The following is a 56670-nucleotide window of genomic DNA, read 5'->3' on the forward strand; positions in this document are numbered from 1 at the left end:
ACCCCGAAAATCTCCTTACGGGGCCAGCCGTCTTCGGCGTACACTGGCTCGATCCCGGCGGCGGTGTAAATCTGCACGTGGAAGCCGGTCAGTTCGTACCGTTCCAGATGGCTGCGCATATCGGCATAAGGCGGGTCGGCGAAGTGTTGGAGCAGCGCTTCCTCGCTGTCCCACTCCTCGTATACATGCATCTGCCCCGGTTCCAGCGGGTCCACGGCCCAGTTGTAGGCAGTGCAGCCCGCTTCCTCGCGGGCGGCGGCGATGTGATCGGCGCCGCCGACGATGATCTCGGCGCAGGTCTTTTCGTCGCCGGCGAAACGTAGCCAGCCGGCCACGATGATACGCATGGGGATAGTCCTCTCTCGATTATGTGAGGCAGAGGCTAGGACTGCCCCGGCACCGGCGCCTCTGGCACTTTGCACAGGTGCATGGCGGCTGCCCACGCCGTTCAAGGGCGACAACACCAGAACAGACCACGGAGAGCGAGCGATGACGGGACGGATCGAAGGCAATGTGGCGCTGGTCACTGGCGGGGCGTCCGGGCTGGGCGAGGCAATCGCGCGCCGTTTCGTGGCCGAGGGCGGCAAAGTGCTGATTACCGACATCGATGTGGCGGCAGGCGAGGCGCTCGCTGTCGAACTGGGCGAAGCGGCTGCCTTCGCGCGGCTAGACGTGACGCAGGAAGATCAGTGGATCGGTGCCTTCGCGCACATCGAGCAGGACCACGGCCGGATCGACACACTGGTCAACTGCGCCGGGATCACCACCGTGGGTTCAGTGGAAGACCTGACGTTCGACGCTTTGCAGCATGAGCTAGATGTCGACGTCGGCGGCGTGCTCCTGGGTTGCAAGCATGTCATCCCGCTGATGAAGCGCACCGGCGGCTCGGTCATCAACATCGCTTCGATGGCGAGCATCCGTGCGCGCGATTACCTTGCTGCTTATAACGCGGCCAAGGCCGGCGTAACTCACATGACCAAGTCGATCGCGCTGCACTATGCCCACAAGGGTTACGCCATGCGCTGCAATTCGGTGCATCCCGGCGTGATCCTGACGCCCATGTTGGAAAAGGTGATGAACCAGTCCGAGACTCCCGATGCGCTTTATGCGGAATGGGTGGCCGGGCATCCCATCGGGCGGCTCGGCCGGCCCGAGGAAGTCGCGGCGCTGTGTCTCTACCTTGCCAGCGACGAAAGTTCATTCGCGACCGGCGCGGAGTTCGTGCTGGATGGTGGGTCTTCGCTTTAGGCGGCGGTCAAGCTCACGGCTCGACTTGCAGTTCCGGTTCGGGCGCGGGTTCAAGCTCTCCGAGAACGCCTTTCCAGAAATGCACGATATTCTCGGCGTTGACGCCCCAGCTGAAGCGGCTGACGTGTTCCGCCACGTCAGCCTGGCTGGGTGGGTCGGCGAGGATATCGGCTACAGCCGAGGCAATGGCCTCGGGCGTGCGTTCGGCGATCCGGCCGGCGCTTTCGTCGCTGACGATCTCGCGCGCGCCGCCGATGTCGGGGATGACGATGGGGGTACCGCAGGCAAGACCCTCGATCCACACGTTTGCCAGGCCCTCGCTGGCGGAGGGCAAGACAAGCACGTCAGCCGCGCAAAGGACATGCGGCAGCAGTTCATGGTCTATCAGTCCCAGGAAGTGGACACGTTCCTCCACTCCCAGCCGCCGGGCGAGGGCTTTCAGACGCGCCTCGTCCTCGCCCGCACCGGCCAGCGCCAGACGCGCTTCGGGCAGGCGGGTGAGGGCCTCGATGACGATGCTCTGGCCCTTGCGCGGGATCAGCGAGCCGGGCGTTACCAGCAGCGGCCCTTTGGACCAGATCTGCAGGTTGGGCATGGCCGAAACCAGCGCGCGGGCGGCGCCGCGCTCGATCGGGTGGAACTTCTCGCGGTCCAGCCCGGTGTAGTGGATGGCGATGCGCTCGGCTGGCATACCCAGCGCGATCATGTCTTCCCGCAGCGCCTGGCTGACGGCGAGCAGGCCCGCCGCCTGCGCCGCTGCCTCGCGCATCTGCTTCAGGGCATGGGGGCGCTGGCCCCAGAAATGGATGTCTGCGCCGCGTGATTTGATGGTCAGCGGCAGGCCCAGTTCGCGCGCGATGATCGCGGCGGCGGGGCCATCTGGGAAGAAGAACTGCGCATCGACGATATCGAAGGGCCGCTCGGCATGAAGGCGGCGGACCAGCGGCAGCACGGCATGCGCGATACGCGCCGGATTGGTATCTCCGCCGATCTTCGGAAAGGTCGTGAACTTGGGATAGTAGACCGGGAAACCGGCGGTATTGCCGACATCGGGAATGGCCTTCAGCCGCGCATAAGGTTCGCGCATCGACAGCGGCCAAGGCGGCACGCCGATCGGGCTGACCACGGTCAGCTGGATATCGCCCTGCGCCACGACAGCGCGCATCTGGTTGCCCACGAAGACCCCGAACGAGGGCTTTACCGGGTTTGGGAAAAGCGTTGCGATCGAGAGGATATGCATCGAGGGGCGTGTGCCTTCAGAGTTTCCGGACAAGCATTTCGGCAACAGCCAGCCACGCAGGATGTTCCACAGCCACGCGGTCCTGTCCGCTGGTCGGAGGCAGAAGCAGGATGGTAGCCTCGGTGCTCTCGATCAGGCGGCCGAAGGAAAAGTGGCCGCCCGGGCGCGGAGCCAGCACGTCGCGGTTCATCAGCCGGGCGGCTTCCGCGAAAGGATACTGGCGCAGCCACACCTGGTCGCCGGCGCGGTATTCGCCGCAGGATGCCTCTACCGCCAGCACCAGCCAGGGCGTGTCTGCGGCGAGAGAGTTGGGCAGCACAGCCTCGATCGGGGTGCGCAGGGCTTCGGGGCCTTTGCCGCCCAGCGTGGCGACGATGCGGGCAGGTTCGGCGCCCTCGCTGCGCAGTAGGGTTTCCGGCTCCACGCCCAGCGCGGCAGCGATCCGGTTCATCCACACCAGCGAGAGGTTGCGCATCCCGGTTTCGAGCCGGCCGATTGTCTGCGCCGTCGTCTGCGGGTCGCAGGCGAGCGCCACGTCGGCGAGCGTCATGCCCTTTTGCACGCGAATGTCGCGGATGCGGTTGATCATGTTTCTGCCCCTAACCGATCTGGTTTTTCGCTTTCCTACAGGTTGAGGGATTTGGCAAGCCTGGAGGCACAGCGGGAATCACCGGAACCGCCCGGCCTCAGCCTTCCGCCTGTTCCGCCAGTTCGAGCCAGCGTTCCTCGGCAGCTTCCTTGTCGCCTTGCGCCTTTTCGATCGCGGCGGTGAGGGCGGCGAATTTCTTCGGATCGCGGGTGTAGAGCGCGGGGTCGGCCATTGCCTGTTCGTCGCGGGCGATGGCGGCTTCCAGTTCCTCGATACGCTTGGGGAGCAGTTCGTAGTCGCGCTGATCCTTGTACGAGAGCTTGGCCTTCTTCGCAGGCATCGGCGGCGGCGCGGCGGTTTCGGCCTTGGCCTTCTTGCCCGAGGAAGTGGAGCGTTCGCGGCGCTTGGCTTCCCAGTCGGCATAGCCGCCGACGATCACGTCGATGAACCCCGACCCGTCGAGGCCCAGCGTGAGATTGACGGTGCGGTCGAGGAAGTCACGGTCGTGGCTGACGATGAGCACGGTGCCTTCGTAATCGGAAATGACTTCCTGCAGGAGGTCCAGCGTTTCCAGATCCAGGTCGTTGGTCGGCTCGTCGAGCACCAGCAGGTTCGAAGTGGTCGCAAATTCGCGCGCGAACAGCAGGCGCGAGCGTTCACCGCCCGACAGGGTGCCGACTTTGGCCTCGACCATGTTCGGGTCGAACAGGAAGTCCTTGAGGTAGCCCTGGATGTGCTTGCGCACCCCGCGCACGTCGATCCAGTCGCCGCCCTCGGCCACGACTTCGCGGATGGTCATCTCCGGAGCCATCCGGCTGCGCTGCTGGTCGATAACCGTGGGGTTGAGCGTATTGGCCAGCGTGATCTTGCCCGAATCGGGTTCCAGCTCGCCCATCAGCAGCTTGAGCAGGGTGGTCTTGCCCGAACCGTTGCCCCCGACCACGCCAATGCGGTCGCCGCGTTGGATGCGCAGGCTGAAGTCCTTGATGACCGTGCGGTCTCCGAAGGACTTGGTCACCTTGTCCGCGACTATGACCGACTTGGTCTTGCTGTCGTCGGCGACTACGGCCAGCTTGGCGGCACCTTGCGGGCCCATCATCGCGGCGCGGGTGGCCCGCATTTCCCACAGCTTGGCGAGGCGGCCCTGGTTGCGCTTGCGCCGAGCGGTGACGCCGCGTTCCAGCCAGTGGGCCTCGATCTTGAGCTTGGCGTCCAGCTTCTGGGCGGCGCGTTCCTCCTCGGCGTAGACTTCGTCTTCCCAGGCATCATAGCCGCCGAAGCCGATGTCCTTGCGGCGCAGGCCGCCGCGGTCGAGCCACAGCGTCGCATTGGTCAGGCGGGTCAGGAAGGTGCGGTCGTGGCTGATGACCACGAAAGCGCCGTTGTAGCGTTGCAGCCACGATTCCAGCCAGTCGATCGCGTGAAGGTCGAGGTGGTTGGTCGGCTCGTCCAGCAGCAGCAGGTCCGGTTCGGATGCCAGCGCGCGGCACAGCGCGGCGCGGCGGCGTTCACCGCCCGATGCGCTGGCGGCTTCGCGCGAAAGGTCGATGCCAAGCTGGTCGGCGATCGCTTCCACTTCGTGGCGCGGCGGTGCGTCATCGCCGTGGATGGCGAAATCGAGCAGGGTGTCGAAGCCCGTGAAAAACGGGTCCTGTTCCAGCGTGACCACGCGCGTGCCCGGCTGGACCGAGCGGGTGCCCTTGTCGCCTTCCACGATGCCCGCGATCAGTTTGAGCAGCGTGGTCTTCCCCGCGCCGTTGCGGCCGATCAGGGCCAGCCGGTCACGCGGACCGACGTTGATGTCGAGGTTCTGAAAGAGCCAGCCATTGCCCTGAACAAGGCCAAGGCCTTCCCAGCTTAGGATTGGTGCGGTTGCCATATGACGCGCCCCTACAGGCGGGGCAGGGGGGAGGGCAAGCGCGGGGTTTGTCGGCGCTGCATATCCGGTTTGCGGCGAGCCGAACCTTTCGGCCACCTTCGTGCCACATTCAGGACTTGTTCAACGCGCTGGAATTAGGCACCGAAGCCGTGATGAAAAGGTTTTCCTCCCCGCTGGCCGCCTTGGCCATGCTTTCCCTTCTTGCTGGCACTCCTGCGGTCCATGCCGATTCCGGCGGCGATCAGGGCGAGGCTCGCAGGGAGCGCAAGGCAGGCAATATAATGTCGATCCGCCAGATCGAGCAGATGGTTCTGCCGCGAATGGCGGGAAAGCAGTATCTCGGCCCGGACTACGATCCCGCGGCGATGGCTTACCGGCTGAAGTTTATTCAGGACGGTAAAGTCTATTTCGTCGACGTCGATGCCCGCACCGGGCGCATCATCGGCCAGAGCCGCTGATCCTCTCCCTGAACACGGTACGGGAACCTAGCGGGGCCGCACGGCTTGACCCTTGCAGGCTTTCGCCCCATCTCAGGCCCGTTCATATAGGGAGGACGATACATTGCGCATCCTGATCGTCGAGGATGAGCCCACCCTGGGCAACCAGCTCAAGACCACGCTGGAGCAGAACGGTTATGCCGTCGATCTGTCCACCGATGGCGAAGACGGGCATTTCCTCGGCTCGACCGAAGATTACGACGCGGTGATCCTCGACCTTGGCCTGCCTGAGATCGACGGACTGACCGTGCTCGGCATGTGGCGCCGCGAAGGGCGGACTTTCCCGGTCCTCGTCCTTACCGCGCGTGACAGCTGGTCGGACAAGGTTGCTGGGCTCGATGCCGGCGCCGACGACTATCTCGCCAAGCCCTTCCAGACCGAGGAACTGATCGCCCGCCTGCGCGCGCTGATCCGCCGTGCCTCGGGCAATACTTCCAGCGAGCTGACTGCGGGCGACGTGCGCCTCGACACCCGCTCGGGCAGGGTTACCCTGGCCGGCGAGCCAATCAAGCTGACCGCTCAGGAATACAAGCTGCTGTCCTACCTCATGCACCACAAGGGCAAGGTGGTCAGCCGTACAGAACTGATCGAGCATATCTACGATCAGGATTTCGACCGCGATTCTAACACGATCGAGGTCTTCGTCACGCGCATCCGCAAGAAGCTGGGTGCCGACGTCATCACGACGATCCGCGGCCTTGGCTACAGTCTCGACGATCCCGCCCACCCTGGCCGCGGCTGATCCGGCCGCCATGGGCGCGGCCGATCCCGTCGCGCCCGGCCCGGATGCCGTTCAGGTTTCTGGGTCGGTGCCCGGGACCGGTGTGGGCGCGCAGGCCGATACCGTGAAACCGCGCGCTAGCCGGCCCGGCAATACGGGTTCGCTTGCTAGACGTATGATGCTGATCGCGGCGGGGTGGATATCCTTTCTACTTCTCGCGGGCGGGCTGGCCCTCAACAATACCGTGACCGGCATCGTTACGCGCAATTTCGACGAGGGCCTCAGCTACGTCCTTACCGGCATGATCGGTTCCGCTGAGATCGGCGCGGATGGGGAAGTGTTCTTCATCCGCCCGCTCGGCGACCAGCGGTTCATGGAACCCAATTCAGGCCTCTACTGGCAGATTCGGGCGAAAGGGCACGAGGATTTCCCGTCGCGCTCGCTGTGGGATCGCAGTCTTGATGTGCCCGCCGGCCACTTCGACGCCGAGCCGCACGTCTATGACAGCGACCAGTTCGCAGGCGAGCCGCTGCGCGTACTGGAACGCTCTATCATCCTGCCCGGCAGCAATACCCAGTGGATGTTCACGGTCGCCGCCAGCCGCAAGGACCTGAACGACCAGATCAAGATGATCCGCTCGATCCTGGTCTACAGCTTCGTCGCGCTGGGCTTCGGTCTCATGCTGATGTCGGGGATGCAGACCTGGTACGGCTTGTTCCCCTTGCGGCACGTCCGCCGTGCGATCCAGAAGCTACGCACCACGGGGGCAAGCCGGGTCAACGATCCGCTGCCTCGCGAAGTGGAGCCGCTGGTCAATGAGCTGAACGCTCTGCTTGCCCATACCGAGCGTCAGGCGGAGGAAGCGCGTACCCATGCCGGCAACCTGGCCCATGCGCTGAAGACGCCGCTGACGGTGGTGATGAACGCGGCGACAGCAAAGGCGCCCGATCTTGCCGATACCGTGATTCGCGAGGCGGCGGTGATGCGCCGCCAGGTGGACCACCATCTGGCGCGGGCGAGGGCGGTCGGCCGCCGCGCCGTGGGCATGTCGCGGGCGGAAGTGTGGCCCAGCCTCGAAGCGGTGCTGCGCGCAGTCGAGCGGCTTTATACGCAGGCACGGTTGGACCTCGATGGACCGCGCGACATCGTTGTCGCCATCGAGAAGCAGGACCTTGAGGAAATCCTCGGCAACCTGATCGAGAATGCGGCGAAGTACGGCGGGGGCAGTGTCTTCGTGACGGTGGACACCACCAAGGAAGCGCAGTTCTGTGAAATCTGGATCGAGGACGACGGCATGGGCATTCCCGAGGCCGAGCGTATTCGCATATTCGATCGCGGTGCCCGGCTGGATACCGGCAAGCCCGGGACCGGCCTTGGCCTTGCCATCGTGCGCGATGTGGTGGAAATCTACGGCGGCACCGTCCATCTCGACGAGAGCGAGGATCTTGGCGGCTTGTTGGTCAAGCTCAGGCTTCCACGCATCCCGAGTTGACCGGCAGGTTCAAATTATCCGGGGGAACCGCTTGAACGGCGGTTGTGGTTCCCGCCGTTCGTGCTCATTTGCCGCGCATTGCACACCCAGGAGTCTTCATGTCCAAGCCTATCAATGTCCCGCTTACCTCCGACGAGATCGAAATGCTGGTCGACGCGCTTGAGGTCGATCTCGAGGGTTACCTCGAATCCGCCAAGGAAGCGCGCGGCAATGGCAATCGGGAGGATGTGAAGACCTTCACCGAAGCCGCGACCCGCATTCAGACGCTGATGGCGCGCCTGCAGGAATTCGTGGCAGAGTGACCTTCGGTTCCTCCCCGGCTCGCTCGGGGAGGAATCAGAGCGTTTTCTAATCAGGTGGGATCACCTGATGACTCGGAAAACGCGGCAAACCAGTAGCTTAGAGCAGCCCAGCCGACTCAGTCAGATCGGGAACCGCTCTAACGCGTCAGATCCCGTTTTTCGCCTGTTGGTGATGGCGGATCACTTCGTCGATGATGAAGCGGATGAACTTCTCGCCGAAGTCGGGATCGAGATGCGCGTCTTCCGCAAGCGCGCGCAGGCGCGTGATCTGGCGTTCCTCCCGGCCGGGGTCGGAAGCGGGCAGGTCGGTATGAGCCTTGTATTCACCTACGGCCTTGGTGATCCGAAAACGCTCGGCGAGCATGTGGATCAGCGCGGCATCGATATTGTCGATGCTGGCGCGGAAGCCCGCGAGTACGGGATCGGCGGTGGAGGGTTCCTGGCTCATGGGCCCGCCCGCTAGCACGGCTTTGCCTGCTCTTCCAGTCGCCTCGATCCACCGTTTGATGGCGTTTGCACTTGCGTTGACGGCTCCTTGCGCGCAATGCGCCGGACAATGAGTGCAGATGTCGTCGCCCTGCGTTCCCGCAGGCCCCAGCCTTCCCTTGCTCCCATGCTGGCGGTTACCGCTTCCGGCATGAACAGCGTCAACGCCGTCATTCTTGACCGCATGCAGAGCGAAATACCGCTTATCCCGGCGCTCGCCGGGCACCTGATCTCGGGTGGAGGCAAGCGCATGCGGCCGATGCTGATGGTCGCCGCGGCAGAGCTGTGCGGTTACCAGGGAAACCGCCACCACAAGCTGGCTGCTGCCGTGGAGTTCCTCCACACCGCCACGCTGCTCCACGACGATGTGGTCGACGGATCGGACATGCGGCGCGGCAAGGCCGCCGCCAACATCGTCTTCGGTAATCCCGCGACCGTGCTGGTGGGCGATTTCCTGTTCACCCGCGCTTTCGAACTGATGGTGGAGGACGGCAGCCTCAAGGTCCTCAAGATCTTCTCCAAGGCCAGTTCGATCATCGCCGAGGGTGAGGTCGACCAGTTGACCGCCCAGCGCCGGATCGAGACGAGCGAGGAACATTACCTCCAGATCATCGGCTCCAAGACCGCCGCGCTGTTCGCCGCCGCCACCCGCATCCCGGCGATCGTCGCGGAAAAAAGCGAGGCTGAGGAAATGGCGCTCGATGCGTTCGGGCGCAATCTGGGCATCGCGTTCCAGCTTGTCGACGACGCGATCGACTACGATTCGGAAAGCAGCGAATCGGGCAAGGACAAGGGCGACGACTTCCGTGAGGGCAAGATGACCCTGCCGGTGATCCTCGCTTATGCGCGCGGCAATGCCGAGGAACGCAAGTTCTGGGAGGACGCCATCGCCGGTTTCCGCACCGAGGACGAAGACCTTGCCCATGCGGTCGAGCTGATCAACCGTCATGGCTGCGTGGAAGCCACGCGCGAACGCGCGCGGCTTTACGCCCAGCGCGCGATCGATGCGATCGCCGGTTTCCCGGCAGGCGAAGCGCGTGCGGCAATGGGCGAAGCAGTCGAGTTTGCGGTCGCCCGCCGGTACTAGCCCGGTCTGCCGGCCGGGCGCAGGCCCGGTTCCTGCGACAGACTGAAACAATGCTGTAATTGCGACGCGAGCCTTGCTCGCTTAAGGAGGCGCTCCATGCGCTCCGATGCCGATCGGGCAGTCACCGGCTACCAGCCCGGCTCGCCCCGCCAACGCCTGATCTCCATGCTGCTTTCGGCGGCGATCATCGTTATTGCCCTGTTGATTGCGCTTTACCAGACGACCGTGGCGCCGGCGCTGAGGAAGGCGAACAACCCGGTCACCTTCAACGTCGAGGGCGAAGACGCCGACAGCGGCGCCAAGTCGCCGGACAAGGCCAAAACCCCGAAGGCCGAAAAGACCGAGAAGGACCAGCCCAAGCAGACCGAAGTGCGGGTGGAGGCCCCGGTTCCTCCGGTGGAGAAGCCGAAGGAACCGACCGAAAAGCCGGCATTCTCGTTCCTCAAGGTGTCCCGCGCGGACATGGCGGCGGCCGATATCGGCGCGATGAAGCGTTCCGGCAACGGTGCTGCGGCGCCTGGCGGCGGCAGCAACGGATCGACCTACGGCCCCGGCGAAGGACCGGGCGGCGCGGTGCTTTACAATGCTGAATGGTACAAGGAACCCAGCGATGCACAGCTGGGCGGCTATCTCAATGCCAGCGGGCCGCGTCAGGGTTGGGGCATGATCGCCTGCCAGACGCAGGACCACTACCGCGTCGAGAACTGCCAGATCCTGGGCGAATCGCCGCGTGGTTCCGGCTTCGGCCGTGCGGTGCTCAATGCCGCCTGGCAGTTCCAGGTCCTGCCCCCGCGCATAAACGGCAAGGCGCAGATCGGCACCTGGGTTCGCATCCGCATCGACTATGGCGCGCGCCAGGCGGGCTGATCCAGTCAGCCTTGAACGCAGCCAAGGTGCCCCCCTGATCTAGCCTGCTGCGGCCCACATCGAGGCGCCGGGCTGGGCCAGCCGCTCCAGCATATCTTCCAGCGGCATCGGCCGGGCAATGAAATAGCCCTGCGCCAGCGAGAAGCCTGCAAGGCGTGCGCTGACCAGCTGGTTCTCGGTCTCGATTCCCTCGATCACGCATTCCAGCGAAAGCGAGCGGGCAAGGTGGCGAATCGCGGTGATCAGCCGCCGCCCGGCCGCTTCATCCAGCCGGACTGCGAAGCTGCGGTCGATCTTCACCATGTCGAGCGGCAGCTGGTGAAGCGACGACAGGCTGGAATAGCCAGTGCCGAAATCGTCCAGCGCAATACGCATGCCGGTTTCGCGCAGGCGTTCCAGCGCGGCGCCGGCCGTGTCCATTTCCTCGATCAGCGATGATTCGGTGATTTCGATCAACATGCGCCGCGGATCGCAGCCCGACGCCTCAAGGCGCGCCAGCAGGGCATCGATCGTGCCGGTGTTGCTGATGTCGTTGCCGGAAAGATTGAACGACAAGCGCAGCGGCGTCGGCAGCCGTACCAATGCGTCCATCGCCTTGTCGAACAGTGCCAGTGTGACTTCACGGGCGCGGCCGAGCCGTTCACCGGCCGCGATCAGCATTTCCGGCGCGATATCGCCGAGGCGGGGCGAATGCCAGCGCGCGAGGGACTCCACGCCGATCGGATCGAGGTCCTCGGTCGCGACGATGGGCTGGTAGACCAGCGTCAGTTCGCGTGCGAGGTCGGCGCCCTGCAGCGCGGCGTCGATCGCCTGTTCGGTGCGGATCAGCCGCTCCAGCTTGTCCGAGAACAATACGCATTGCCCGCGCTTGTGGTTCTTGGCGTGATAGAGCGCAAAGTCGGCGCGGTCGTATAGCAGGTCGGCGGTCACGGCGGTGTCGGGATATACCGACAGGCCTGCCGAACACCCGACTGAAACCAGCACGTCGCCGATGCGTGCCGGCTCCCGGATCGCCTTGCACAGTTCGTTGGCGATACGTTCGGCGTGCTGCGGGCCGCCCATCACGATCAGCCCGAATTCGTCGCCGCCAAGTCGTGCGACGATGGCATCGGCCGGACACTGGCTCATCATCCGTCCGCCGATCACCTGCAGCAGGCGGTCGCCGTTGGCATGGCCATGGGTATCGTTCACCGGTTTGAAGCGGTCGAGGTCAATCAGCCCGACGCTGAATACGTCGCCCTGGCCCGACCGGGCGAGCAGGCTTTCCAGCGTCGTGAAGAAGTAGCGCCGATTGGGCATCCCAGTCAGAGCGTCGGTCTGCGCGAGGCGGGCATTTTCTTCGCCCAGCGCCTGCGCCTGTTTGCGTTCGCAGTTCAGGTCGCGCTGCGACGTCTCCAGTTCGACGAAGGAACTGTAAGAAGCGCGCAGGATCTTGAGGATCACGATGGCCACCAACGCGATGTTCCCGGCGATGGCGATCAGCACTTCGGTGCCGTTCCATAGCGAATAGGCCAGGAACGTGCCGAGCACCGAAACGCACACCACCACGGCGGCGTTCGGCAGGAAGCCAAGACAGAACACGCAGCCCAGCACCGTTACCGAGATAAAAACGGCGACATGGCCATGTTCGTAAGGGCCGCCGTACTGGTCGAGCCAAAGCGCCCAGCTGACGAAAGCCATCGCCATCACCGCCGCCACTCCAAGCGTCTTGCGCATCCGTCTTTCGACAACTGCGGTTTCAAGTTCGTTGGGCTTGACGGGCCGTATCCATATCGCCGTTCGCACCACGCAGGCGGCGAATAAAATCGCAGGGACGGAGTAGACCAGCAGCGCCGGGGCGAGCGCCCGGTGCGTGAACGCCAGAACGGCGGCGTTTATCAGAAGCAGGCCATACATAGGTGGTATGTGCTCGCGCAGGCGCAAATATTGCGCGACGCTGAGGGGATACTGACCGGCGCGATGCATATTATGCAGGTACTGCGTGTAGTTGAACGGAAGGCGGCGGAAGGTCTGCGATTACGTAACAAGTCTTTAGGAATAGTGGACGTTCCGGAAAAATGGGTCCAATTTGGCCCCAAGCCGCCCCCAAGCCGCCCCCAACCCGTCGCTGTCAAGTTTCGTCTGGACGCTTTCCCAAGGCGGGCGAGCGCACTAAGGCTGGGCGGGTGACTACTCTGCCCATCCACGCCGTCCTGCCCGATCTGCTTTGCGCCTTGCGGGACAGGACCGGCGCCGTGCTGATCGCGCCGCCGGGCGCGGGCAAGACCACCGCGCTCGCCCCGGCCCTGCTGGCAGAGGACTGGTGCAGCGGCACCGTGATCCTGCTTTCCCCCCGCCGCGTCGCCGCCCGCGCCGCTGCCGAGCGCATGGCCGAGCAGCTTGGCGAACAGGCTGGCGGCACCATCGGTTACGTCACTCGCCTCGATGTGAAGCGCACCGCGCGCACGCGGGTAGTGGTGATGACCGAGGCGATCTTCGTCTCCACCATTCTTGCCGACCCGGAGCTTGCCGGCGTCTCCGCCGTGCTGTTCGACGAGGCGCATGAACGCCATCTCGACAGCGACCTCGGCCTTGCGCTTGCCATCGAGAGCCGCGCGGTGCTGCGTGAGGACCTGCGGATCGTCGTCATGTCCGCCACCATCGATGGCACCCGCTTCGCCCGCCTGCTGGGTGAAGGCACGCCGGTGATAGAGAGCGCGGGCAAAGCCTGGCCACTGGATTTCCGCTGGCTTGGCCATGCGGCGGAGCGGCGGATCGAGGATGCCATGGCCTCCGCCGTCCTTACCGCATGGCGCGAGCAGGATGGCGATGTGCTCGCCTTTCTCCCCGGCGTGCGCGAGATCGAGCGAGTGGCCGAAAGCCTTGCGCAGAAGCTGCCCTCGGCGCTGGTCCTGCCGCTCCACGGTCAGTGCGAGCCGGGCGCCCAACGCGCCGCCATCCGGCGCGACCCTGATGGTCGCCGCCGGATCGTGCTGGCGACCGCCATCGCCGAAACCTCGCTGACGCTGGACGGCGTGTCGGTGGTGGTCGACGCGGGCCTTTCGCGCCGGGCCGAGTTCGACAAGGCGGCAGGCGTCACCCGGCTTGTCACCCACCGCGCCAGCCGCGCTTCGGCGGCGCAGCGCGCAGGCCGTGCGGCGCGCCAGGGGCCGGGCATTGCCTATCGCTTATGGGAAGAGGCGGCCCATACCGGGCGGCCCGAGTTTGATCCGCCCGAAATGCTCACCAGCGACCTGACGCCGTTGACGCTGACATTGGCGCAGTGGGGCGCGGGCGATCCGGCCGCGATGGGCTGGCTCGATACGCCGCCGGTCCCCGCGCTCGATGCCGCGCGCAAGGGGCTGGCGGCGCTCGGCGCGCTGGATGGGGAAGGGCGCATAACCGCGTTCGGCCGCAAGGTCGCCAGCCTGCCGATGGACCCGGCGCAGGCCGCGATGATCCTGCGCGCGGCCGAGCACGGCGAGGCCGACGTCGCCGCGCGGCTGGCGCTGCTCCTCCAGGAACGCGGCCTAGGCGGGCGCAGCGACGACCTTACGCAGCGCCTCTCGCGCTGGGACGCCGACCGTTCGCCCCGCGCGCAGGCTTCGCGCAAGCTGGCGGCAGGCTGGGCGCGCCGGGCGCAGGCGCTGGTCAGTGGGCCTGCGCAGCCGGATGACGTGCCGCCCGGCGTGCTTCTTGCGCTTGGCCGCCCGGACATGCTTGCCCGCCGCCGCGATGCCTCGGGCGAGACGTGGCTCAGCGCCGGGGGCAGGGGCTATGTGCTCGACCCGGCCTCGCCGCTGGCCTCGCGTGAGTGGATGGTGATCGGCGATGCGCAGGGGCAGGCCAAGGGCGCCCGCATCCTCTCCGGCGCCTCGCTGGAAACCTCCGAAGTCGAGGCGTGGCTGGGGGATGCCATCGAGCGCCGCACGGTGCTGCGCTGGAACGACAGCGACGCCCGCGTCGAGGCGCGGCTCGAACGGCGTCTGGGCGCGATCACGCTCGCCACCGGCCCCGATCCGGCGCCGGACCCGGAAGCGATCCGCGCTTTCCTGATCGAGCGTATCCGCCTCAAGGGCCTGGCTATGGTGCCGCTGGGCAAAGGCGCGCAATCGTTCCTGCGCCGTGCGCGCTATGCCGGTATCGAATCGCTTTCGGAAGAGGCTTTGCTGGTGGACCTTGAGGAATGGCTCGGCCCGCTGCTGGGCCGCCGCCTCGATGCGCTGGACGGTGCGGGGGTGTCGCAGGCCCTGCGCAACCGGATGACCTGGGACGACCAACAGGCGCTGGATCGCCTTGCTCCGCCGGAATTCCGCAGTCCCGCCGGTACATCCCACCCCATCGATTATGAGGACGAGGGCGGTCCCTCGGTCGAGGTTCGGGTGCAGGCGCTGTTCGGGCTGGACCGACACCCGACATTCGGCCAGCCGCCGCTGCCTCTGCTGCTCAAGCTGACCTCGCCCCCGGGCCGTCCCATCCAGACCACGCGCGACCTGCCGGGCTTCTGGCGCGGATCGTGGCGCGACGTGCAGCGGGACATGAAAGGCCGCTACCCCCGCCACCGCTGGCCGGACGAGCCGTGGAACGAAGACCCCAGTCTCAAGACCCGCAATGCGTTCGAGCGGGGGCGAAATGCGTGATTCGCGCTTGATTTTCGCTGCGATTCGGGGGCAAGGCTCTGGCCTATGAGCGCACGCATCTATCAACGCCCGAAGAACGCCATGCAGTCCGGCAAGGCGCTGCTTGACGAGTGGACCCTCGAATTCGCCCCGGCGGAAGCGAAGAAGCCCGATCCCCTGATGGGATGGGCCGGTTCGGGCGACATGCAGCAGCAGGTCATCCTGCGCTTCCCCACCAGTGACGAAGCGAAGGCCTACGCCGACCGCTACGGCATCGAAGCGGCCATCCACACCACCCCGCCGCGCCGCCTCAAGATCCAGGCCTACGCCGACAACTTCCGCTGAGATAACAGCCGGTCAGGTTTGTTCGCTTCGGGGACTGGACAAACCCGACCGTCCCCGGCATATGCCCGCACGGGAGTCGGGTGGACGTTTTCGTCCGCCAACTTGGTCAGGTCCGGAAGGAAGCAGCCACAACGGATTGCGGCGGGTCGCCCGGCTCCTATTTCACCACATCGATGGCAGCATCAGCTGAATTTTGCGCCCCGCAGCCTTTGCTACGCGCATTCTTTGTCCACACGGCGCGAAGGCTGTGGAGGACGGCGCTTTTCCCCTGACATTCGCTGGCCTAGCCCCTAGTTTGCGCGGCGATGGACGATTCACGCGACATGTTCGGCGATACGCCCCCCTGGGACGACGAAAACGAGAACCAGGACGAACCCGGCGCCGCCGAACTGGAGGCGGCCGGCCAGCATTCGATGTTCGGTGAGCCGGAGCCGGTCGAACCGGCCCCCGAAGCAGAAGCGCCCCCCACCGCCGCCGAACTGGAAGCGGCCGGCCAGTCTGCCATGTTTGGCGAAGCTGCAGCGCCAGTGCCTGCAGCCGCCAAGCCAGCGCCTGTCGCTGCGGGCAAGGCACCCGCGCCTGCTCAGCCCGCCGCCGCGCAGCCCTACCGGGTGCTGGCGCGCAAATACCGTCCGCAGACTTTTGCCGAACTGATCGGGCAGGAGGCGATGGTCCAGACCCTCGCCAATGCCATCAAGCGCGACCGGCTCGCCCATGCCTTCCTGATGACCGGCGTGCGCGGGGTCGGCAAGACGTCGACCGCGCGCCTGATCGCCAAGGCCCTCAACTGCATCGGCGTCGACGGGCAGGGAGGCCCGACGATCGACCCTTGCGGCAAGTGCGAGCCTTGCGTGGCCATCGCCGAGGGCCGGCACATCGACGTGATCGAGATGGACGCCGCCAGTCACACCGGCGTCGACGATGTGCGCGAGATTATCGAGGCGGTGCGCTATTCCGCCGTATCGGCGCGCTACAAGATCTACATCATCGACGAAGTTCACATGCTGTCGCGCAATGCTTTCAATGCCTTGCTGAAGACTCTTGAGGAACCGCCGGCGCATGTGAAGTTCCTCTTCGCGACCACCGAGGTCGACAAGCTGCCGGTTACGGTGCTTTCGCGCTGCCAGCGCTTCGACCTGCGTCGTATTCCCGCGCCGATGCTGGCGGGGCACTTCGCCTACGTCTGCCGGCAGGAAGGCGTCGAGGCCGAGGATGAGGCGCTCGCCATGGTCGCCGCCGCTGCCGAAGGTTCGGTGCGCGATGGCTTATCGATCCTCGACCAGGCGATCGCTCATGCCGACCTTGACGGCGCCGATCTCGATGGGGTTGTCCAGGTCAGCGCCGAGAAGGTGCGCGACATGCTCGGCCTCTCGGACAAGAGCGTGCAGCGCGGGCTGGTCGCCGCGATCCTTGAAGGCAAGGGGCCTGACCTGCTCGACATCGTCGCGCGTCAGTTCTCGCTGGGTGTCGAGCCGATCGCGATCATGCGCGGGCTGATGGACCTGATCCACCGCATTGCCGTGGCGCAGGTCGCTGGCAATGCCGCCGATGCCCATTCCACAGAGGAGCGGGAGGCGATCGAGGGATGGGCACAGCGCCTGCGCGCGGGTCAACTCCATCGCTTGTGGCAACTGCTGCTCAAGGGCCATGACGAAGTGAAATCCGCGCCCGATCCGCTGGTCGCGGCGCAGATGGCCCTGCTGCGGATCATGCACGCCGCCGACATGCCCGATCCCGGCGCTCTGGTGCGCAAGCTGGAGGAGATCGCCGCGCGCGCTCCCGCAGCTGCACCGGCGCTGGAGGGCGGCGCGCCTGTGCCCGGCGCACCCGCCGCGTCCGCTCCGACGGCGATCATGCCGCGCTGGGAAGCGCTGGTCGATGACGTCGAGCATATCGGCGAGCTGTCGACCGCCAATACCATGCGTATGCAGGTGCGCGTGGTCGAACTGGCGCCGGGCCTGCTGCGCTATACCCAGCCGCCCGCGTTCAGAGAGGATATCGCCTCCATCCTGCGCGGCGGCCTGCAGGCTGCTACCGGCGAGCGCTGGCAGGTCGAGCGGGTGGATGCCGAAGGCGCCCCGACCTTGGTCGAGATCGCCGAGGTGAAGAAGGGCGCGGATGCCGAGGCCCTGCGCGCGGCGCCGCTGGTCGAGGCGACTATGGCGGCCTTTCCGGGCGCCGAATTGATTGAAGACGACCGTCCGGCCGCTATCGGCGGCGGGCGCAATTGGAGACGCTGAAATGAAGTCGATGGAAGAGATGATCCAGGCCGCGCAAGCTGCCGCCGAGACCATCCAGAAGCAGATGAACGAGGCTCAGGGCAAGCTCGACCAGATGGAAGTCGAAGGACTTTCCGGCGGTGGTCTGGTCAAGATCCGCTGCTCGGCCAAGGGTCGCGTGATCGGCGTGGGCATTGACGACAGCCTGATGCAGCCCAGTGAAAAGGGTATGCTCGAAGACCTGATCGCGGCCGCCTACAACGACGCGCGCGTGAAGGCTGACTCGGTCGCCAACGAGGAACTCGCCAAGGCGCAGTCGGGCATGGGCCTGCCGCCGGGCTTCAAGATGCCGTTCTGAGGCTTACATTGCGATAGGGTGGAGCGAGGGCGGTTTGATCCGCCCCGCCTGCCTCAGGTGTTGCCGAAGGGCCGGTACTGGTTCGAAACCGCGCCAACTCTCCCCGGCACTCTCCGTAACGGATGAGCCTTTAGATACCCCGGGGGTGATCCCGCTTGTATCAAGAAGGGGCAGAGCGGGGCTTTGCACAGTCTTTAACCCGCAAAAGATTGCATGGCGGCGTAAACACCCCATATTCTGAGCAAGAGCCGGGGCGCGCCGACAGGTCAAGCCCCGCGCGTGATGAATGGATACTGCCTTGAACCTGCTTCCTCTTCTGCCTCTGCGTGATATCGTCGTCTTCCCGGGTATGGTCGTGCCTCTCTTCGTCGGCCGTGAGAAATCCGTGGCCGCGCTTGAGGCGGCGATGGCCGGCAACAAGGATATTTTCCTTCTTGCGCAGCTGGATCCCGGCTGTGACGACCCCGACAGGGATGACCTTTACGACACCGGTGTGGTCGCCAGCGTCCTGCAGCTTCTGAAGCTGCCGGACGGTACCGTGCGTGTGCTGGTCGAAGGTCAGGACCGCGCCCGCCTCGAATCGCTGCGCACCGAGCAGACCGAAGAAGGCGAGATGTTGGTCGCCGGGGTCGAGATGATCGACCCGGTCGCGGCTGACGGCACCGAAACCGAAGCGATGATGCGCACCGTCGTCGACCAGTTCGGCGAATATGCCAAGCTCAACAAGAAGCTGAGCCAGGACGCCGGTGAACAGCTGGGCGACATCGAGGATGCGGCCAAGCTGGCCGACACCGTCGCCGCTCAGCTTTCCGCCAAGGTGTCCGACAAACAGGCCGTGCTGTCCGAGCCCGATCCGCTCAAGCGTCTCGAGATGGTCTATTCCTTCATGGAAGGCGAACTCGGTGTCCTGCAGGTAGAGCGCAAGATTCGCGGCCGCGTGAAGCGCCAGATGGAAAAGACCCAGCGCGAGTATTACCTCAACGAACAGCTCAAGGCGATCCAGTCCGAACTGGGCGGCGGCGAAGGCGATGAGGGCAATGAACTTCAGGAACTGGCGGAGCGTATCGAAAAGACGCGTCTTTCCAGGGAAGCCAAGGAAAAGGCCGTCGGCGAGCTGAAGAAGCTGCGTTCGATGCAGCCGATGAGCGCCGAGGCGACCGTCATACGCAACTACCTCGATGTCCTGCTCGGCCTGCCTTGGGGCAAGAAGAGCAAGCTCAAGCGCGATATTTCCACCGCGCAGGACATTCTCGACGCCGATCACTATGCGCTCGACAAGGTCAAGGACCGCATCATCGAGTATCTTGCCGTGCAGGCGCGTACCAACAAGCTGAAGGGCCCCATCCTGTGCCTCGTCGGACCGCCGGGCGTGGGCAAGACCTCGCTGGGCAAGTCGATAGCCAAGGCGACGGGGCGTGAATTCATCCGTCAGTCGCTGGGCGGCGTGCGCGACGAGGCCGAGATTCGTGGACACCGCCGCACGTACATCGGCTCGCTCCCGGGCAAGATCGTGACCAACTTGCGCAAGGCCGGCAAATCCAACCCGCTGTTCCTGCTCGACGAGATCGACAAGCTGGGCCAGGATTTCCGCGGCGATCCGGCATCGGCGCTGCTCGAAGTGCTCGACCCCGAACAGAACGCCAAGTTCCAGGATCATTATCTGGAACTCGATATCGACCTTTCGGACGTGATGTTCGTGTGCACCGCGAACAGCCTTAACCTGCCGCAGCCGCTGCTTGACCGTATGGAGATCATCCGCCTCGAAGGGTACACCGAGGACGAGAAGGTCGAAATCGCCGAACGTCACCTGATCGAAAAGCAGGTGGAAGCCCATGGCCTGAAGAAGGGTGAGTTCACGCTGACACAGGACGGCCTGCGCGATCTGATCCGCTATTACACCCGCGAGGCCGGCGTGCGTACGCTGGAGCGCGAGATTGCCCGGCTGGCGCGCAAGTCGCTACGCCAGATTCTCGAAGGCAAAGCCACCGCAGTCATCATCACCGCCGAGAACCTTTCCGATTTTGCCGGCGTGCGGAAATACCGCCATGGCATGGGTGAGGAAGAGCATCAGGTCGGTGCGGTTACTGGCCTTGCCTGGACGGAAGTCGGCGGTGAGCTGCTCACGATCGAGAGCGTGACTGTGCCCGGCAAGGGCCAGATCAAGGCGACCGGCAAATTGGGCGACGTGATGAGCGAATCTATTCAGGCCGCTTACAGCTTCGTGAAGGCGCGCTCTCCCGCCTACGGCATCAAGCCGTCGGTAATCCAGAAGAAGGACATTCACATTCACCTTCCCGAAGGTGCGGTCCCCAAGGACGGTCCTTCGGCGGGCGTCGGCATGGTCACGTCGATCGTTTCGACGCTGACTGGAACGCCAGTGCGCAAGGACGTCGCAATGACCGGCGAAGTTACCCTGCGCGGACGGGTGTTGCCGATTGGCGGCCTCAAGGAAAAGCTGCTCGCGGCGCTTCGCGGGGGTATCACCACGGTGCTGATCCCCGAGGAAAACCGCAAGGACCTCGCCGAAATTCCCGATAACGTGAAGGAGGGGCTGGAGATCATCCCCGTGTCTCACGTCGATGAGGTGCTGGCCAAGGCGCTGACCGAACCGCTCACCGCGATCGAATGGACAGAGGCAGATGAACTGGCCGCCGCACCCGCCCCGCACGCTGCGTCGACGAGTGCCACTGCGCACTGACGCGCTACCGGAACAGCCGGGAATTGAGGAAGGGCGCCGGGCAATCCGGCGCCCTTTGTCTTTGCAAGAAGACTATATTGATAGTATAAATAAAATTCCGAAATCATTTCGTAATTTATTTTATTCTTAACACAATTTGCCATTGCCTGGGCGGGTTACCCAAATTGACGGCTTTCGCGGTGTGAAGTAATCTTCGTATGACAACTTGCGGGGGTGGCAGATGGCGAGCGAAGCGGTGGAACTCGGCCCGGTTCGAGGACGGGCGCGGATCGATGTTCTCGATGTGATGCGCGGGATCGCGATCTTGGGCATCCTTTACATGAACATCCCTTACATGGGCACGAACGTGGTTTCGTGGATGGGCGACATTCGCCGCCTGTCGTGGTCGGGGGCAGATCAGACGACCTGGGCAACTATCGCGATCTTCTGGGACGGCACCCAGCGCGGCCTGTTCGAATTCCTGTTCGGTACTGGGGTTATGGTGTTCACCGCCAAGGCCATGCACCCCGATGACCGGGTCGCGGTGGCGGATCTTTATTATCGCCGCAACCTCCTGCTTGTCGCTTTCGGCCTGATCGACATCTTCGTAATCGCCTGGATCGGCGACATTCTGTTGGCCTACGGGCTTTCCGCGCTGTTTCTGTTTCCTTTCCGCAAGGCGCCGGCCAAGGCGCTGCTGGCGATGGGCATGGGCTTCGCCGCATTCGTCGCCGTCAGCGGCGCGATCGAGTACGACGAGCGGATCGAGACGATCCATAAGGTCGAGGCACTTGAGGCAAAGCAGGCGCAAGGCGCAAAGCTGAACGAGGCAGACACGAAGACCCTTTCCGACTGGCAGGAAAAGCGCGATGCCCATGATCTTTCAAAGCCGCCGAGCAAGAAGGCGCAGGCCATGATCGATGCCGAACGCAGGGCCCATGTCGCGGGCCCCTGGGTTTTCCTCAAGAACAATTGGGGCGTGTGGAACAAGGTCTTCGGCGACGGCAACGGCACATTTTTCACGGTGCTGGAGGCGGTGTGCGCAATGTTTATCGGCATGGCGCTGTGGAAGTGGGGCGTGATCCAGGGGGAGCGATCGATAGGCTTCTATGCGGTGACCGCGATCGCGGCCTATGCGTTGGGCTGTGGACTGCGCGCATGGGGCGTGGCGGAGATATTCCGTTTCGATCTGGCGCCCAAGCCGAACTGGATTACCGATGAGTTCGCGCGCCTTGCCGTCACGCTTGGCCATGTCGCACTGTTCAATTTGGTAATGAAGACGGTTGCGGGCCGCTCGCTGCTGAGGCCGTTCAAGGCGGTGGGGCGGATGGCCTTCTCGATCTATGTGCTGACCAGCGTGGTGACGCTCTGGCTCATTTTCGCGCCTTGGGGCCTGGATCTGTGGGACAGGTTCGGCTGGGCCCAGCTTGCCCTTGCGGCGAGCGTGATCAACGCATTCATGCTGGTGTTCGCCAATGTCTGGATGCGCTTCTACGTCAGCGGGCCTCTGGAATGGGTTTGGCGTTCGCTGGCCTATGGCAGGCGTCAGCCTTTCGTGCGCGGCCCGGTCAAACCGTCCATAGGCACGCTCGCCCCGGCCTGAAGGAAAGGGCGATGCCGGGGCGGCGCTTGCCCTGCGCGTAGTCTGGCTGTAACCCGCCGCCTTCATACAGGCGCCGTTCGTGCGCTGCTGGAAGGATATTGCCATGGGTTACCGGGTTGTCGTCGTAGGCGCGACGGGGAATGTCGGGCGCGAAATCGTCAACATCCTGGCCGAGCGCGAATTTCCCGCAGACGAGATCGCCGTACTGGCATCGTCGCGTTCCATCGGGACAGAGATGGAATACGGCGACACCGGCCGCATGCTCAAGGTCAAGAACCTCGATCACTTCGACTTCACCGGCTGGGACATAGCGCTGTTTGCTGCCGGATCGGAAGCGACCAGGATCCATGCCCCGCGCGCTGCATCGCAGGGCTGCGTGGTGATCGACAACTCGTCGCTCTACCGCATGGACCCTGACGTGCCGCTGGTGGTGCCCGAGGTGAACCCCGATGCGATCGCCGGCTACAAGGCCCGCAACATCATAGCCAACCCCAACTGCTCGACCGCGCAGATGGTGGTCGCGCTCAAGCCGCTGCATGACAAGGCGAAGATCAAGCGCGTCGTCGTCTCCACCTACCAGTCGGTTTCCGGCGCAGGCAAGGACGGCATGGACGAGCTGTTCGAGCAGAGCCGCGCGATCTTCGTGGGCGACTCGGTCGAGCCGCGCAAGTTCACCAAGCAGATCGCTTTCAACGTGATCCCGCACATCGACGTTTTCCTGGATGACGGCTCCACCAAGGAAGAGTGGAAGATGGTGGTCGAGACCAAGAAGATCCTTGACCCCAAGATCAAGGTGCAGGCGACCTGCGTGCGCGTGCCGGTGTTCGTCGGCCACTCCGAATCGCTGAACATCGAGTTCGAAAACGAGATTTCCGCCACCGAGGCACAGGACATCCTGCGTGAGGCGCCGGGCGTGATGCTCGTCGACAAGCGTGAGGACGGTGGATACGTCACACCGGTAGAGGCCGTGGGCGACGGCGCCACTTACATCAGCCGCGTGCGCGAAGACCCGACGGTCGAGAACGGGCTGGCGCTGTGGTGCGTCTCGGACAACCTGCGCAAGGGTGCGGCGCTCAACGCGGTACAGATCGCGGAACTGCTGGGCCGCCGCCACCTCAAGAAGGGCTGAGTTTTCGCGCACCGGGCCGGTTGAAAAGCCGGCCCGGTGCGCGCACCTAAGCCTCTCAGGATTCATGGGAGGTTTGCGTGGACGCAGTTGAAACGAAGAAGGCGCTGGAATTGCTCGCTAGCCGGCTCACGACCCTGTCCGGTATTCTGGACAAGTCCGAAGCGGCGGACGGAGCGAACCTCGACGATCTGGCCGCCGCGCGTCTGGCCGAGGACATGCACCCGCTGTCATGGCAGGTTTCTGCGGTCTGCACGCAGGCGCAGCAGTTCCTGGACTGGTGCCATGGCGAGGAGCAGCCCAATGTGGTCGGTTCTATCACCGGATGGAGCGCGGCGCGCGGCGTGCTTGCCGATACGCTTGCCAAGGTCAACGCCGCCGCCGCTGAGGAGATCGCGGCGCCGGCGGAAAAGCGCATCACGATCGCGCAGATGGGCGTTTACGTCGATCTGACGGCGCAGCGCTATCTTGACGACTGGATCCTGCCGAACCTCTACTTCCACCTCAGCATCGCCTATGCGGTCCTGCGGATGAAGGGCTCGCCGCTGGGCAAGGGCGAATTCATGCAGCACATTCTGGGAGACCTCCGACCGATCCCGGCGGAAGCGCAGGCATGATCCAGAGCATGACGGGCGGCTGCCAGTGCGGCCGCATCCGTTATACAGCGCAAGTGGAACCGGAAAAGGCGTACTTGTGTCACTGCAAAATGTGCCGCAAGGCGACCGGCGGCGTGTCCATCGCCTTTGCCAATGCGCCGCATGACAAAGTGACATGGCACACCGAGCCGGACTGGTACCAGTCCTCGCCGATCGCGCATCGCCCGTTCTGCTCTCATTGCGGTACGCCCCTGGGGTTCGCGTTCCTGGAGGGCGGCAATCTGGATCTGACCGTGGGCAGCTTCGACGATCCTTCGCCTTTTCGCCCCAGCCAGAACTACGCGATCGAAAGCATGTTGACCGCCTGGGCGGACGTGCGGCACTTGCCGGGCACCGCCAGCGCGGAAAATCCCAACGTGGTGAAACGATGGCAGGCGGCAGGGCTGAAGCTGCCCGATTGACCACCCTGATTTTGAGCGAGTTTGCCAGTGACTGATGTGAAGACCGAGTTCGTCGAAGGTTTCGGCGGCGCGAAGTTGGCGGTTCATTCGCTGGGAGACGCCGGCGGGCGGCCGCTGCTGCTGCTCCACGGACTGTTTTCCAGCGCCGAGGTGAACTGGATCAAGTTCGGCAGTGCTCGCATCCTTTCCGATGCCGGGTTCGAAGTCTTCATGCCGGACCTGCGAGCGCATGCACAGAGCGACGGGCCGCACGATCCGGCTGCTTATCCAGCCGACGTGCTGGTGCAGGACCTGCAAGCCGTGGTCACCGCGCTGTCCTTGCGCGATTATGATCTCGGCGGCTTCTCGTTGGGTTCGCGCACGGCGGTACGGGGCGTTCTGGCGGGCCTTGCGCCGCGCAAGCTGGTGCTGGGCGGCATGGGCCTTACCGGCCTCTCCGGCTGGGCGCGGCGCAGCGCGCATTTCGTGGACGCCATCGACCGTTTCGGCACCATCGAGCGGGGTGACAAGGCGTTCGTCGCGCAGGCTTTCATGAAGACGATGAAGATCGACCGGGTTGCCGCGCGGCTGCTGCTGGGCTCCGTGGACGATACTTCGGCCGATGCCATCACGCAGGTGACGATGCCGACGCTATGCGTGTGCGGCGCCGAGGACCACGACAACGGTTCAGCGCAGGAACTGGCCGCGGCGCTGCCGCACGGGAGCTATGCCGAGACGCCCGGCAACCACATGTCGTCGGTGACTTTCAAGGACATGGGGCGCGCAATCGCGGAGTTCCTGGCCTGAGTTCGCCTGGCCCACGATTAGGGTAACGCTAGAACAGCGGACAGCATGTGAACCGGCGCTGCCTTGCGGCTTCGGTCACGGCCGGGGAAATCCGCTCGCCCATGTTGATCTGCGGCCATTGCAGGCTAGTCTCCGGCCCATTCAAAAGGTCAGAGAGGTTCCCCCATGAAGTTCGCTTCCACCGCGCTGGCAGCGCTTGCCGCCAGCCTGTCGTTCGCCGCCGTGCCGGCGCTTGCTCAAGGGGCGGCGCAGGCAGCGCCCGCCTATCCGCTGACCGCCGAGGGCGCCGCCAGGTTCGTAGCCGATGCGGAGAAGGACCTGTCCGACTTCTCTCTCGACAACAATCGCACCAACTGGGTCAACTATACCAACATCACCGAAGACACCGACGCGCTGGCCGCAAAGTCGAATGGTGACCTGACCGAAAAGCAGGTGAAGTACGCGGTCGAGGCGGCGAAGTTCGCGAAGGTTTCCGGGCTGGATGCCGACGTGTCGCGCAAGCTGGGCATCCTGCGCCAGGGCATCGTCCTGCCCGCGCCGACCACCCAGGGCGCGGCGGCCCAGCTCAGCGAGATCACCACGCGCATGACCTCCACCTATGGCAAAGGCAAGGGAACGCTGGACGGCAAGCCGATCAACGGCTCCGACATCGAGGAGCAGATGGGCAACGCGGAGCGCACGCCCGCGCAGCTGGCAGAAATGTGGACCAGCTGGCACGACAACGTCGGCAAGCCGATGAAGGGCGACTACGTCAAGATGGTCGGCATCGCCAACGAAGGCGCGCGCGAGCTTGGCTATGCCGACGTTGGCGCGATGTGGCGTTCGGGCTACGACATGACGCCCGAGCAGTTCGCCGCCGAAACGCAGCGCTTGTGGAAGGAGACCAAGCCGCTCTACCTCGCGCTGCACACTTACGTGCGCCGCAAGCTGAACGAGAAGTACGGCGACGCCGTGCAGCCGCGCACTGGCCCGATCCGCGCCGACCTGCTGGGCAATATGTGGGCGCAGGAGTGGGGCAGCATTTACCCGCAGGTTGCACCGGCCGGGGCCGGTGACCTTGGCTACGACGTGGGCGACCTGCTGAAAGCGCAGAAGAAGACGCCGGTGGACATGGTGAAGGCGGGCGAGGGCTTTTACTCGTCGCTCGGCTTCGATCCGCTGCCCGATACGTTCTGGACCCGTTCGATGATCGTGAAGCCCGCCGACCGCGAGGTGATCTGCCACGCCTCGGCCTGGGACGTCGACAACAAGGACGACATCCGCATCAAGATGTGCACCAAGGTGAACGCGGAAGACTTCACCACGATCCACCACGAACTGGGCCACAACTACTACCAGCGCGCCTACAACAAGCAGCCGTTCCTCTACCTCAACGGCGCCAACGACGGCTTCCATGAGGCGATCGGCGATTTCGTGGCGCTGTCGATCACCCCGCAGTACCTCGTGCAAATCGGGCTGCTCGATAAGACTAAAGTGCCCAGCGCCGACAAGGACACCGGCCTGCTGCTGCGCCAGGCGATGGACAAGGTGGCATTTCTGCCATTCGGCCTGCTGCTCGACCGTTACCGCTGGGGTATTTTCGACGGAACCATCAAGCCCGCCGATTACAACAAGGCGTGGACGAAGATGCGCCTCGAATATCAGGGTATCACCCCGCCCTCGGCGCGGCCCGACGATGCCTTCGATGCGGGCGCCAAGTACCACATCCCCGGCAACACGCCTTACACGCGCTATTTCCTGGCGCGCATCCTGCAGTTCCAGTTCTACCAAGCGGCGTGCAAACAGGCTGGCTGGAAGGGCCCGCTGCACCGCTGCAGCTTCTACGGCAACAAGCAGGTCGGCGCGAAGCTGAACACGATGCTGGCAATGGGTCAGTCCAAGCCCTGGCCCGAGGCGCTGAAGGTGTTCACCGGTTCGCCGCAGATGAGCGCCAAGCCGATGCTGGAATACTTCGCACCGCTCAAGAAGTGGCTCGACGAGCAGAACAAGGGCGAGAAATCCGGCTGGTAGTCAAACAGGCATTGCGCCACAACGCGAAGTCCGCAGCGTAGAAGTCCTTCACGAAGGCGTACTGGCTCGGACTGAGCGTTGGCGGCGCAGTGCCGGTGCGGCCGTTGAGGCGGGGCAGGTCGTCCAGCGCCGGCAGTCCCACGATTTGGCCAAGCCGGTCCAGCGCTTCGTAGGGAACCAGCCGGTCGATACGGCAGGCGCCCTCGGAGTCGGTGAGATACCAGCTTTGCGGGCGGAAGATGTGGTCGATGTTGAACGGGCTGCGTGCGCAGGCGAGATGGTCGATGGCGTCGTCTATGCCCTCGAACGCCTGATACCGCGCGTTGAACGGCCGGGCGACGCGCCGGTCGCGGGTGCCGCCATTGCTGGCATAGGCAAAGGCTGAAAGAAACCGCGCGACCGGATCGCGCACGATGGCGAAGCTGGGCAGGTCGAGCACATCAGGCGCGACCATGGCGTAATACCGCACCGTCTCGTGCTTGATCTGTTGGCCATAAAGCTGTTCCGACACCGAGGTACCGGCGTTCTTGGGCACATGGATAAACAGCATCCCGCTGCCCCTGATGGTAGCGATGCGGTTCCGCCGCCGGGCATTGGGACGGTAGGGAATACGCGACCGGGCCATGCGCTCGGGAACGTCGCTGACGAGACGAACCCGGAAAGCGGATGCGATCAGGCGATTGATGTGCGTTTTGGACGAGGTGGACTGGTGCATGACCGCGAGACTATCGAGCCCGTTTCGGCTGACGATTTCACAATGTTGCAGGAGGGGAAGAGGAAGACCTGGGACCATTGCCCCAGACCTCCTTCAATGTTGAGGGTACGCATGCAGCCTCGTTTTGCGCCCGCTTATCTCCGGGAGTCATATAGGCTGCGGCGGCAAGGCGTGCGCAAGGTTGCTGCACGCACTACGACGACAGTACAGGGGTCTGGGGCAACGGCCCCAGGTTTTCCCCTTAGTAGCCTGAACCCCTTACCGGAACGGCGGCTCGTTGAACGCCCGCAGCTTGCGCGAGTGCAGACGGTCGCCCTGTTCGCGCAGCAGATCGCAGGTGATCAGCCCGATTTTGAGGTGGCTGGCGATGGCTTCTTCGTAGAAGCGATTCGCCTGGCCCGGCAGTTTCAGTTCGCCGTGGAGCGGCTTGTCGGAAACGCAGAGCAGCGTGCCGTAGGGGACGCGGAAGCGGTAGCCCTGGGCGCTGATCGTGGCGCTTTCCATGTCGATGCCGATGGCGCGGCTCAGCGAGAAGCGCTTGGCGGAATCGGTGTAACGCAGTTCCCAGTTACGATCGTCGGTGGTGACGATGGTGCCGGTGCGCATCCGCTTCTTCAGGTTCACGCCGCCGCCGCTGACCATTTCGGCTGCTTGCGCCAGTGCCATCTGCACTTCGGCGATGGCAGGCAGCGGGATTTCCGGCGGCAGAACCGGGTCGAGGACATGGTCGTCGCGAAGATAGGCATGGGCGAGCACATAGTCGCCAATGCGCTGGCTTTCGCGCAGGCCGCCGCAATGGCCGATCATCAGCCATGCCTCGGGACGCAGGACCGCGAGGTGGTCAGTGATGGTCTTGGCGTTGGACGGGCCGACGCCGATGTTGACCAGGGTGACGCCCGAGCGGTCCTCTCGGATGAGATGGTAGGCGGGCATCTGGTGGCGGCGCCATGCGGTGTCGGACAGGCGCGCGCGGGCGTTGTCGACCGGCGCGTCGATGTAGAGACCGCCGGCGCCGGAGAGCGCGACATAGCCGTTCGAGCCCACCTGCTTGCCTGCCCAGTCCACGAACTCATCGACGTAGCGGTGGTAGTTGGTGAACAGTATGAAGCGTTGGCAATGGTCCGGGCTGGTACCGGTGTAGTGCGCCAGCCGGGCAAGGCTGAAGTCCGTGCGCAGGCCATCGAACAGGGCGAGGGGCTGGGGTTCGTCCTCTCCGAAGATGTGGATGCCATCGGCGATCTCGTCGCCGATCATGGCAAGGTCGGTGCTGGGGAAGTGTGCCGCCAGCTCCTGCGGCGTCACTGCGCCGACGGGGACGCCTTCAAGGACGTAGGGGAAGGGGATTTCCTGCCCCGATGCGCTGACCGTGAATTCCACCTCGTACTCGGCCTCGATCCGGCCAAGTTGGTCGGAGAGATAGTCTGCGAAGAGGTGTGGCCGGGTGACCGTAGTGGCGTAAGTGCCGGGCACTTCGAGGCGACCAAAGGCGCGCGAGGCGCTGGCGGCGCGTTCGGTGCCGCGATAGGTGATGCGCAGCTCCGGATAAGTCCAGAGGCGCTTCTCGCGGCGGTCGGCTGGGGGGAGAGTGCCGTGCTCGACAAAGGCGGTAATATCGGCCTTGAGAGTGGATACAGCGGCTTCGTATACGCGGACCAATTCCGCGATGGTTTCTTTCATCATCTGCATGGCCATCTATTACGCAATCTTCGTTTCGGCGCAATAGGGGGCCTTCGGGGCAGGGGTGTGACGGGTTGGGGGCTTTGCGCCGGGGGCTTCGACAGGCTCAGCCTGAGAGGAGTTCAAACCACATTTCTTATGAACCCCGCTCAGGCTGAGCCTGTCGAAGCCCCCGGCGGCACGGCTAAAGCGCCAGCGCCAGATACGTCACGGTCTTGCCGTTGCCGAGCAGCGCTTCTCCCACAGGCGCGAAGCCCAGGCTGCGGTGGAAGGCTTCGGAAGCCGGGTTGGGCGGGTCGGAATTGACCTCGCAGACGATGCGTTCGTATCCGGCCGCGCGGGCGGCCGCGAAGAGGTGGGCGTAAAGCTGGCGGGCAAGGCCGCGGCCGCGCGCCTGCGGTGCAGTCACGACGCGGTCGATATAGACGAAGCTGGCGTAGCGGGCCTCGAACCAACGATAGTTATCGCTGTCATAAGCGGCGCCCTGCGCGAAGGCGATAAGCATCGCGTCGATCATGCCGATCCGCGCGGCCAGGAACGCTTCGTCCACCAACATGCCGATTCGGGCTTCGTCGGCGAAGGAAAGCTCTATGGCATGGGCGTTGTTGAGCGCCATCATGGCAGCGCGCAAGGTAGCGTCGGCGCGGTAGTGGGCGGAGTTGATGGCGTCGAACATGAAGCTCCCCGATAGATAGGAAAAAGCCCTCGCTCCATAAGGGAGCGAGGGCTTTTTGTTCCTTAGGCAAAAGCCGCGGGGAAAGCTCAGGCCTGAGCTTCGCCCTCTTCGGCTTCTTCCTCGATCGCGATTTCGCCGGGTTCGGCGTTCGGATCGTAGGCTTCCGTAAAGCCCGAGACGTCCTGTTCGAACATCGCGGCCATCACGTCCACACCCTGCGTCTGCAATTCGGCTTCGTCGGCCGAGCGGGCGACGTTGACCTTGATGTTGACGGCAACTTCGGGGTGCAGGCTGACCTTGACGTCGAAGACGCCGAGGGTCTTGATCGGGCGTTCCAGCACGATCATGTGCTTGGCGACGTTCGCGCCTTCGGCCTTCAGGCCGTCGACGATGTCACGCACCGAAACCGAACCGTAAAGCTGGCCCGAGTTCGACGAAGCGCGGATCAGGATGATCTGCTTGCCGTCGACGTTGCCCGAATCGGCCTGGGCAGCCGTGCGGCGCTCGGCGTTGTCGGACTCGATCTTGGCGCGGTTGGCCTCGAAGACCTTCTTGTTGCGCTCGTTGGCGCGAAGAGCCTTCTTGTTCGGCAGCAGGTAGTTACGAGCGTAACCGTCCTTGACCGAAACGACGTCACCGATGGCGCCGAGCTTCTCGACGCGCTCGAGGAGGATGATATCCATGGGTCAGACCCTCCTTACTTGACGATGAAGGGCAGGAGGCCGATGTGCCGGGCGCGCTTGATCGCCTGGCTCAGCTCACGCTGCTTCTTGGCGGAAACCGCCGTGATGCGGCTGGGGACGATCTTGCCACGCTCGGACATGAAGCCCTGCAGCAGACGTACGTCCTTGTAGTCGATCTTCGGCGCGTTCTTGCCCGAGAACGGGCAGGACTTGCGGCGACGGAAAAATGCACGTGCCATGGTGTCAGTTCCCTTCGCGTTCGCGGCGGCGCGTACGCTCGCGGTCGGTCTTGCGCATCATGACCGAAGGGCCTTCCTCGTGCTCTTCCACGCGGATGGTCACATAGCGGATCACGTCTTCGTTGATCGAAGTCTGACGCTCGAGCTCGGCGACGGTGGCGCCGTTGGCTTCGATGTTCAGCATCACGAAGTGCGCTTTGCGGTTGCGCTTGATCTTGTACGCGAGATTCTTCAGGCCCCAGGTCTCGGACTTGATGACCTTGCCCTGGTTGGTCTCGACGATCTCGGTGGCGGCGGCGGCAAGTGCATCGACCTGCGCCTGGCTGAGATCCTGGCGTGCCAGGAAAACGTGCTCATATAGAGCCACGGCAACTTCCTTATCTCTGTCTAACCGATCGCTGGCTACCCGCGGGATTGCGGGGCCCCTCCGGCTTTCGTTGGGTTTCCCGGCGGTCTTGTGACTGGGGGGAAGGCGGGCCCTTACCGGATTCTCACGGGAATGCAAGTCCAGCGAGGCGGCAACGGCGTCTGCGTGGGAACAAAGTCTTGCGTGCAAAGTTGCGCACAAGGGTAAATTTGTTGCGTGCGGGAGATCGGACGTTAGCTAGTCCATCCCCCAGGAAAACGAGTCGCCCATGAAAATCAATGTTCGCTGCGCCGTGTTGGCGCTTCTTGCAGGTGCCGCCATGCCGCTACCAGCTCTTGCCCAGTCGTCCACCTCAAAGGGTGCCACCGCCGAGACGGTGACCACGCAGCTTCCGCGCAGCGTTCGCCCCAGCCATTACGACGTTACCGTAACCCCTGATGCGCAGGCTCTGACCTTCGCCGGCAACGCCGCGATCACGGTCGACGTGCTGGAGGAAACCCGCACGATCACGCTGCAGGCCGCAGATCTCGCCATCGCCAAAGCAGCGCTGGCGACCGCAGCGGGCAAGCGCATGGGCCCGCCCACCGTCACCATAGACAAGGAAGCGCAGACCGCGACTTTCACGTTCGCCAAGCCCGTGGCGCCGGGCAACTACGTCCTGTCGATCGACTACACGGGCAAGATCAACACGCAGGCTTTCGGTCTCTTCGCGCTGGACTACAAGGCGGCGGACGGCAGCGCCAAGCGCGCGCTGTTCACCCAGTTCGAGAACTCGGACGCGCGCCGCTTTATGCCTTCTTGGGACGAGCCGTTCTACAAGGCGACCTTCAGCCTCAAGGCCGTAGTGCCCGAGGGCGAGATGGCCGTTGCCAACCTGCCGGTGGAAAGCCGCAAGAGCGCAGGCAAAGGCCGAACGCTGGTCACATTCGGCACCAGCCCCAAGATGTCGACCTACCTCCTGTTCCTCGGCCTCGGCGATTTTGAGCGCAAGACCGTGCAGGCTGCCGGCACCGAAGTGGGTGTGCTGACCAAGCGCGGCGACCTTGCCCAGGCAGACTACGCGCTGGAGCAGTCTGCGGCGCTGCTGCCATGGATGAACGAGTACTTCGGCGAGAAGTATCCGCTGCCCAAGCTCGACCACATCGCGGCGCCGGGCCGCAGCCAGTTCTTCAGCGCGATGGAGAACTGGGGCGGCATCTTTTACTTCGAGAACGCGATGCTGCTCGATCCCAAGATCGCGTCGAATTCCCTGCGCGAGCGAATTTTCACCGTCGTCGCGCATGAGATGGCGCACCAGTGGTTCGGCGATCTCGTGACGATGTCCTGGTGGGACGACCTGTGGCTGAACGAAGGCTTCGCCTCTTGGATGGAAAGCCGGGCAACCGCGCAGTTCCATCCCGAATGGAAGCCCGAGCTGACCGGCGTGGGATCGCGCGAACTGGCTATGGCGCAGGACGGCTATGTCACCACGCACCCGATCATTACACCGATCAAGACGGTGGAAGAAGCCAGCCAGGCTTTCGATTCGATCACCTACTCCAAGGGCGAGGCGGTGATTCGGATGCTGGAGGCTTATGCGGGTTCCGACCAGTGGCGCACGGGCGTCCAAGCCTACATGAAGCGCTACAAGAATTCGAACACGGTCACCGACGACCTGTGGGCGGAGATGGAAAAGGCATCAGGCAAGCCCATCGCGCAGATCGCCCACGACTTTACACTGCAGCCGGGCATACCGCTGGTTAAGGTGACCGCATCATGCGCCGCCGGACAGACCAGCCTGACTCTTGAGCAGGGCGAGTTTACCCGTGACCGGCCGGGCAAACAGCCGCTGAACTGGCGCGTGCCGGTGCGCGCTGCCGGTCTGGACGGCGCGTCTGCCGAGACTTTGCTGCAGGGCAAGGGCGCGCTTACGGTGGCGGGCTGCGGCCCGGTGGTCGTGAATGCCGGACAGTCGGGCTATTACCGCGTGCTCTATGACGCCAAGACCTTCGCGGGACTGGCGAAGTCGATCGCCAAGGTGCAGCCGGTCGACCAGCTGGGCATCCTCAACGATGCGGCGGCGCTGGGCTATGCCGGCAACCAGCCGATGGCGAACATGCTCGACGTGGTGAAGGGCTTGCCCGCAGACGCCTCGCCGCAGGTGATGGAGCGAGCGGCCAATGTGATCGCGGGCCTCGCCGACTATGCGCGCGGCAACGAGAAGCGCGAGGCCGCGCTGTCGCGCTTCGCCTCCGCGCGGCTGTTGCCGGTAATGCAGCGCCTGGGCTGGACCCCGCGCGCCAACGAGCCGGTGACCGAGGGCGACCTGCGCGCCGCCCTGATCGAGACGCTGGGCGACCTTGGCGAGCCCAGCGTGCTGGCCGAAGCGCGCCGCCGCTTCGCAGCATCGAAGACCGACGAAAGCGCGATCGATCCCTCGCTGCGCGTGGCGATCCTGTCCGTGGTGGCCAAGAATGCCGATGCACAGACTTGGGACGCCCTGCACGAACTGGCGAAGGCGGAGACTTCGGCGCAGGTCAAGACCACGCTCTACTCGCAGCTCGGCATGGCGCGCGATCCGGCGCTGGCCGACAAGGCGCTGGCGCTTTCGCTGACCGATGAGCCGAGTGTGACCACCAGCCCGGTGATCATCACCTCCGTCGCGGCCGGCAACCCCGACAAGGCGTTCGACTTCGTTGCGGCCAATTACGATGCGGTCATGGCCCGCGTCGATAGTTCGGGCGCGACCCGCTACGTCGCCAAGCTGGCGCAGGGCAGCGCCGACCCGGCGATGGTCGAAAAGCTGAAAGCCTACGCACAGGCCCGCCTGCCGGCGGGAGCACGCCGTCCGGTCGATGAAGCGGTGGCCAAGATCCAGGACCGGATCAAGGTGCAGGAAACCCGCATGAGTGAAGTGGATGCCTGGCTGGCCAAAGCCGGCTATTGATCCGGGGGGCGCAGGAGCGGCATCGGTTGCTCCTGCGCCCACAGAGAAATGCACAAAGTTGCCAGAACCCCGCTTGCCTGATGGCGGATCCCCCGCTAACGGGCATCGGACCGGCTTCCTCGATGGGCCGGTAACGGCACGGCGGGCCTGTAGCTCAGCGGTTAGAGCTGGCCGCTCATAACGGCTAGGTCGCGGGTTCGAATCCTGCCGGGCCCACCAATGCCAGTCACCTGCGCCTTGGCGGGTGAATTTCATCGATACCCCCGGTCGGGGAGTGGCGCAGCCCGGTAGCGCGCTTGCTTTGGGAGCAAGATGTCGCAGGTTCGAATCCTGTCTCCCCGACCAATTTTCGCCAGCTTCCGCGGATTGCGGCGATAAGTCGAACGGCAGCAAATGGCGCCGGGAACCTTTCCTGGAGCATAATTCCCGGAATAGAATCGCCTCTCCGCAGACGGGGAGGAATCGAGCAGGCAGCCGGCCTCATCTGCCTAACCCACAGATCAATCAGAACTCCACGTCGAGTTCCTCCATTTCCTCCGGCTCGGCTTTTGCCGCCTCCACCCATTCGCGCATTGGGGCCCATTCGGCGATCGTGCGGCAATAGGCCGAGCATTCCGGGGGCAGGGCGACTGCATACGTCACGAATCGAGTAGTTACAGGGGCGTACATGGCGTCGGCGACGGTCGGCTGCGCGCCGAACAGGAACGGACCGCCGAAGGTCTGCAGACAATCGATCCAAATTGCCTCGATTCGCTCGATATCGGGGCGTGCGCCGGAGAAGACCGGGAATTTCTCGTGCCGCACCTTGAGGTTCATTGGCAGGGCTGAACGCAAGTTGGTGAAGCCGGAATGAATCTCGCCCGAGATCGATCGGCAGTGTGCCCGCGCGATTGGATCGGCGGGGAGCATTCCGGCGTAGGGAAACTGTTCGTTGAGGAATTCGGCGATGGCCAGAGTGTCCCACACGCTGGCGCCCTTGCAAGTGAGTCGGGGAACCAGGACAGAAGGCGAAAGCAGTAGCAGTTCGGCGCGGTTGGCCGCATCGTTGACGACGGTTTTCTCCACTACGTCCAGCCCGGCAAGACGGCACAGCAGCCACCCGCGAAGCGACCATGCGGAGTAGGTCTTGCTGGAGATCGTCAGCGTCGCGCGAATTTCGCTGGCTTGGGTCATGGGCCTCACTCCTGGTTTAATGCGGGGCACTTTCGCTTGCATCAGCCTATGATGCAGCGCAGCATGAATCCAGAGCCGATTGCAGCCGTCTGTTCGAATCGCGGCGGTTGCAGCGGGATCGCGGAGAATGCTGCATATGCTCTATCAGGCCTACCAGGCATATTGCGACACGCTGGCACCGGCCCGCTTCGCCGCACGCACGGCAACCGGCATTCGCGACAAGTTCCTGGGCAGGGCCGAAAAAATGCCCTTCGCGCGGCGCCTCTTCGCGCTGGCCGAGACGTTCGAGAAAGCGGCCGTCACCCATGCCCGCCCACCTTACGCGATCGGCCAGGTCCTTTCGGGCAACACCATGACCCAGGTTGTTGAAGAAGTGGCGCTTTCGCTGCCGTTTGGCGACATGCTGCATTTCGCCAAGCCCGAAGTCAGCGTACCTCAGCCCAAGGTTCTCGTCGTCGCCCCGCTGTCAGGCCATTTCGCCACGTTGCTGCGGGGTACGGTGGAAACGCTGCTGCGCGACCATGACGTCTATATAACCGACTGGAAGAACGCGCGTGACGTGCCGCTTTCCGCCGGGGAATTCGGTCTGGACGACTATATCGACTACGTGATTCGCTTCCTTCAGGAACTGGGCGACCCGGCCGAGAAGCGCGGCGCGCATGTGCTGGCGGTGTGCCAGCCCTGTGTTCCGGTGTTGGCTGCCGTTGCTTTGATGGCGCAGGACGACGACCCGTGTCAGCCGCGCACGATGTCGCTGCTGGGCGGCCCGGTCGACGTGCGCGAATCGCCCACGGTAGTGAACGATCTTGCCAATGCGCAGACGTTCGAATGGTTCGAGAAAAACCTCATCCACACCGTGCCGTGGCGCTACAAAGGCGGGGGCCGCAAGGTTTACCCCGGTTTCATTCAACTTTCCGCCTTCATGTCGATGAATTCGGGACGCCACTACGCCCAGTTCCGCAAGCTCTACCAGCACATCGCCGATCGTGAGCAGGCCGAGGTCGACAAGATCGAGCACTTCTACGACGAGTACCTGGCCGTGCTCGACCTCACGTCCGAATTCTATCTCGAAACGATCGACAAGGTGTTCCAGCAGGCACTCCTTGCCAAAGGAGAACTGACGCACAGGGACCGCAAGGTGGATTGTTCGGCAATCCGCAAGACCGCGCTGCTCACCGTCGAAGGTGAGCGCGACGATATCTGCGCCGTGGGGCAGACGGCGGCGGCGCATCTCCTGTGCACCAGCCTGCGCCCGCATCTGAAGCGGCACCACCTGCAACCGGGCGTGGGCCACTACGGCGTGTTCTCGGGCTCCAAGTGGGAGCGCGAGGTCTATCCGCAGGTCCGCAACATGATCCTGGCAATGGCCTGATCGAACTTACCGTTGCGGATCAGGTCCCAGGCGGTTTCCGGCCTCAGCCCGATTTCACCGATGCCATGATATCGGCCACGCTGGTCGGTTTCACACCGCGCTTTTCAAGGTGCGTGAACAGAGCGCGCCACCAGTCGTAAAGCGCGTCGAGGTCCGCCTCGTTGCGCACGTAAGGGGTATGGCCCGGTGCCAGCGAGGGGCTGTGGAATGAAAACACCAGCACAGGCAGGCCTTCGTCGATGGCGATATCGACGCCGCGCAGGGCTTCTTCTGTCGTAATCCCCTCGGGCGTCAGCGGGATGCGTTCGAGCAGGCCCACTCGGGCAAGCACGCCGCGCACCTGCGGCGCACGCCAGAGGTGAGGGTAGATCACATTGCCGACCTGGCGCAGCGGTCCCCAGTAGACCGTCGTCAGCGGCAGTTCGAGCAGGCTTTGCTCGGCATCGGTCCAGTAGGGGCGGAGCGGATGTTGGCGGTAGTTGGGGCCGCCGGCAGAACTGTAGTCCCAGCGCGCGCGCACCGAGGTGTCGATGGCGATTCCGCATTCGCGCAGGATTTCGGCCGTGCGTGGGCCCAGGCCATACCGGCCGGCGCGGTAGATCTGCGGGGGAACACCGAAAGCGCTCTCGATCCGGTCGCGCAGTGTATGGAGTTTTTCGCGTTCCAGTTCGAAGGGCAGGTTGCCCGCGAAGCTGTTGAATTCGTTCACCTCCTCGACGAAGGGCGGGCTAACCCACGGGTGCAACTGCACTCCGACTTCCGCGGTCCCGCGCGTCACTGCATCACCGATCGCCTCGGGTGCGAAGGAGGAGCAGGCGACCGGCCAGTCGATCAGGTACGAGGGCACGACCCCAAAGCCTTCACAGAACTGCTGGAACTTGCGCAGAGCCGGCACGGTGACGACGCTGTGTTTTTCACGGTCAAGCGGAGCCGACCAGTCGAACTCCTCTTCGGTGTCGACGGTTACGATGAAGCGCTGCCCGAAGTCCTTGCCGAACGAGGCAAAGGCATTCTGGCCTGGCGGCTCCAGGAGATTGGGTCCCGGCAAAAAACTTTCCCCTCTGCGGGTCGCATCCGTCAGGCTGACAGGGTCTGGTAGTGCTTTAGGGCGAAAAGGTTGCCGAAGTGCTATTGTCCGCATTTACAGTGGTCAAGGCAGGCAAGGACAGGTGCAACGCATTGTCGATGCGCTGTAGCATACCCCCGGCCGCAGCAGCTTCTGCCACGGCGAGACGCAAGGTGAAGCCGATCCCGAACATGCCGGTGGCAAGCGATTGCCCGCGCTCCCCGGCGACCGCCTCGAACAGCGTATCGGGATCGCGCGCGGCCAATACGGACGGCAAAGCGACCGTTATGCACGCCATGCCCGCGCCGGAAGACCAGCCCAGTTCGAGTGCTTCGCCCGGCGCGGTGGAACTGGCCAGCGCGGCGAACAGACGCCAGATCAGCCGTTCCACTTCGGCGCGGGCGACCCGCACGGGCAGGCTGGCGGCGGACGGGTCGGAGGCGAGCGCGAAGCTGCTGCCGCGCGGTTCGGTCCAGGTGCGCAGCCGCACCACTGTCTGGGCAAGGACGCGGGCAAGGTCGCACTCACCCTCGTCTAGCGGCAGTGCGCCGGTTTCCAGCTTCACCAGCCGGTCCAACTCCTCGAAACCGGCGAGAATATGGGCGCAGTCTCCTGCGATGGCGGCGGCCAGCGCGCGGTATTCGTGCGGGGCGGGGCCGTAGAGCTGCTGCTGGATGATCTCGGCGGCAACCTGAATGGCATTCGCAGGCGTACGCAGTTCGTGCAGCACTTCGCGCATGCGGTCGGCTTCGGCGGTGTCCGCGGCGGGCGCCGAGGGCGGAGCCATAGGCGGGGAAGGGCGGCGCAGGCGGCCGCAATAGCCAATGAAACCACCGCCCTCGAACCGGGCGATGGCATCGACCTGCCAAGTGCCGCTGACCGCCGGGGCACCTGCTACTGCAATGCGCACCGCGCGCAGCGGCAGGCGCTGGCGCATGGCGACGGCAAGATCCTGCGTATTTGCACCCCCGTCCTGCGCGGCGGGCAAGCTGAGGCCGATTACCGAGGACGCATAGGGGCCGTCCGCCCAGGCGATCCGCCCGTGCACGTCCGTGGTAAAATCGATCGCCAGCGCCAGCCGCACGGTGATGGGCGCGGTATCGCCCAGCGGCAGGCGCGGTGCGTTAGCGTCGGCATTGGCGCTTGCACCCACGGCGCCCTGCATCGCGCGGGCCTTGCGGAATTCCTCGATGCGCCGGACGATGGCGCCGATCCCGGCCTCACCGGAATTTGCCCCGCCGGACCGGCCATCGCCTGAATGGTCCGCATTGGCGGCTTTTAGCTGCAGGTCCTTGTGCTGCTGGGCCGCGCGGGCCTTGGCCCAGTCGCTGAGCGAGGTGGGCGCGGGCGGCGCGGTGTCCATGCCCAGCAGCTCCAGCACGTCGTCCGACATGTCCTGATCGACGGCGATATTGCCGGTCGGGGCATTGAAGGATGCGCGAGGTTCTTCAGGAAGCGGCGCTTCGGGGTCAGGCTCGAACTCGAGGTCGGGGGCTGAAACGAAGTCCGGTACGGCGGCTGTAGCTACAGCGTCATCTTCGTAAGTGGCGGGCGGCAGAGCACGGTCGCCCACGCCCAGCCGTTCCAGCAGCGCCTCGACGCGAGGCGGCAGGTCTCGGCGGTGACGCAAGATACCGCGCGCGCGCACGGGCAGGGCGGGGATCAGTGCCAGCCAGTCCTCATCATCCAGCCGAGCGGCGCGAATCGCAGCGCAGGCGACGTCGGGTTCAGCCTGAGCCAACCATGCCAGCAGGCGCGGGTTGGTCATCGCCTGAAGCGGTGCGCGCAGCAGGCGGGCACGGTCTGCGGTCGGGATCTGGCGGCCCAGCTCCTGTAGCCGCGTGAAGCCCGCATCCACGGTTTCGCTGGGTTCACGGGCGTTCGGGGCCCGGCCGAGAATATCGACGAGCTGCCTGAACTGGATACGCGCCAAGCCATCCCCAGAGGGCGGCAGGCGCAGAACCGTGGCAAGGCGATCGTCGAAATGCATTCAGTCTCCGGCGGTGCTGCCGTCATGGCAGACCAGTCCTTATGGGCCTCTATGTTTACTATAAGGAAAACAACAGGGGGAGACCCTCCTAGCAAACCCGTGGGGGAGAGGAAGAGGCCAGTTCGGCACAGCATAGCAGGCGTTGCAAAGCGGGACGATTACGCTATGGCATAATAATATTACGGCGCACTGGCCTTTTCGATGTGTAAGTTGCAACGCGGTGATGCCAAAGCACTCCGCCGGGGAAAATTCGAATGATCAATCTCGATGAAATCGATCGCCGCCTGCTTGCCGAGCTGCAGGCCGAAGGTCGGATCACGAATGTCGAGCTGGCCCAGCGCGTGGGGCTGACAGCGCCGCCGTGCCTGCGCCGCGTGCGTAGCCTTGAGGAAGCGGGCGTGATTCAAGGCTATCACGCCGATCTTGATGCGTCGAAGCTGGGCTTCACGATCACCGTCTTCGCACTTGTCAGCCTCAAGAGCCAGGCCGAGGAATCGCTGCGCGCCTTCGAGGACCATATGAAGGGTCTGCCCGAAGTGCGCGAGTGCCACATGCTGAACGGCGAGATCGACTTTATACTGAAGATCGTCAGCCGCGACCTGCAGAGCTTCCAGGAATTCCTCACCAGCAAGCTCACGCCAGCGCCCAACGTGGATAGCGTGAAAACCTCGCTGACGATCCGTACCGCGAAGAATATTCCGGGCGTGCCGCTAGGCTGAACAAGTGGCGGCCATGACGAAATCCTCGCGGCGGTCGGTGCTGGTTGCGGTTGTCGCCGCATTGCTGGCGGCGAATGCCTGGTGGTTCTTCCTGCGCGCGCCGGAACCGCAGACTCCTGTGTTCGAGCTGGGCAGTACCGGCGGCCTGACGGTGAACGTCGATGCCGCCGCCGCAGCGTCCGCGCCTTTGTTCGACCCGGTTCGCGATGGCTGGACGGTCGGCGCTGCCGCCGTCCAGGATTTGTCTTCGAGAGTACGCAGTTCGGCACCCGTCGATACCGCTCCCGTCGTTAGTTTCCTGACGGCGCGCTTGGCTGACGATGCCAATTCGGAGCAGGTGCGCCGTGCTTTGCTGAGCCTCGTGCGCCAGCGGATATGTTTCGTGGCGCTGGTGGATCAGGCGGCCCTGCCGAAAGGCGGCGGATACGCCGCCACTCCGGTTCACCGTATCGTCTCCGTGCGTGGAAACGATGGTGAAGTGGTCGGCTGCGCGCCGCCTCAGAACCCTGCCGCGGCTTCCAAGGCCACTATATAGCTCTGCGCACCAAAACCGGCGACGGTGCCCTTTGCACCCATGCCGACCCAGGACTTGTGGCGAAATTCCTCGCGCGTGTGCGGGTTCGAGAGGTGGACCTCAATGACCGGCACCTTGATCGAACGGATCGCATCCAGCAGCGCGATTGAGGTATGGGTATAGGCGCCGGCGTTGAGTAGCACCGCGTGGGCGCCGCCGTCCTGCGCTTCATGGAGCCAGTCGACCAGCGCGCCTTCGTGGTTGGACTGGCGCATGTCGATGGTCATGCCGAGCGCCTCACCCCGCGCGGCCAGCATCGCGCCGATATCGTCCAGCGTCTGCGAACCGTAGATTTCGGGTTCGCGTTTGCCCAGCCGATTGAGGTTGGGGCCGTTGAGCACATAGACCAGCTTATTCGCCATCGCTTGGAAATTCCCGTGATCGTCAGGCGCCGAGCTTTAGCGGGGCGACCGGCGGGCGCAAGTCGCCTCAGGCCGGGCCGCCGCTGTCATTGCGGGTTGGGCAGGGGCGGGCCCGGCGGCATGTCTGCCGCGGGGGCAGGCGCCGCCTCGGGCGCTTCGGGGGCGGGACCGCCCAGGTCCTCGTCCGGTGCGCTGTCCTCGGAGCCGCCATCGCCCGCGTAGAAGGCGGCGAGCGACTGGTCGTTGTCCTTCAGGCGCGCGGCGGACGCCTCTTGCTTGGCCTTAAGGGCGGCGGATTCTTCCGCTGCCGTGGCCTGGGCCTGAGCGAGCTGCTTTTCCAGTTCGTCCTCGCGTGAGGAACCGCAGGCTGCGAGGGCAACGGGGAGGCAAAGAGCGGCAAGCCGCGCGGTCATGCGAAACACTCGAACGCTCCTGGGTGGTGCGGGTGGGATTGGTCCTTGCCTTTAACACGCGATGGTTAGCGTTTGCTTAGCGGTCGGACCCGCGGGTCTTGCCCCACTGCCGCATCGCCGAATACCCGAGGTAGCCGGTTCCGAACAAGGCATAGAGCGGCTCTGGAATGCCGTTAAGGTAGGCGCTCATGCTTTCGCCAATAGCGCGGGCGGTGCCGGGGCTGAGTGCACCGATCATACCCATCGGCAATGCCCAGAGAATCATGACATAGATGACGTAGAGAAAACTCGGCCGTGCGCGGCTGGTCCAGGGATCAGCGGAGTTGGCCTCGGCGACGATGGCCGAGAGGCTGGCCTGCAACATTTCCAGTTCCTGCGAACTCTCCAGCTTGAGCAGTTCCAGCTTGGCGCGGTCGCGCGCTTCAGGGTCGGGGACGACCTTGTCGATAATGCGGGTGATGGGGCCGAGCAGCGAATCGAGCAAAGCCATGAGCGAGTCCTTTTTGGATAACTCGCCACAAAATAACCATATCGGTTCGTGTAGGAAAACGGTTTCTGGCCGCTGATGCTGCCGTGCGTATCAGAGGCTATTCAGGAGCAATCAGACATCAGCCGGTATGGGGCGCCCCAGGTAACTGGTATCTCCGCGCTTGCGCGCTTCCCAGGCGTTCGTGCGTTCGCGGGCGTACGTCTTTTGGACACGAACCCTGCTGATGCCATACCGCTCAGCAAGCTCGCCGAAGGTGGCGCCATCGATAACGGCAATGTATATTGCGGCATTGCGCTCGTTCGTGGAACCTGGATTTTCTGGGGCCATCGGCTTGCTCACCCGTTCAAACGGCGCAGGACGCCGCGCATAGTTTGCCGCGTCGCCAGTTGCTGATACGAAAACGCCGTCTCCCGCACGAAGCAGGAAACGGCGGTTTTTCTTGGTCGGGACGAGAGGATTCGAACCTCCGACCCCCACACCCCCAGTGTGATGCGCTACCAGGCTGCGCTACGTCCCGACCGGAGCGCGGCCTATAGGCAGGTCCTTTCGGATACGCAAGCGCCTCTTGCCAGGAATTTGCCGGCGCCGCTTTTTCCTGGTGCTTCGGAGCCTCCTGTTATCAGACCGGAGTTTTTCACCGCGCCTGCGGGGCGCTTGAACGTACCGCGCCACGGCCTATCTGCATGCCTGTCAGCGGGGGAAGCGCGGTGCGCGCGCGTTGCCAGCGGTGCGCTTTATTGCTACCCGCGCGCATCCGGTTGCGTCCGGTCCGGGATTTTTTCCGACGGGATGCACGGCCGGCTGGCGTGCGATTCGCTCACAGGCGCGCCGCGAAGCCGGCACGAAACAAAGAAGGCCCATCATTTCCATGCAGACCTCGATCCTCGCTCAGCTTGCCGCCGCCGCACCCGCCGGTGCGCCGCCGGCCTGGATTACGTACATGCCGTTCGTAGCCATGGCGCTGATCTTCTGGTTCCTCATCCTGCGCCCGCAGATGAAGCAGCAGAAGGAGCACAAGAATAAGCTTTCCTCGCTCAAGAAGGGCGATGAAGTGCTGACCGGCGGCGGTTTCGTCGGCAAGATCGTCAAGGTCGACGATAACTACGCCGAGATTGAACTGGCGCAGGGTGTGAAGGTCAAGGCGCTCAAGTCGACGATCGTCGACTTGATCCCGCCGGCCGGCTCCAAGCCCGCGAACGACTGATCCGGCCGCAATTCCAGGACGCGGCAACGCCCGCGTCCCTTTGGAGAGAAGCGATAGGCAATGCTTGAATTTTCCACCTGGAAGAAGGTCTGGTACTGGGGGCTGACGCTGGTCCTGTGCGCGCTGGCGCTGCCGACCTTACTGTCCGTCACCAACATCCGCTGGCCCGAAGCCATCCCGCATCCCAAGATCAACATGGGCCTCGACCTTGCGGGCGGCTCGCGCCTCCTGCTCGAGGCGAACCGCGACCAGGTGGTCCAGCAGCGACTGGAGGGCATGGAGGATTCGGTGCGCACCAAGCTGCGTACCGCCGAGCCGCGCATCGCCATCGGCGACGTGTCGAGCCGGGGAGGACGCCTGTCCTTCACGGTGCGCGACAGCGCGCAGGTCGACGCGGCGCGTGAAGCCATCCTTCCCCTGACCACCGGCGCGGGCCTTTCCGGCCAGCGCGACTGGGACATTCAGGTCGTCAACGGCAACCAGTTCGTCCTCGCCCCCACCACCGAAGGCATCGACCTTGCGGTAAGCAATGCGATGGAGACCGCCGTCGACGTCGTACGCAAGCGTATCGACGCTCTGGGCACCAAGGAGCCCGATATCCGGCGCCTTGGCGGCACCCGCATCGACGTTCAGGTCCCCGGTCTGCAGGACCCTGCTGCGCTGAAGGCGCTGCTTGGTCAAACTGCAAAGCTCGAATTCAAGCTGGTCGACGAGACCGCCGTGCCCAGCGATCTGGCGCAGGGCATCGTTCCTCCGGGCGACGAGATCGTGCCTTATGCCGACGCCGGCGCAGCGGGCGGACAGGCTCCGCTCATCGCGGTGAAGCGCCTTGGCGGCATCAAGGGTGACGAACTTACCGATGCCAAGCAGTCCTTCGAATCCAAGACCAACCAAGCCGTTGTGTCGATCACCTTCAACCAGCAGGGCGGTGAGAAGTTCGCCCGGCTGACGACCGAGAACGTCAACAAGCGCTTCGCCATCATCCTCGACGGAAAGGTGCTTTCCGCGCCCAGCATCAACGAACCGATCCTGGGCGGCAGCGCGCAGATTTCGGGCAGCTTCAACGTCCAGTCGGCCACGCAGCTCGCCATCGCGCTGCGATCTGGCGCACTGCCGGTCGACCTGACCGTGGTCGAGGAACGCACAGTCGGTCCCGACCTCGGCGCGGATTCGATCAACAAGGGCGTCGTCGCCATGGCCGTCGGCACCGGCCTTCTGATGATCTTCATTCTCGTCACCTACGGCCGCTTTGGCATCTATGCCAATGTCGCGCTGGTCGTGAACCTGCTGATGATCCTTGGTGTCATGGCCGTGTTCGGCACCACGCTGACGCTGCCTGGCATCGCCGGCTTCGTGCTGACGATCGGCGCCGCGGTGGACGCCAACGTGCTGATCAACGAGCGTATCCGCGAGGAACGTCACCGAGGCCGGCGCGTCGTGCAGGCAGTGGAGATGGGCTACAAGGAAGCCAGCCGCGCGATCTTCGATGCCAACATCACCAACGTCATCGCCGCCGTCCTGATGGCCTATTTCGGTACGGGTCCGGTGCGCGGGTTCGCCATCGTCCTGCTGATCGGCATCGCGACTTCGGTCTTTACCGCCGTCACGCTGACCCGCATGTGGGTCGCCGGCTGGTTGCGCAAGGCGCGGCCCGCAGACCTGAACCTGTAAGGGGAGAGGACATATGAAGCTCCTCAAGCTCATTCCCGACAACACCAACATTCACTTCCTGAAGTGGCGGGTGCCTTTCTACGTCGTCAGCCTGCTGCTGATCGTGGCGTCCATCGGGCTTGTCGCCACCAAGGGCCTGAACCTGGGCGTCGATTTCGTCGGCGGTCAGGTGATCCGCGTCACGTTCGAAGGCAGTGCCGATGCGCCGGTGGCGCAGCTGCGCGAGGAAGTCGACAAGCTGGGTTACGGTGAGCCGATCATCCAGCGCTTCGGCCAGGCGAACGAGATCTCGATCCGCATGAAGCTGCCGGCGGGCGCGGACAAGAACCCCAAACTCGCCAATGCGATGGCGAGCACCATCAAGACCGACATCGTTAAGAACCACCCCGGGGCCAAGATCGGCAGTGTCGATTCCGTATCCGGCAAGGTTTCTGGCGAACTCGGGCGCAGCGCCATGCTCGCGCTTGGCTTGGCTGCGATCGCGGTGGCGATCTACATCTGGGTGCGCTTTGAATGGCAGTTCGGCGTTGGCGCCCTGTTCAGCCTCGTCCATGACGTGACGCTAACGCTGGGATTATTCGCGCTGACGCAGATGGAGTTCGACCTCAACATCGTCGCCGCTCTGCTGACGTTGATCGGTTACTCACTCAACGACACGATCGTCGTCTACGACCGCATCCGCGAAAACCTGAAGAAGTATCGCAAGATGCCGATGCCCGAGCTGCTCGACCTTTCGGTCAACGAGACTTTGGCACGTACCATCGTGACGTCGCTGTCGATGCTGATTACCCTGCTGGCGTTGCTGCTGCTGGGCCCTGACGTGATCTTCGGCTTCACCGCCGCGATCGTGCTGGGCATCTTCGTCGGCACCTACAGCTCAATCTACATGGCCGCGCCGATCCTGATCTGGCTGGGCGTGAAGCCTGACAGCTTCGTGACCACCGAGAGCGCGATTGACCGTCAGGACCGTCTCGCCCGCGAAGCGGGTACGCCGCGAAAGAGCTGACCCGCAAATTCGGTTTGCGAAAACGAAAAGGGCGGCGCGTGATGCGCCGCCCTTTTTCGTTTGCGGTAGTCCTGCGATGCCGGATGTGCTTCGGGAAGCGATCAGCCTTTTGGTTTGGTCAGCACTTTCGCGATGCTGACGAACTCTGCCACCGAAAGCGTTTCGGCGCGGCGCTGGGCGTCGATTCCCAGGTTCTCCAAGGCTTCCAGCGCGCCGGGTACGCCCTTCAGGCTTTGGCGCAGCATCTTGCGGCGTTGGCCGAACGCGGCCTCCGTCACCCGTTCCAGCACCCGCATCGAGACACCTTCAGGCGCCTCGGCCGGGGTGACGTGGACGATTGCCGACATGACCTTGGGCGCGGGGGTGAAGGCGCTGCGGTGGACTTTCATCGCCAGCTTCGCGGTGGAGCGCCACTGCGCCAGAACCGCGAGGCGGCCATAGGCGGAGGTATCTGGCTCGGCGATGATGCGGCGGGCCACTTCCTCCTGGAACATCAGGGTCAGCGAAGCCCACTGCGGCGGCCAGGTTTCGCCGGAAAGCCAGCCGATGAACAGCGCGGTGCCGACGTTGTACGGCAGGTTGGCGACGATGTGATAAGGGCCGTCAAACAGCGACGCGGGGGCGATTTTGAGCGCGTCACCCTCGATGACTTTCAGCTTGCCGGGAAACGCTGCTTCCACTTCCGCGAGCGCAGGCAGGCAGCGCGGGTCCATTTCGACAGCGGTGACGCTGGCACCTGCGCGCAGCAGTGCCCGCGTCAGGCCTCCGGGACCGGGGCCAACTTCGAGGACATGCTGGTCGCCAAGCGAAGCGGGGATCGCGGCGATGCGGTCCAGCAGGTTCTCGTCGAGGAGGAAATTCTGGCCCAGCGCTTTGGATGCCGAAAGGCCATGCCGGGCGATGACTTCGCGCAAGGGCGGCAGGCTGGGGGCGGGTAGGGCGGGTACGGTGGTCAAAGGGATCTCCTGGCGGCGCATTCACCCGCCATGCGGATCGCGGCGATCATGGCGCCGGCACTGGCTTTGTGTTTACCGGCGATGGCGAAGGCGGTGCCGTGGTCGGGCGAGGTGCGCACGATGGGTAGGCCGAGAGTGACGTTCACGCCCTGATCGAAATCCAGCGTCTTGATCGGGATCAGGGCCTGGTCGTGGTACATGCACAAGGCCACGTCGTAGCGGGTCCGCTCGTGCGCGGCAAAAAGGGCATCGGCGGGATGCGGTCCGGTGACGGTCAGACCTTCGGCGCGCAGGGCGGCGATGGCGGGCGCGATGACATCCCGGTCCTCGGTTCCCATGCGCCCGTCCTCGCCCGCATGGGGATTGAGGCCCGTGATGGCGATGCGGGGGGCGGCAAGGCCGAAATCGCGGGCGAGGCCCAGGGCGACGATGCGGGTCTTGCGCTCGATGAGTTCGCGGGTGACGAGGCCTGGCACGGCACTGAGCGCTTCGTGAACAGTCAGCGGCACAGTGCGCAGCGAAGGGCCAGCCAGCATCATCACCGCGTCTTCGTGCGGGACGCCGCAGGCGTCTGCAAGAAATTCGGTCTGCCCAGGCTGGGTGAAGCCGACGCCGGCGAGCTTCGACTTGGCGATCGGCCCGGTAACCACGGCGCCCGCTTCCCCGGACAGCGCCAGCTGAGTAGCGTGTGTCAGCGAATGGAGTGCGAGCCGGGCGCCGTCCACAGTCGGTTCGCCGAATGAGGGTTCGCAGTCCTCGTCGCCGAGAACGGGCAAGGCGGCGGCGAATGTAGCCAGCGCATCTTGTGGATGGGCAATGCGCGCTACCGCAAGGTCAAGACCGCGCGATGCGGCGGCCGCGCGCAGGACGGCCGCGCCGCCGACGACGAAGAACGGGGCAAGCCCCTGTTCTTCTCGTCGAACCCATGCCTCGACAATCACTTCGGGGGCGATGCCCGCAGGGTCCCCGAGCGAAACGGCAAGCGGCAAAACGGTGTGAGGGGCGGCCCCCGGCTTTCCAGGGGTCATGTCAGCCGCCCCGCTCGAAGATCAATTGTATTCGATGATCGCGTCACGGCGCAGATCGCGCAGGTAGGTCTGCGCGCGCTTGTTGACGCGGTCGTCCTCGAGCTGGGCCTGGAGCTGTTCGAAGCTCGGGCCGTCGTTGACCTGCGGATCGTCGCGGCCGCAAAGCATGAGGATGCGAATGCCCTCGTCTAGCGAGCCGAACGGGGGCAGCGTTTCGCCGGGCGAAAGCTGGAGGATCGAGGTTTGGATCTGGGCCGGAAGGTCGCGTGCCTTGACCTGATCGTTGGTCACGACCTGGGCGCCAAGACCTGTGGCGACCTTGTCGACATCGCCGCAGCCCTTGGCCGCCTTGATGCCTGCCGCAAAGGATTCGGCGCGCTTGCCGGCCTCAGCCTCGCTGACGCCCTTGGGGAAGGGCAGCGAGATCTGCTTGAGCGAGAGGACCGCATCGCGCGGATCGGCGGTGAGTACCTGGCGCTTGTCGATTAGGTAGAGGATGTCGAAACCGCCGGGCACTTCGACCGGGCCGACCAGCTGGCCGGTTTCGAGGTCACGCGCGACGACCTGCAATTCGCTGGGAAGCTGGGCGAGGCGGACCCAGCCCAGGTCACCGCCGACCGATGCGGTGGTGGCTTCCGAATACTGGCGCGCATAAGCGACGAAGCTGCCGCCCGAGCGCAGCTGCTGCACAATCTTCGTGGCGTTTTCATATACCTGCTGGCGCGCGTCCGGCGCGGCCGACATGTAGATCTCGCCGAGCCGGTATTCCTCGGTGCCTTTGGCCGCCTTGAGGCGCGAAAGGTTCTCGTTCACTTCGTCGTCGGAGACGTTGATAAAGGGCTGGACGTTGCGCTGTAGCAGGGCCTGCCACGACAGTTCACCGCGGATCTGGCGCTTCAGCGATTCCGGTGACGAGCCGATACGCTTGAGGTACGCATCCATCGCGCCGACGTTCTGATTGAAGTTCTGCTGCGCCACGCGGGCGTAGGACTGGTCAATCTGGGCGTCGGCGACCGCGGCATCGGCAGCCTTGGCCTCCTGGATCTGCAAAGTCTCGTCGATGAGGTTGCGCAGGATCTGCAGGCGCAGGCGCTTCATTTCCTCTTCGTCGATCTTGCCCTGGTTGGCCGCGACGATGAGGGCGAGGCGCTGGTCGACATCGGTGCCGGTGATCACGTCGCCGTTAACCACGGCCGTGGCGCGGCGCAGGTTGGGATTGTCGTTGCCGAAAATCTTCACGTCGTCAGGGATGACGATCTCGCCTTGGGGCGCCGACTGCGCCTGAACCGTGCCGGCCCCGAGCGCCGACGCGAGTGCGGCCAGGCTGCCGACGGAAACGAATGCTCGCCTGATGAACCTGCTGCGCCTGGTCTGGCTGAGCGTATTGACTGCTTGCACCGTGATTTCAATCCCGTCTTCGACCGGCCGAAGCCGGATCATCCCGGGCAGGCGCCCTGCTGGAGCGGCCTGCCGTATTCTATTGCGTACCTGTCCCCACGTGCCCCGGGGCGGCTTAACTGAAAATGAGCACACCCGATAGCGGCTTTGCTCGGGAGTGCCAATGTTTCCGGCACGTACATCGCAGGATGCTGGCGGCGGCTTCGACAAGCCGGGCATGAGCAGGTTTCCGCAGCCAGCCTCTTGGGCCCGGTCAATGCGCCCCTATGTTTTTCAACGCAAAGCCCAATTGGAAGGAATCACCGCGCTTTACGTCCCCCAGGGCCACATAATCGCGGCGCCAGGTGAGCGAAATCTGGATGCAGTCGTCTTCGTAAGCGGCGCCGAAGCGGGTACGCAGCGGCTGGAAGCCGTTCGAGCCGTTGTCGGGGTCTTCTTCACGTGCAGTCATGTTGACGACTGCAGAGCCGAACAGCGACCAGTACTTCGCGAAGGCGATGCGTCCTGCGGCCCTCAGTTCCTCGCGGTCCTGGAGATCCTCGATTTCCTCGGAAATGTCGCGGTTCAGCTTGGTATAGCCGACTTCCAGGTAGGATCGGGTATTACCGATGACCGCGTCGAATTCGTTGCGGCGTACCGCCAGGGTGTCTTTGTCGACGCGGAAGCGGTGCACGAAATTAATAGCGTCGCGGTAGCGGATTTCGGTCCGGCCGACGATGTCAGAGGTCTTGTTGGCAAGGCCGGTGCCGTCGGGCAGCACGGTCGCGCGGTTGGACAGGCGGACCGACTGACCGACGGTGGTCTTGATCCGCCAGCGTGGGCGCTCGAACTGCCAGTCGAAGCCGTAGGTGAACCGCACGCCATCCTCGATCCGGTCGTAGCCGGGAAAGCGGTTAAGCGCGAAGAGGTTGCCGGTGTCCAGTTCGATCGCGCGCGAATCCTCGTTGGGTATCGCGAGGTTCTTGATCTTCGGGCTGGCTACCACCTGGAAGCGAGGGGTCAGCACCTGGGTGCCGCCGAAGACCTGGCCGACGAACGGCCATTTTACGTCGAGGGCAGCCGTGGCGATGCCGCGGCCCTGCCATCCTTCCGTGCCTCGGTAGAGCGCGGTGTCGGTCTTGAGATTCTCGTCCGAATGATAAACGTCGCCGCGCACGAGGCCGGTCAGCGTCACTTCCTGGCCCATGCCGGTCAGCTTGCGCAGCGACCACTGCCCGCTGGCGAAGGCGCGCTGGGTATCCTGCCCGTTGGATCGCATGATGCCCAGCGTATTGGCCTGAAGTTCGAATTTGCCGCCCAGCAGCGGATCATCGATGCGGCGGCGATAGTCGATCACCGGCAGGGCGACCGGAATCTGCCCCTGCACGCGGTCCGACTGCATGGTCTGCGTGGTATAGCCGGCGAAGGAAAAGTAACTGTCGTCGTCGATCCGCTCCACCTCGATGGTCGAGCGCAGGCGATCGTCGCGGCTGAGGTCGTAGCGGCGCAGGAACGTGCGGTCGGTGGCGCGGCGGATCGAGCCGGTCACGCTCCAGTTATCGTCAAGCTGCAGGCGGCCGTTGGCGAAGATGTAGCCGCGAAACGCGCGCTTCCCATCGGGGCTGGTGATGTCCGAGCCGCCGGCAATGGGAATCCTGCTGCTGGACGTCGCGTAGCCGGTGATCTGGTACGCGCTGCGATCGGTCAGCGCGCGATATTGCACCGAGGCCATCGGCGCAGCCCCGGTATAGGCCGAAACGGTGCCGGTAAGGTCGCGGTTTTCGGCGATCTTCCAGAAGTAGGACTGTGAGAGTTCAAAGCCGTTCGACGGGCTGGAGCGGATGTCAGGCATCAGGAAGCCGGAAACCGAACCGCCATCCGTGCCGATTGTCAGACCCAGCAGCGGCAGCTGGATGATGCCGAACAGCTCGATCCGCGCGTCCTTGAAGCGCACGCGCTTCTGTTCTTCAGAATAGACCACCTGCTTGGCGACGATGCGCCAGGTCGGCTTCTTGGGGCAGCCGTCGTCATCGGTGACGTCGCATCCGGTGTAGGCCGCCTGGTTGAGGATGACGTCGCCATTGGCGATTCGCTCACCCTTGAGCGCGGCCATTCTGCCGCCCTCGCGCATGACGAGAAGCATGTTCTCCATCATGCCGGTCTTGAGCTGGTCGGTCAGTTCGACCTGCTCGGTATAGAGCTGGTTGCCGTCCTGATCGACGAGGCGCACGTTGCCGACGGCCAGGATCTTCCCGCTGTTGCGGTCCCAAGTGACCTTATCCGAGCGGACGGACTGGGCTTGGCCCTTTTCGTCGCGGCGGCGCAGCACCACGTTACCGGTCGCGGTGACCAGTTCGCTGTTCTGCTCGTACTGGACGTCATCCGCCTCGAAGGCGACCGGCTCCGCATCGGCGGTGGCCGGCGGTGGTGCAGGGGGCTGGCCTTCCATCGGGCCGGTGTCGACCTGACGCGAAACGTCCTGGGCCAAAGCCGCGCCGGGTAAGGCGGTGTAAAAAACGGGTGCAGCAGCGATGCCCAAAGCCAGCACGCGCAAGGAAAGAGGGCGCAAGCGGCGGATCTTGGAACGGATCGGGGCTTGCAGCGGGTTCTGCGCAGGCGGGAGCATGGGTTGCCTATCGCATCGCCTGTGCCTAACTGCAATCCAGTCATGCGGTGAAGCGCACAAGATCAGCGTTTCACCGGGGAAATCCAGGAGAATCCATGAAGATCCAGTTCCTTGGCGCGGCAATTGCCCCCAATGTTCGCCTCGTCGCCCGCTTCGTCAATCAGGACGCACTGCCAGCCGACCTTGAGCCGGTACTGGCGCAGGGTGCAAAGATGGCGCGGTTTTCGGGTAAAGCGGGCCAGGTCTTCGAGGGATTCGCCGAGCGCGGCGGCAATGTGGTGCGCGTTGCGCTTGCCGGCATCGGCGAGGCTTCGGCGAAGGACCGTAAGGGTGCGATCGAGCGTGCGGGCGCCAATGTAGTCGCCAAGTACCTGACCAGCGGCGAGACTGCGCTGACCTTGGACCTGACCGGCGCGGCTCTTTCTGCTGAAGAAGCCGCCGGCGCGCTGCTGGGCGCGGTCCTGCGCTCGTGGCGCCACGATGTCTACCGCACCAAGCTGGGCGCGGACGCCAAGCCCAGCCTTGCCGAAATTTCCGTGGTCGGCGCGCCGGAAGGCACCGAGGTCACCTGGGAGATCGAGCAGGCGATCGGCCAGGGCGTGTCCTTCACCCGCGAACTCGTCACCGAACCCGCCAACATCATCTACCCCGAGAGCTTCGTGGAGCGCTGCAAGGCGCGCATGGCAGGCACCGGCCTCACCATCCGCGTCCTCGACGACAAGAACATGGCTGCGCTCGGCATGGGTTCGCTGCTTGGCGTTGCACAGGGCTCGGTTCGCCCTGCGCGCATCCTCGTCATGGAATGGCTGGGCGGCACCGAGGGCGAGAAGCCCGTGGCCTTTGTCGGCAAGGGCGTGACGTTCGATACCGGCGGCATCTCGATCAAGCCGGCCGGCGGCATGGAAGACATGAAGTGGGACATGGGCGGCGCCGGCGCGGTTGCCGGCACCATGCTCGCGCTCGCACTGCGTAAGGCAAAGGCCAACGTCATCGGCGTCTGCGGCCTTGTCGAGAACATGCCCGACGGCAATGCCCAGCGTCCCGGTGACGTCGTCACCTCGATGTCGGGCCAGACCATCGAAGTCATCAACACCGACGCCGAAGGCCGCCTCGTCCTGTGCGATGCGCTGACCTGGGTGCAGCGCGAGTACAGCCCAGCCAAGGTGATCGACCTTGCCACGCTGACCGGTGCAATCATCCTCAGTCTCGCGCATGAATATGCCGGCCTGTTCTCGAACAACGACGCGCTTGCCGCCGAACTGAACGCTGCCGGTGAAGCTTCGGGCGACCGCTTGTGGCGCATGCCGATGGGTTCGGCTTACGACAAGATGATCGACAGCCCGATCGCCGACATCAAGAACGTCGGCCCGCGTCCCGGCGGTTCGATCACGGCGGCGCAATTCCTGCTGCGCTTCATCGAGAACGACACTCCCTGGGCACACCTCGACATCGCGGGCACCGTATGGACCGATAAGGCAGGCGCCACCTGGGAGAAGGGCGCAACCGGCTTCGGCGTGCGCCTGCTCGACCGCTTCGTGCGCGATACGCTGGAAGCGTGAGCGAAAAAGGGTCGCCGCTCATGCGCGTGGACTTCTACCAGCTAAGCCGCGACCCCGCCGAGGCGGCCTTGCCGCTGATCGCGCGCAAAGTTCTTTCGGACAACGCGCGCCTGCTCGTCGTCTCGGGCAATCAGGATCAGCGGATGCGGATTTCGCGCGCGCTGTGGTCGCTTTTGCCCGAGACGTTTCTCGCCAACGGCCATGCCGGGCAGGGGGATGAGGATCGTCAGCCGATCCTTCTCTCCGACACGCCCGAACCGGCCAATGGCGCGGCGTTCCTTGCCATCGCCGATGGCCAGTGGCGTGAGGGGGAGATGCCTTTCGCGCGCACGTTCTATATGTTCGACGATGAAAGCGTGCAGCAGGCCCGGCAGGTCTGGCGCGAATTGCGCGCCCGCGAAGGGGTGGAACACTTTTACTGGAAGCAGGAAGGCGGGCGCTGGGTTCAGGCGGGATAACCGTTTGGGGGCTTCGACACGCTCAGCCTGAGCGGGTCGGGGAAACTGCCTTGAATTCGGGCGCCGCCGTGGGAAAGTCGTTCGCTCTCAAATCCCGCTCACGCTGAGCCTGTCGAAGCCCCCTCCCGCACACGCTCCGGTGAAGCATGCACTCACCCGCTTGCCGCCCCCGGCAAAGCCCGCTAGGGGCGCGCCCAACAATTCACGCTTTCCCATTTCGCAAGGAACAGTTCCATGTCGGTCACCCGCACATTTTCGATCATCAAGCCCGACGCAACCCGTCGCAACCTGACCGGCGCCGTCACCAAGATGCTTGAGGAAGCCGGCCTGCGCGTCGTCGCTTCCAAGCGCATCCAGATGTCCAAGGAGCAGGCCGAGGGCTTCTACGCCGTCCACGCCGAGCGTCCCTTCTTCGGCGACCTCGTCTCGTTCATGATCTCGGGCCCGGTCGTGGTTCAGGTTCTCGAAGGTGAAGACGCCGTGAAGCGCAACCGCGACATCATGGGCGCCACCAACCCCGAGAACGCCGATGCCGGCACGATCCGCAAGGAACTGGCCGAATCGATCGAAGCAAACTCGGTCCACGGTTCGGACTCGGAAGAGAACGCAGCGATCGAGATCGCCTACTTCTTCAAGCCGGAAGAACTGGTGGGCTGATTGCCCAACTTGAATTGCGGAGGTTAACTCTTCGTAACCAGGATGAAGGTCGCCGGTTTCGGCGGCCTTTTTCTTTGGCTCGACTCGCAAGTGCGCTTAAGCGTCGGCGCTTGAGAAAGGGGCTGCGGGCCTCGTTGCGGGATCTAGCGTTTCGATGACCAGAACCATTATCATTGCCGGATCCCTTTCGTTTCTGGGGGCGGTCCTTTTATCTCAGGCGGCCAGCACGGCGTCGTCCGGCGCTTCGGACCAGCGCGGCGCAGTCGCCTCGCCCGGCGCAATCAGCGTAAGCGCCGCGATCACCTCGCACTGATCCCCGCGTGTACCTCCGCCCGATATCGGGGCGGCGCTGCGTGCCATGTCATTTGGATTTGATCCACTGCGGATCGCCGCTGTACGGTGTTTCGCCAAAGGAGAGCGGCGATGCAGGACATGGGCGAAACGGGCGAGAACTGCCCTTTTGAATTCAACTTCGATGAGAAAACCTTCAAGATCGGCGACACCGTGAGCTTTCGCGTCAACGGCAGCCTCGAAGGTTTCCCTTTCGTCGGCACCCTGGTCGAAGTGCACGACGATCATGTCCTGATCGCGGGCGATCCGCAGGACCCGGCGAAGCATTATCGTGGCACCCGCGAAAGCAGGCCTCAGGTAGAATATACCGAAATCTGAGCCGGTTGAGGCTCAGAACGCGTCGGCAGCGTCCAGCAGGATCGTCAGCTTTTTGGGCGCTACGGAGCGCCAGGACCGGCAAAGCCAATCGCGAACCGCGTCCCAGTCGGTATCGCCCAGGTCCAGGCGGATGCCGATCCAGTCGCCGCCGAAGTACGTGGGGCGGTAGTAGCGCGCTTCGTCCTGTTCGATCAGCATGGCCTGTTCATCCGGCCCGCTGATCTTGACGAGCAAGGCGACGCGGCCGTCTCCGTGATGATCGGCGCTGACGTAGGCGAATTTCTTGCCCTTCACGATGCCGAAGCAGGCCATGCCGTGGCTGACGGTTTCTTCCGCCTCGGGCATTTCCATCGCCCTTTCGCGCACGCGTTCAAGCAGCCATTCGGGGCTGGTTTCCCGCGTGACGAGCCTGGCGAGGCAGCGCGAATAGAGCTGGTGCTCGGCGATCAGCACGCGGGCGGCAAGACTGTCCGCCGTGTCGCCGGGCAGAATCGCAACCGGAGTCTGGCCCAGCACGGGGCCGTCGTCCAGCTGCGCGGTGACGAGGTGGACGCTGACGCCGCCGTGGCTGTCACCCGCTTCGATCGCCCGGTCATGGGTATGCAAGCCGGTATACTTGGGCAGGAGCGAGGGGTGAATGTTGACCATCCGGCCTTCCCACTTGCCCACGAATTCCGGCGTGAGAATGCGCATGTAGCCGGCCAGAGCAACCCATGCGGCGCCGCTGGCACGGATCGCCTTGTCCATCGCCGCGTCGTGTTCGGGGCGCTTCATGCCCTTGTGGCTGAGCGCGAAGGTTGCAAGGCCTTCCGCTTCGGCCAGGCGCAGAC

At 64.3% G+C, this 56670-nt stretch carries 53 protein-coding genes, 3 tRNA genes and 1 other RNA gene (2 of these 57 running past the window's edge); 32 read left to right on the plus strand and 25 right to left on the minus strand.

Features of this window, described 5'->3' with window-relative positions; all coding sequences use genetic code 11:
- Positions 1-347, minus strand: the 5' portion of a protein-coding gene (locus V474_RS01410; protein ID WP_059149785.1) for a putative quinol monooxygenase. 19 nt of this gene lie to the left of the window's left edge; 347 of the gene's 366 nt are visible here — the first part of the coding sequence; the start codon lies at positions 345-347; the stop codon falls past the left edge of the window.
- 142 nt (positions 348-489) lie between these two features.
- On the opposite strand from V474_RS01410, the gene V474_RS01415 reads away from it, so the two are divergent.
- Positions 490-1248, plus strand: a complete 759-nt coding sequence (locus V474_RS01415; protein WP_059149786.1) for a glucose 1-dehydrogenase — start codon at positions 490-492, stop codon at positions 1246-1248.
- A gap of 13 nt (positions 1249-1261) precedes the next feature.
- Here V474_RS01415 and V474_RS01420 read toward each other — a convergent pair whose 3' ends face one another.
- From V474_RS01420 to V474_RS01430, 3 genes are all read right to left on the minus strand, one after another.
- On the minus strand, positions 1262-2488 hold the full coding sequence (locus V474_RS01420; RefSeq protein ID WP_059149787.1) for a glycosyltransferase: 1227 nt from the start codon (positions 2486-2488) through the stop codon (positions 1262-1264).
- Between the two features lie 16 nt (positions 2489-2504).
- A complete protein-coding gene (locus V474_RS01425; protein WP_059149788.1) occupies positions 2505-3077 on the minus strand; it encodes a helix-turn-helix domain-containing protein in 573 nt (190 codons plus the stop codon).
- Between the two features lie 97 nt (positions 3078-3174).
- Positions 3175-4956 carry an ABC-F family ATP-binding cassette domain-containing protein gene (locus tag V474_RS01430; protein WP_059149789.1) on the minus strand — a complete coding sequence of 594 codons (1782 nt, stop codon included), beginning with the start codon at positions 4954-4956 and terminating at the stop codon, positions 3175-3177.
- Positions 4957-5108: 152 nt separating this feature from the next.
- On the opposite strand from V474_RS01430, the gene V474_RS01435 reads away from it, so the two are divergent.
- The 4 genes from V474_RS01435 (at position 5109) to V474_RS01450 (ending at position 7968) form a co-directional block, all read left to right on the plus strand.
- Positions 5109-5414, plus strand: coding sequence for a PepSY domain-containing protein (locus V474_RS01435; protein WP_059150719.1), 306 nt, complete (start codon positions 5109-5111; stop codon positions 5412-5414).
- Between the two features lie 103 nt (positions 5415-5517).
- The gene (locus V474_RS01440) at positions 5518-6195 is read left to right on the plus strand and encodes a response regulator transcription factor (protein WP_059149790.1); all 678 of its coding nucleotides are present in this window, start codon (positions 5518-5520) and stop codon (positions 6193-6195) included.
- Between the two features lie 154 nt (positions 6196-6349).
- Positions 6350-7666, plus strand: a complete 1317-nt coding sequence (locus V474_RS01445) for a sensor histidine kinase (protein ID WP_236710755.1) — start codon at positions 6350-6352, stop codon at positions 7664-7666.
- Positions 7667-7764: 98 nt separating this feature from the next.
- Complete coding sequence (locus V474_RS01450; RefSeq protein ID WP_043975417.1) at positions 7765-7968, plus strand: hypothetical protein; 204 nt, start codon at positions 7765-7767, stop codon at positions 7966-7968.
- Positions 7969-8113: 145 nt separating this feature from the next.
- On the opposite strand, the gene V474_RS01455 is transcribed toward V474_RS01450, so the two are convergent.
- On the minus strand, positions 8114-8416 hold the full coding sequence (locus V474_RS01455) for a chorismate mutase (RefSeq protein WP_059149791.1): 303 nt from the start codon (positions 8414-8416) through the stop codon (positions 8114-8116).
- Positions 8417-8524: 108 nt separating this feature from the next.
- On the opposite strand from V474_RS01455, the gene V474_RS01460 reads away from it, so the two are divergent.
- Both V474_RS01460 and V474_RS01465 read left to right on the plus strand, forming a co-directional pair.
- Positions 8525-9541 carry a polyprenyl synthetase family protein gene (locus tag V474_RS01460; protein WP_059149792.1) on the plus strand — a complete coding sequence of 339 codons (1017 nt, stop codon included), beginning with the start codon at positions 8525-8527 and terminating at the stop codon, positions 9539-9541.
- A gap of 96 nt (positions 9542-9637) precedes the next feature.
- Positions 9638-10408: an energy transducer TonB family protein gene (locus tag V474_RS01465; RefSeq protein ID WP_148649249.1), complete on the plus strand. Its 771-nt coding sequence runs from the start codon at positions 9638-9640 to the stop codon at positions 10406-10408.
- A 39-nt stretch (positions 10409-10447) separates the two neighbouring features.
- Here V474_RS01465 and V474_RS01470 read toward each other — a convergent pair whose 3' ends face one another.
- Positions 10448-12304, minus strand: a complete 1857-nt coding sequence (locus V474_RS01470) for a putative bifunctional diguanylate cyclase/phosphodiesterase (protein WP_236710507.1) — start codon at positions 12302-12304, stop codon at positions 10448-10450.
- Positions 12305-12573: 269 nt separating this feature from the next.
- On the opposite strand from V474_RS01470, the gene hrpB reads away from it, so the two are divergent.
- The 12 genes from hrpB to V474_RS01530 all read left to right on the plus strand — a co-directional run bounded on the left by hrpB (position 12574) and on the right by V474_RS01530 (position 27187).
- Positions 12574-15027 carry an ATP-dependent helicase HrpB gene (gene hrpB, locus V474_RS01475; RefSeq protein WP_059149794.1) on the plus strand — a complete coding sequence of 818 codons (2454 nt, stop codon included), beginning with the start codon at positions 12574-12576 and terminating at the stop codon, positions 15025-15027.
- Positions 15028-15072: 45 nt separating this feature from the next.
- Positions 15073-15351, plus strand: a complete 279-nt coding sequence (locus tag V474_RS01480; protein WP_059149795.1) for an ETC complex I subunit — start codon at positions 15073-15075, stop codon at positions 15349-15351.
- A gap of 69 nt (positions 15352-15420) precedes the next feature.
- An RNA gene (gene ffs, locus V474_RS01485) (signal recognition particle sRNA small type) lies at positions 15421-15515 on the plus strand.
- 141 nt (positions 15516-15656) lie between these two features.
- Positions 15657-17591 carry a DNA polymerase III subunit gamma/tau gene (locus tag V474_RS01490; RefSeq protein WP_059149796.1) on the plus strand — a complete coding sequence of 645 codons (1935 nt, stop codon included), beginning with the start codon at positions 15657-15659 and terminating at the stop codon, positions 17589-17591.
- Between the two features lies 1 nt (position 17592).
- Positions 17593-17928 carry a YbaB/EbfC family nucleoid-associated protein gene (locus V474_RS01495; protein WP_059149797.1) on the plus strand — a complete coding sequence of 112 codons (336 nt, stop codon included), beginning with the start codon at positions 17593-17595 and terminating at the stop codon, positions 17926-17928.
- A 286-nt stretch (positions 17929-18214) separates the two neighbouring features.
- A complete protein-coding gene (gene lon / locus V474_RS01500; protein ID WP_059149798.1) occupies positions 18215-20626 on the plus strand; it encodes an endopeptidase La in 2412 nt (803 codons plus the stop codon).
- Between the two features lie 220 nt (positions 20627-20846).
- The gene (locus tag V474_RS01505) at positions 20847-22208 is read left to right on the plus strand and encodes a DUF418 domain-containing protein (protein ID WP_059149799.1); all 1362 of its coding nucleotides are present in this window, start codon (positions 20847-20849) and stop codon (positions 22206-22208) included.
- A 103-nt stretch (positions 22209-22311) separates the two neighbouring features.
- Positions 22312-23337, plus strand: coding sequence for an aspartate-semialdehyde dehydrogenase (locus tag V474_RS01510; RefSeq protein WP_059149800.1), 1026 nt, complete (start codon positions 22312-22314; stop codon positions 23335-23337).
- A gap of 77 nt (positions 23338-23414) precedes the next feature.
- On the plus strand, positions 23415-23951 hold the full coding sequence (locus V474_RS01515) for a DUF1993 family protein (protein WP_059149801.1): 537 nt from the start codon (positions 23415-23417) through the stop codon (positions 23949-23951).
- Entirely contained in the window at positions 23948-24391 is a 444-nt protein-coding gene (locus tag V474_RS01520) for a GFA family protein (protein WP_059149802.1), read from the plus strand. The genes V474_RS01515 and V474_RS01520 overlap by 4 nt, the downstream gene beginning before the upstream one ends.
- A gap of 27 nt (positions 24392-24418) precedes the next feature.
- Positions 24419-25177, plus strand: coding sequence for an alpha/beta fold hydrolase (locus V474_RS01525; protein ID WP_059149803.1), 759 nt, complete (start codon positions 24419-24421; stop codon positions 25175-25177).
- A gap of 165 nt (positions 25178-25342) precedes the next feature.
- Positions 25343-27187: a M2 family metallopeptidase gene (locus tag V474_RS01530; protein ID WP_059149804.1), complete on the plus strand. Its 1845-nt coding sequence runs from the start codon at positions 25343-25345 to the stop codon at positions 27185-27187.
- Here V474_RS01530 and V474_RS01535 read toward each other — a convergent pair.
- The 6 genes from V474_RS01535 to rpsF all read right to left on the minus strand — a co-directional run bounded on the left by V474_RS01535 (position 27138) and on the right by rpsF (position 31544).
- On the minus strand, positions 27138-27902 hold the full coding sequence (locus V474_RS01535; protein WP_059149805.1) for a sulfotransferase family 2 domain-containing protein: 765 nt from the start codon (positions 27900-27902) through the stop codon (positions 27138-27140). The genes V474_RS01530 and V474_RS01535 overlap by 50 nt on opposite strands.
- Before the next feature lie 258 nt (positions 27903-28160).
- A complete protein-coding gene (locus V474_RS01540; protein ID WP_059150722.1) occupies positions 28161-29588 on the minus strand; it encodes an AMP nucleosidase in 1428 nt (475 codons plus the stop codon).
- A 175-nt stretch (positions 29589-29763) separates the two neighbouring features.
- A complete protein-coding gene (locus V474_RS01545) occupies positions 29764-30255 on the minus strand; it encodes a GNAT family N-acetyltransferase (RefSeq protein ID WP_059149806.1) in 492 nt (163 codons plus the stop codon).
- An 86-nt stretch (positions 30256-30341) separates the two neighbouring features.
- Positions 30342-30938: a 50S ribosomal protein L9 gene (gene rplI, locus V474_RS01550; RefSeq protein ID WP_043975401.1), complete on the minus strand. Its 597-nt coding sequence runs from the start codon at positions 30936-30938 to the stop codon at positions 30342-30344.
- A 14-nt stretch (positions 30939-30952) separates the two neighbouring features.
- Positions 30953-31177 carry a 30S ribosomal protein S18 gene (gene rpsR / locus V474_RS01555; RefSeq protein WP_039284546.1) on the minus strand — a complete coding sequence of 75 codons (225 nt, stop codon included), beginning with the start codon at positions 31175-31177 and terminating at the stop codon, positions 30953-30955.
- A gap of 4 nt (positions 31178-31181) precedes the next feature.
- A complete protein-coding gene (gene rpsF, locus V474_RS01560; protein ID WP_059149807.1) occupies positions 31182-31544 on the minus strand; it encodes a 30S ribosomal protein S6 in 363 nt (120 codons plus the stop codon).
- A 268-nt stretch (positions 31545-31812) separates the two neighbouring features.
- On the opposite strand from rpsF, the gene V474_RS01565 reads away from it, so the two are divergent.
- The 3 genes from V474_RS01565 to V474_RS01575 all read left to right on the plus strand — a co-directional run bounded on the left by V474_RS01565 (position 31813) and on the right by V474_RS01575 (position 34815).
- Positions 31813-34470 carry a M1 family metallopeptidase gene (locus V474_RS01565; RefSeq protein ID WP_059149808.1) on the plus strand — a complete coding sequence of 886 codons (2658 nt, stop codon included), beginning with the start codon at positions 31813-31815 and terminating at the stop codon, positions 34468-34470.
- A gap of 143 nt (positions 34471-34613) precedes the next feature.
- Positions 34614-34689: transfer RNA gene (locus V474_RS01570), tRNA-Ile, on the plus strand.
- A gap of 49 nt (positions 34690-34738) precedes the next feature.
- A tRNA-Pro gene (locus tag V474_RS01575) sits at positions 34739-34815 on the plus strand.
- 159 nt (positions 34816-34974) lie between these two features.
- Here V474_RS01575 and V474_RS01580 read toward each other — a convergent pair.
- Positions 34975-35643, minus strand: coding sequence for a glutathione S-transferase (locus V474_RS01580; protein WP_059149809.1), 669 nt, complete (start codon positions 35641-35643; stop codon positions 34975-34977).
- Between the two features lie 136 nt (positions 35644-35779).
- Here V474_RS01580 and V474_RS01585 point away from each other — a divergent pair, with 136 nt between their 5' ends.
- A complete protein-coding gene (locus V474_RS01585) occupies positions 35780-37015 on the plus strand; it encodes a polyhydroxyalkanoate depolymerase (RefSeq protein WP_059149810.1) in 1236 nt (411 codons plus the stop codon).
- Positions 37016-37058: 43 nt separating this feature from the next.
- On the opposite strand, the gene V474_RS01590 is transcribed toward V474_RS01585, so the two are convergent.
- Positions 37059-38063 (minus strand): polysaccharide deacetylase family protein, encoded by a 1005-nt coding sequence (locus V474_RS01590; protein ID WP_059149811.1) that lies wholly within the window; start codon positions 38061-38063, stop codon positions 37059-37061.
- Between the two features lie 55 nt (positions 38064-38118).
- Positions 38119-40071: a sensor histidine kinase gene (locus V474_RS01595; RefSeq protein WP_059149812.1), complete on the minus strand. Its 1953-nt coding sequence runs from the start codon at positions 40069-40071 to the stop codon at positions 38119-38121.
- Between the two features lie 254 nt (positions 40072-40325).
- Between V474_RS01595 and V474_RS01600 the strand changes: the two genes are divergently transcribed.
- On the plus strand, positions 40326-40790 hold the full coding sequence (locus tag V474_RS01600; RefSeq protein WP_043975394.1) for an Lrp/AsnC family transcriptional regulator: 465 nt from the start codon (positions 40326-40328) through the stop codon (positions 40788-40790).
- A gap of 13 nt (positions 40791-40803) precedes the next feature.
- Positions 40804-41325 (plus strand): hypothetical protein, encoded by a 522-nt coding sequence (locus V474_RS01605; RefSeq protein WP_059149813.1) that lies wholly within the window; start codon positions 40804-40806, stop codon positions 41323-41325.
- Here the strand turns inward: V474_RS01605 and aroQ are convergent.
- The 4 genes from aroQ to V474_RS01630 form a co-directional block, all read right to left on the minus strand.
- Positions 41289-41726 carry a type II 3-dehydroquinate dehydratase gene (gene aroQ / locus V474_RS01610; RefSeq protein ID WP_059149814.1) on the minus strand — a complete coding sequence of 146 codons (438 nt, stop codon included), beginning with the start codon at positions 41724-41726 and terminating at the stop codon, positions 41289-41291. The genes V474_RS01605 and aroQ overlap by 37 nt on opposite strands.
- Positions 41727-41812: 86 nt before the next feature.
- Positions 41813-42148, minus strand: a complete 336-nt coding sequence (locus tag V474_RS01615) for a hypothetical protein (protein ID WP_407938308.1) — start codon at positions 42146-42148, stop codon at positions 41813-41815.
- Positions 42149-42215: 67 nt separating this feature from the next.
- Complete coding sequence (locus V474_RS01620) at positions 42216-42629, minus strand: holin family protein (protein WP_059149816.1); 414 nt, start codon at positions 42627-42629, stop codon at positions 42216-42218.
- Between the two features lie 440 nt (positions 42630-43069).
- Positions 43070-43146: transfer RNA gene (locus V474_RS01630), tRNA-Pro, on the minus strand.
- Positions 43147-43497: 351 nt separating this feature from the next.
- Between V474_RS01630 and yajC the strand changes: the two genes are divergently transcribed.
- From yajC to secF, 3 genes are read left to right on the plus strand one after another with little or no spacing between them, the layout of a single operon-like run.
- Entirely contained in the window at positions 43498-43833 is a 336-nt protein-coding gene (gene yajC, locus V474_RS01635) for a preprotein translocase subunit YajC (protein WP_059149817.1), read from the plus strand.
- Positions 43834-43893: 60 nt separating this feature from the next.
- Positions 43894-45504, plus strand: coding sequence for a protein translocase subunit SecD (gene secD, locus V474_RS01640; protein ID WP_059149818.1), 1611 nt, complete (start codon positions 43894-43896; stop codon positions 45502-45504).
- Positions 45505-45517: 13 nt separating this feature from the next.
- On the plus strand, positions 45518-46510 hold the full coding sequence (gene secF, locus V474_RS01645) for a protein translocase subunit SecF (protein WP_059149819.1): 993 nt from the start codon (positions 45518-45520) through the stop codon (positions 46508-46510).
- A 101-nt stretch (positions 46511-46611) separates the two neighbouring features.
- On the opposite strand, the gene rsmA is transcribed toward secF, so the two are convergent.
- The 4 genes from rsmA to V474_RS01665 all read right to left on the minus strand — a co-directional run bounded on the left by rsmA (position 46612) and on the right by V474_RS01665 (position 52497).
- Positions 46612-47466 carry a 16S rRNA (adenine(1518)-N(6)/adenine(1519)-N(6))-dimethyltransferase RsmA gene (gene rsmA / locus V474_RS01650; RefSeq protein ID WP_236710508.1) on the minus strand — a complete coding sequence of 285 codons (855 nt, stop codon included), beginning with the start codon at positions 47464-47466 and terminating at the stop codon, positions 46612-46614.
- Positions 47463-48494 carry a 4-hydroxythreonine-4-phosphate dehydrogenase PdxA gene (gene pdxA, locus V474_RS01655; RefSeq protein WP_059149821.1) on the minus strand — a complete coding sequence of 344 codons (1032 nt, stop codon included), beginning with the start codon at positions 48492-48494 and terminating at the stop codon, positions 47463-47465. Before pdxA ends, rsmA begins: the two co-directional genes overlap by 4 nt.
- Positions 48495-48515: 21 nt before the next feature.
- Positions 48516-49892, minus strand: coding sequence for a peptidylprolyl isomerase (locus V474_RS01660; RefSeq protein WP_059150724.1), 1377 nt, complete (start codon positions 49890-49892; stop codon positions 48516-48518).
- 253 nt (positions 49893-50145) lie between these two features.
- Positions 50146-52497 (minus strand): LPS-assembly protein LptD, encoded by a 2352-nt coding sequence (locus V474_RS01665; RefSeq protein WP_059149822.1) that lies wholly within the window; start codon positions 52495-52497, stop codon positions 50146-50148.
- 95 nt (positions 52498-52592) lie between these two features.
- Here V474_RS01665 and V474_RS01670 point away from each other — a divergent pair, with 95 nt between their 5' ends.
- The 3 genes from V474_RS01670 to ndk all read left to right on the plus strand — a co-directional run bounded on the left by V474_RS01670 (position 52593) and on the right by ndk (position 55171).
- A complete protein-coding gene (locus V474_RS01670) occupies positions 52593-54056 on the plus strand; it encodes a leucyl aminopeptidase (protein ID WP_059149823.1) in 1464 nt (487 codons plus the stop codon).
- A gap of 20 nt (positions 54057-54076) precedes the next feature.
- On the plus strand, positions 54077-54514 hold the full coding sequence (locus tag V474_RS01675; RefSeq protein WP_059150725.1) for a DNA polymerase III subunit chi: 438 nt from the start codon (positions 54077-54079) through the stop codon (positions 54512-54514).
- A 234-nt stretch (positions 54515-54748) separates the two neighbouring features.
- Complete coding sequence (gene ndk, locus V474_RS01680) at positions 54749-55171, plus strand: nucleoside-diphosphate kinase (RefSeq protein WP_043975382.1); 423 nt, start codon at positions 54749-54751, stop codon at positions 55169-55171.
- Between the two features lie 213 nt (positions 55172-55384).
- On the opposite strand, the gene V474_RS26000 is transcribed toward ndk, so the two are convergent.
- Positions 55385-55531 carry a hypothetical protein gene (locus tag V474_RS26000; RefSeq protein WP_169794981.1) on the minus strand — a complete coding sequence of 49 codons (147 nt, stop codon included), beginning with the start codon at positions 55529-55531 and terminating at the stop codon, positions 55385-55387.
- A gap of 63 nt (positions 55532-55594) precedes the next feature.
- Here V474_RS26000 and V474_RS01685 point away from each other — a divergent pair, with 63 nt between their 5' ends.
- Positions 55595-55840: a hypothetical protein gene (locus V474_RS01685; protein WP_059149824.1), complete on the plus strand. Its 246-nt coding sequence runs from the start codon at positions 55595-55597 to the stop codon at positions 55838-55840.
- A gap of 12 nt (positions 55841-55852) precedes the next feature.
- Here the strand turns inward: V474_RS01685 and purN are convergent, their stop codons facing one another.
- Positions 55853-56670 carry the 3' portion of a phosphoribosylglycinamide formyltransferase gene (gene purN / locus V474_RS01690; RefSeq protein ID WP_082699554.1) on the minus strand. Its footprint extends 136 nt past the window's final position, so 818 of the gene's 954 nt are visible here — the last part of the coding sequence; its start codon lies beyond the right edge, outside the window — the gene reads right to left on this strand; it ends in the stop codon at positions 55853-55855.

This window comes from Novosphingobium barchaimii LL02, from assembly GCF_001046635.1.
Classification (GTDB): Bacteria; Pseudomonadota; Alphaproteobacteria; order Sphingomonadales; family Sphingomonadaceae; genus Novosphingobium; species Novosphingobium barchaimii.

Excerpts from the sequence above, each read along its gene's own strand:
- V474_RS01415 (WP_059149786.1), top strand. The coding sequence starts at position 490 with ATGACGGGACGGATCGAAGGCAATGTGGCGCTGGTCACTGGCGGGGCG.
- V474_RS01420 (WP_059149787.1), bottom strand. The coding sequence starts at position 2,488 with ATGCATATCCTCTCGATCGCAACGCTTTTCCCAAACCCGGTAAAGCCC.
- V474_RS01425 (WP_059149788.1), bottom strand. The coding sequence starts at position 3,077 with ATGATCAACCGCATCCGCGACATTCGCGTGCAAAAGGGCATGACGCTC.
- V474_RS01430 (WP_059149789.1), bottom strand. The coding sequence starts at position 4,956 with ATGGCAACCGCACCAATCCTAAGCTGGGAAGGCCTTGGCCTTGTTCAG.
- V474_RS01435 (WP_059150719.1), top strand. The coding sequence starts at position 5,109 with ATGAAAAGGTTTTCCTCCCCGCTGGCCGCCTTGGCCATGCTTTCCCTT.
- V474_RS01445 (WP_236710755.1), top strand. The coding sequence starts at position 6,350 with ATGATGCTGATCGCGGCGGGGTGGATATCCTTTCTACTTCTCGCGGGC.
- V474_RS01450 (WP_043975417.1), top strand. The coding sequence starts at position 7,765 with ATGTCCAAGCCTATCAATGTCCCGCTTACCTCCGACGAGATCGAAATG.
- V474_RS01455 (WP_059149791.1), bottom strand. The coding sequence starts at position 8,416 with ATGAGCCAGGAACCCTCCACCGCCGATCCCGTACTCGCGGGCTTCCGC.
- V474_RS01460 (WP_059149792.1), top strand. The coding sequence starts at position 8,525 with ATGAGTGCAGATGTCGTCGCCCTGCGTTCCCGCAGGCCCCAGCCTTCC.
- V474_RS01465 (WP_148649249.1), top strand. The coding sequence starts at position 9,638 with ATGCGCTCCGATGCCGATCGGGCAGTCACCGGCTACCAGCCCGGCTCG.
- V474_RS01470 (WP_236710507.1), bottom strand. The coding sequence starts at position 12,304 with ATGTATGGCCTGCTTCTGATAAACGCCGCCGTTCTGGCGTTCACGCAC.
- V474_RS01480 (WP_059149795.1), top strand. The coding sequence starts at position 15,073 with ATGAGCGCACGCATCTATCAACGCCCGAAGAACGCCATGCAGTCCGGC.
- V474_RS01490 (WP_059149796.1), top strand. The coding sequence starts at position 15,657 with ATGGACGATTCACGCGACATGTTCGGCGATACGCCCCCCTGGGACGAC.
- V474_RS01495 (WP_059149797.1), top strand. The coding sequence starts at position 17,593 with ATGAAGTCGATGGAAGAGATGATCCAGGCCGCGCAAGCTGCCGCCGAG.
- lon (WP_059149798.1), top strand. The coding sequence starts at position 18,215 with ATGGATACTGCCTTGAACCTGCTTCCTCTTCTGCCTCTGCGTGATATC.
- V474_RS01505 (WP_059149799.1), top strand. The coding sequence starts at position 20,847 with ATGGCGAGCGAAGCGGTGGAACTCGGCCCGGTTCGAGGACGGGCGCGG.
- V474_RS01510 (WP_059149800.1), top strand. The coding sequence starts at position 22,312 with ATGGGTTACCGGGTTGTCGTCGTAGGCGCGACGGGGAATGTCGGGCGC.
- V474_RS01520 (WP_059149802.1), top strand. The coding sequence starts at position 23,948 with ATGATCCAGAGCATGACGGGCGGCTGCCAGTGCGGCCGCATCCGTTAT.
- V474_RS01530 (WP_059149804.1), top strand. The coding sequence starts at position 25,343 with ATGAAGTTCGCTTCCACCGCGCTGGCAGCGCTTGCCGCCAGCCTGTCG.
- V474_RS01535 (WP_059149805.1), bottom strand. The coding sequence starts at position 27,902 with ATGCACCAGTCCACCTCGTCCAAAACGCACATCAATCGCCTGATCGCA.
- V474_RS01540 (WP_059150722.1), bottom strand. The coding sequence starts at position 29,588 with ATGCAGATGATGAAAGAAACCATCGCGGAATTGGTCCGCGTATACGAA.
- V474_RS01545 (WP_059149806.1), bottom strand. The coding sequence starts at position 30,255 with ATGTTCGACGCCATCAACTCCGCCCACTACCGCGCCGACGCTACCTTG.
- rplI (WP_043975401.1), bottom strand. The coding sequence starts at position 30,938 with ATGGATATCATCCTCCTCGAGCGCGTCGAGAAGCTCGGCGCCATCGGT.
- rpsR (WP_039284546.1), bottom strand. The coding sequence starts at position 31,177 with ATGGCACGTGCATTTTTCCGTCGCCGCAAGTCCTGCCCGTTCTCGGGC.
- V474_RS01565 (WP_059149808.1), top strand. The coding sequence starts at position 31,813 with ATGAAAATCAATGTTCGCTGCGCCGTGTTGGCGCTTCTTGCAGGTGCC.
- V474_RS01580 (WP_059149809.1), bottom strand. The coding sequence starts at position 35,643 with ATGACCCAAGCCAGCGAAATTCGCGCGACGCTGACGATCTCCAGCAAG.
- V474_RS01585 (WP_059149810.1), top strand. The coding sequence starts at position 35,780 with ATGCTCTATCAGGCCTACCAGGCATATTGCGACACGCTGGCACCGGCC.
- V474_RS01595 (WP_059149812.1), bottom strand. The coding sequence starts at position 40,071 with ATGCATTTCGACGATCGCCTTGCCACGGTTCTGCGCCTGCCGCCCTCT.
- V474_RS01600 (WP_043975394.1), top strand. The coding sequence starts at position 40,326 with ATGATCAATCTCGATGAAATCGATCGCCGCCTGCTTGCCGAGCTGCAG.
- V474_RS01605 (WP_059149813.1), top strand. The coding sequence starts at position 40,804 with ATGACGAAATCCTCGCGGCGGTCGGTGCTGGTTGCGGTTGTCGCCGCA.
- aroQ (WP_059149814.1), bottom strand. The coding sequence starts at position 41,726 with ATGGCGAATAAGCTGGTCTATGTGCTCAACGGCCCCAACCTCAATCGG.
- V474_RS01620 (WP_059149816.1), bottom strand. The coding sequence starts at position 42,629 with ATGGCTTTGCTCGATTCGCTGCTCGGCCCCATCACCCGCATTATCGAC.
- yajC (WP_059149817.1), top strand. The coding sequence starts at position 43,498 with ATGCAGACCTCGATCCTCGCTCAGCTTGCCGCCGCCGCACCCGCCGGT.
- secD (WP_059149818.1), top strand. The coding sequence starts at position 43,894 with ATGCTTGAATTTTCCACCTGGAAGAAGGTCTGGTACTGGGGGCTGACG.
- secF (WP_059149819.1), top strand. The coding sequence starts at position 45,518 with ATGAAGCTCCTCAAGCTCATTCCCGACAACACCAACATTCACTTCCTG.
- pdxA (WP_059149821.1), bottom strand. The coding sequence starts at position 48,494 with ATGACCCCTGGAAAGCCGGGGGCCGCCCCTCACACCGTTTTGCCGCTT.
- V474_RS01665 (WP_059149822.1), bottom strand. The coding sequence starts at position 52,497 with ATGCTCCCGCCTGCGCAGAACCCGCTGCAAGCCCCGATCCGTTCCAAG.
- V474_RS01670 (WP_059149823.1), top strand. The coding sequence starts at position 52,593 with ATGAAGATCCAGTTCCTTGGCGCGGCAATTGCCCCCAATGTTCGCCTC.
- V474_RS01675 (WP_059150725.1), top strand. The coding sequence starts at position 54,077 with ATGCGCGTGGACTTCTACCAGCTAAGCCGCGACCCCGCCGAGGCGGCC.
- ndk (WP_043975382.1), top strand. The coding sequence starts at position 54,749 with ATGTCGGTCACCCGCACATTTTCGATCATCAAGCCCGACGCAACCCGT.
- V474_RS26000 (WP_169794981.1), bottom strand. The coding sequence starts at position 55,531 with ATGGCACGCAGCGCCGCCCCGATATCGGGCGGAGGTACACGCGGGGAT.
- V474_RS01685 (WP_059149824.1), top strand. The coding sequence starts at position 55,595 with ATGCAGGACATGGGCGAAACGGGCGAGAACTGCCCTTTTGAATTCAAC.